The 55,288-nt window shown below is 69.5% G+C and carries 53 protein-coding genes and 1 riboswitch (2 of these 54 cut by a window edge); of the genes, 31 read left to right on the top strand and 22 right to left on the bottom strand.

Going from position 1 to position 55,288, the window contains the following annotated elements; all coding sequences use genetic code 11:
- The 4 genes from ACFPOE_RS03210 to ACFPOE_RS03195 all read left to right on the top strand — a co-directional run.
- On the top strand, nt 1-150 hold the 3' end of the coding sequence (locus ACFPOE_RS03210; protein WP_376848547.1) for an alpha/beta fold hydrolase. 633 nt of this gene lie to the left of the window's left edge; the window shows 150 of its 783 coding nt (coding positions 634-783); the start codon falls outside the window, past its left edge; it ends in the stop codon at nt 148-150.
- A 38-nt stretch (nt 151-188) separates the two neighbouring features.
- Nucleotides 189-1,445: an acyl-CoA dehydrogenase family protein gene (locus ACFPOE_RS03205; protein ID WP_376848546.1), complete on the top strand. Its 1,257-nt coding sequence runs from the start codon at nt 189-191 to the stop codon at nt 1,443-1,445.
- Between the two features lie 64 nt (nt 1,446-1,509).
- Nucleotides 1,510-2,388 (top strand): M14 family zinc carboxypeptidase, encoded by an 879-nt coding sequence (locus ACFPOE_RS03200; RefSeq protein ID WP_376848545.1) that lies wholly within the window; start codon nt 1,510-1,512, stop codon nt 2,386-2,388.
- Between the two features lie 116 nt (nt 2,389-2,504).
- Nucleotides 2,505-4,838 carry a xanthine dehydrogenase family protein molybdopterin-binding subunit gene (locus tag ACFPOE_RS03195; protein WP_376848796.1) on the top strand — a complete coding sequence of 778 codons (2,334 nt, stop codon included), beginning with the start codon at nt 2,505-2,507 and terminating at the stop codon, nt 4,836-4,838.
- A gap of 9 nt (nt 4,839-4,847) precedes the next feature.
- Here ACFPOE_RS03195 and ACFPOE_RS03190 read toward each other — a convergent pair whose 3' ends face one another.
- Nucleotides 4,848-5,408: a hypothetical protein gene (locus ACFPOE_RS03190; RefSeq protein ID WP_376848544.1), complete on the bottom strand. Its 561-nt coding sequence runs from the start codon at nt 5,406-5,408 to the stop codon at nt 4,848-4,850.
- Between the two features lie 138 nt (nt 5,409-5,546).
- Here ACFPOE_RS03190 and ACFPOE_RS03185 point away from each other — a divergent pair, with 138 nt between their 5' ends.
- Nucleotides 5,547-6,164: a TetR/AcrR family transcriptional regulator gene (locus ACFPOE_RS03185; protein WP_376848543.1), complete on the top strand. Its 618-nt coding sequence runs from the start codon at nt 5,547-5,549 to the stop codon at nt 6,162-6,164.
- Nucleotides 6,165-6,167: 3 nt separating this feature from the next.
- Here the strand turns inward: ACFPOE_RS03185 and ACFPOE_RS03180 are convergent, their stop codons facing one another.
- Nucleotides 6,168-6,986 (bottom strand): metallophosphoesterase, encoded by an 819-nt coding sequence (locus tag ACFPOE_RS03180; RefSeq protein ID WP_376848542.1) that lies wholly within the window; start codon nt 6,984-6,986, stop codon nt 6,168-6,170.
- On the bottom strand, nt 6,983-7,966 hold the full coding sequence (locus ACFPOE_RS03175; protein WP_376848541.1) for a LysR family transcriptional regulator: 984 nt from the start codon (nt 7,964-7,966) through the stop codon (nt 6,983-6,985). The genes ACFPOE_RS03180 and ACFPOE_RS03175 overlap by 4 nt, the downstream gene beginning before the upstream one ends.
- A gap of 114 nt (nt 7,967-8,080) precedes the next feature.
- Here ACFPOE_RS03175 and ACFPOE_RS03170 point away from each other — a divergent pair, with 114 nt between their 5' ends.
- From ACFPOE_RS03170 to ACFPOE_RS03160, 3 genes are all read left to right on the top strand, one after another.
- A complete protein-coding gene (locus tag ACFPOE_RS03170) occupies nt 8,081-8,584 on the top strand; it encodes a hypothetical protein (RefSeq protein ID WP_376848540.1) in 504 nt (167 codons plus the stop codon).
- Complete coding sequence (locus tag ACFPOE_RS03165) at nt 8,581-8,715, top strand: hypothetical protein (protein ID WP_376848539.1); 135 nt, start codon at nt 8,581-8,583, stop codon at nt 8,713-8,715. Before ACFPOE_RS03170 ends, ACFPOE_RS03165 begins: the two co-directional genes overlap by 4 nt.
- Nucleotides 8,716-8,858: 143 nt before the next feature.
- Nucleotides 8,859-9,023, top strand: a complete 165-nt coding sequence (locus tag ACFPOE_RS03160; protein WP_376848538.1) for a hypothetical protein — start codon at nt 8,859-8,861, stop codon at nt 9,021-9,023.
- Nucleotides 9,024-9,063: 40 nt separating this feature from the next.
- Here ACFPOE_RS03160 and ACFPOE_RS03155 read toward each other — a convergent pair whose 3' ends face one another.
- The 3 genes from ACFPOE_RS03155 to ACFPOE_RS03145 all read right to left on the bottom strand — a co-directional run bounded on the left by ACFPOE_RS03155 (nt 9,064) and on the right by ACFPOE_RS03145 (nt 12,680).
- Complete coding sequence (locus ACFPOE_RS03155; RefSeq protein ID WP_376848537.1) at nt 9,064-10,914, bottom strand: phosphoenolpyruvate carboxykinase (GTP); 1,851 nt, start codon at nt 10,912-10,914, stop codon at nt 9,064-9,066.
- Between the two features lie 324 nt (nt 10,915-11,238).
- Entirely contained in the window at nt 11,239-11,391 is a 153-nt protein-coding gene (locus ACFPOE_RS03150) for a hypothetical protein (RefSeq protein WP_376848536.1), read from the bottom strand.
- Nucleotides 11,392-11,477: 86 nt separating this feature from the next.
- On the bottom strand, nt 11,478-12,680 hold the full coding sequence (locus tag ACFPOE_RS03145) for a threonine ammonia-lyase (protein ID WP_376848535.1): 1,203 nt from the start codon (nt 12,678-12,680) through the stop codon (nt 11,478-11,480).
- A gap of 122 nt (nt 12,681-12,802) precedes the next feature.
- Between ACFPOE_RS03145 and ACFPOE_RS03140 the strand changes: the two genes are divergently transcribed.
- Both ACFPOE_RS03140 and ACFPOE_RS03135 read left to right on the top strand, forming a co-directional pair.
- Nucleotides 12,803-15,103: an ATP-binding protein gene (locus tag ACFPOE_RS03140; protein ID WP_376848534.1), complete on the top strand. Its 2,301-nt coding sequence runs from the start codon at nt 12,803-12,805 to the stop codon at nt 15,101-15,103.
- A 97-nt stretch (nt 15,104-15,200) separates the two neighbouring features.
- On the top strand, nt 15,201-16,808 hold the full coding sequence (locus ACFPOE_RS03135) for a S41 family peptidase (protein WP_376848533.1): 1,608 nt from the start codon (nt 15,201-15,203) through the stop codon (nt 16,806-16,808).
- Here ACFPOE_RS03135 and ACFPOE_RS03130 read toward each other — a convergent pair.
- Nucleotides 16,795-18,744, bottom strand: coding sequence for a RecQ family ATP-dependent DNA helicase (locus ACFPOE_RS03130; RefSeq protein WP_376848532.1), 1,950 nt, complete (start codon nt 18,742-18,744; stop codon nt 16,795-16,797). The two genes, ACFPOE_RS03135 and ACFPOE_RS03130, sit on opposite strands and share 14 nt — an antisense overlap.
- Nucleotides 18,745-18,804: 60 nt before the next feature.
- Between ACFPOE_RS03130 and ACFPOE_RS03125 the strand changes: the two genes are divergently transcribed.
- The 3 genes from ACFPOE_RS03125 (at nt 18,805) to ACFPOE_RS03115 (ending at nt 21,418) form a co-directional block, all read left to right on the top strand.
- Nucleotides 18,805-19,851, top strand: coding sequence for a homocysteine S-methyltransferase family protein (locus ACFPOE_RS03125; protein ID WP_376848531.1), 1,047 nt, complete (start codon nt 18,805-18,807; stop codon nt 19,849-19,851).
- A gap of 242 nt (nt 19,852-20,093) precedes the next feature.
- Nucleotides 20,094-20,543, top strand: a complete 450-nt coding sequence (locus ACFPOE_RS03120) for an Lrp/AsnC family transcriptional regulator (protein WP_376848530.1) — start codon at nt 20,094-20,096, stop codon at nt 20,541-20,543.
- 32 nt (nt 20,544-20,575) lie between these two features.
- Entirely contained in the window at nt 20,576-21,418 is an 843-nt protein-coding gene (locus ACFPOE_RS03115) for a PA4780 family RIO1-like protein kinase (protein WP_376848529.1), read from the top strand.
- Between the two features lie 122 nt (nt 21,419-21,540).
- Here ACFPOE_RS03115 and ACFPOE_RS03110 read toward each other — a convergent pair whose 3' ends face one another.
- The gene (locus ACFPOE_RS03110) at nt 21,541-21,825 is read right to left on the bottom strand and encodes a hypothetical protein (protein WP_376848528.1); all 285 of its coding nucleotides are present in this window, start codon (nt 21,823-21,825) and stop codon (nt 21,541-21,543) included.
- Between the two features lie 34 nt (nt 21,826-21,859).
- Nucleotides 21,860-21,937, top strand: a riboswitch (S-adenosyl-L-homocysteine riboswitch).
- A 40-nt stretch (nt 21,938-21,977) separates the two neighbouring features.
- On the opposite strand from ACFPOE_RS03110, the gene metH reads away from it, so the two are divergent.
- On the top strand, nt 21,978-24,698 hold the full coding sequence (gene metH, locus ACFPOE_RS03105; RefSeq protein ID WP_376848527.1) for a methionine synthase: 2,721 nt from the start codon (nt 21,978-21,980) through the stop codon (nt 24,696-24,698).
- Here metH and ACFPOE_RS03100 read toward each other — a convergent pair.
- Nucleotides 24,695-25,897, bottom strand: a complete 1,203-nt coding sequence (locus tag ACFPOE_RS03100; RefSeq protein ID WP_376848526.1) for an MFS transporter — start codon at nt 25,895-25,897, stop codon at nt 24,695-24,697. The genes metH and ACFPOE_RS03100 overlap by 4 nt on opposite strands.
- Nucleotides 25,898-26,143: 246 nt before the next feature.
- Nucleotides 26,144-27,661: a YifB family Mg chelatase-like AAA ATPase gene (locus ACFPOE_RS03095; RefSeq protein ID WP_376848525.1), complete on the bottom strand. Its 1,518-nt coding sequence runs from the start codon at nt 27,659-27,661 to the stop codon at nt 26,144-26,146.
- Nucleotides 27,662-27,874: 213 nt separating this feature from the next.
- Here ACFPOE_RS03095 and ACFPOE_RS03090 point away from each other — a divergent pair, with 213 nt between their 5' ends.
- The 14 genes from ACFPOE_RS03090 (at nt 27,875) to ACFPOE_RS03025 (ending at nt 41,111) form a co-directional block, all read left to right on the top strand.
- Nucleotides 27,875-28,618, top strand: a complete 744-nt coding sequence (locus ACFPOE_RS03090; protein WP_376848524.1) for a TorF family putative porin — start codon at nt 27,875-27,877, stop codon at nt 28,616-28,618.
- A gap of 25 nt (nt 28,619-28,643) precedes the next feature.
- Complete coding sequence (glnK, locus tag ACFPOE_RS03085) at nt 28,644-28,982, top strand: P-II family nitrogen regulator (RefSeq protein WP_376848523.1); 339 nt, start codon at nt 28,644-28,646, stop codon at nt 28,980-28,982.
- Nucleotides 28,983-29,010: 28 nt separating this feature from the next.
- A complete protein-coding gene (locus tag ACFPOE_RS03080; RefSeq protein WP_376848522.1) occupies nt 29,011-30,564 on the top strand; it encodes an ammonium transporter in 1,554 nt (517 codons plus the stop codon).
- 278 nt (nt 30,565-30,842) lie between these two features.
- On the top strand, nt 30,843-31,691 hold the full coding sequence (locus tag ACFPOE_RS03075) for an aldose 1-epimerase (protein WP_376848521.1): 849 nt from the start codon (nt 30,843-30,845) through the stop codon (nt 31,689-31,691).
- A complete protein-coding gene (locus ACFPOE_RS03070) occupies nt 31,688-32,641 on the top strand; it encodes an SMP-30/gluconolactonase/LRE family protein (protein ID WP_376848520.1) in 954 nt (317 codons plus the stop codon). The genes ACFPOE_RS03075 and ACFPOE_RS03070 overlap by 4 nt, the downstream gene beginning before the upstream one ends.
- Nucleotides 32,642-32,732: 91 nt before the next feature.
- Entirely contained in the window at nt 32,733-33,287 is a 555-nt protein-coding gene (locus tag ACFPOE_RS03065) for a hypothetical protein (protein WP_376848519.1), read from the top strand.
- Between the two features lie 15 nt (nt 33,288-33,302).
- Nucleotides 33,303-33,857, top strand: coding sequence for a hypothetical protein (locus ACFPOE_RS03060; RefSeq protein ID WP_376848518.1), 555 nt, complete (start codon nt 33,303-33,305; stop codon nt 33,855-33,857).
- A gap of 260 nt (nt 33,858-34,117) precedes the next feature.
- Entirely contained in the window at nt 34,118-34,951 is an 834-nt protein-coding gene (locus ACFPOE_RS03055) for a phosphate/phosphite/phosphonate ABC transporter substrate-binding protein (RefSeq protein ID WP_376848517.1), read from the top strand.
- 165 nt (nt 34,952-35,116) lie between these two features.
- Nucleotides 35,117-37,123, top strand: a complete 2,007-nt coding sequence (locus ACFPOE_RS03050; RefSeq protein WP_376848516.1) for an acyltransferase family protein — start codon at nt 35,117-35,119, stop codon at nt 37,121-37,123.
- Between the two features lie 24 nt (nt 37,124-37,147).
- The gene (gene glcE, locus ACFPOE_RS03045) at nt 37,148-38,245 is read left to right on the top strand and encodes a glycolate oxidase subunit GlcE (protein WP_376848515.1); all 1,098 of its coding nucleotides are present in this window, start codon (nt 37,148-37,150) and stop codon (nt 38,243-38,245) included.
- Nucleotides 38,245-39,474, top strand: coding sequence for a glycolate oxidase subunit GlcF (glcF, locus tag ACFPOE_RS03040; protein ID WP_376848514.1), 1,230 nt, complete (start codon nt 38,245-38,247; stop codon nt 39,472-39,474). The genes glcE and glcF overlap by 1 nt, the downstream gene beginning before the upstream one ends.
- Nucleotides 39,475-39,530: 56 nt before the next feature.
- Complete coding sequence (locus tag ACFPOE_RS03035; RefSeq protein ID WP_376848513.1) at nt 39,531-39,908, top strand: VOC family protein; 378 nt, start codon at nt 39,531-39,533, stop codon at nt 39,906-39,908.
- 5 nt (nt 39,909-39,913) lie between these two features.
- On the top strand, nt 39,914-40,366 hold the full coding sequence (locus ACFPOE_RS03030) for an EVE domain-containing protein (RefSeq protein WP_376848512.1): 453 nt from the start codon (nt 39,914-39,916) through the stop codon (nt 40,364-40,366).
- 4 nt (nt 40,367-40,370) lie between these two features.
- Entirely contained in the window at nt 40,371-41,111 is a 741-nt protein-coding gene (locus ACFPOE_RS03025; protein WP_376848511.1) for a helix-turn-helix transcriptional regulator, read from the top strand.
- On the opposite strand, the gene ACFPOE_RS03020 is transcribed toward ACFPOE_RS03025, so the two are convergent.
- Nucleotides 41,072-41,971, bottom strand: coding sequence for a LytTR family DNA-binding domain-containing protein (locus ACFPOE_RS03020; protein ID WP_376848510.1), 900 nt, complete (start codon nt 41,969-41,971; stop codon nt 41,072-41,074). The genes ACFPOE_RS03025 and ACFPOE_RS03020 overlap by 40 nt on opposite strands.
- 143 nt (nt 41,972-42,114) lie before the next feature.
- Between ACFPOE_RS03020 and ACFPOE_RS03015 the strand changes: the two genes are divergently transcribed.
- Entirely contained in the window at nt 42,115-43,311 is a 1,197-nt protein-coding gene (locus ACFPOE_RS03015; protein WP_376848509.1) for an acyltransferase family protein, read from the top strand.
- Here the strand turns inward: ACFPOE_RS03015 and ACFPOE_RS03010 are convergent.
- The 3 genes from ACFPOE_RS03010 to lplT are packed head-to-tail and all read right to left on the bottom strand — an operon-like array spanning nt 43,245 to nt 45,934.
- Nucleotides 43,245-43,733, bottom strand: coding sequence for a glutathione peroxidase (locus ACFPOE_RS03010; RefSeq protein ID WP_376848508.1), 489 nt, complete (start codon nt 43,731-43,733; stop codon nt 43,245-43,247). The two genes, ACFPOE_RS03015 and ACFPOE_RS03010, sit on opposite strands and share 67 nt — an antisense overlap.
- A 4-nt stretch (nt 43,734-43,737) precedes the next feature.
- Nucleotides 43,738-44,658 carry a DMT family transporter gene (locus ACFPOE_RS03005; protein WP_376848507.1) on the bottom strand — a complete coding sequence of 307 codons (921 nt, stop codon included), beginning with the start codon at nt 44,656-44,658 and terminating at the stop codon, nt 43,738-43,740.
- Nucleotides 44,651-45,934 carry a lysophospholipid transporter LplT gene (gene lplT, locus ACFPOE_RS03000; RefSeq protein WP_376848506.1) on the bottom strand — a complete coding sequence of 428 codons (1,284 nt, stop codon included), beginning with the start codon at nt 45,932-45,934 and terminating at the stop codon, nt 44,651-44,653. Before lplT ends, ACFPOE_RS03005 begins: the two co-directional genes overlap by 8 nt.
- A 129-nt stretch (nt 45,935-46,063) precedes the next feature.
- Here lplT and alr point away from each other — a divergent pair, with 129 nt between their 5' ends.
- Both alr and ACFPOE_RS02990 read left to right on the top strand, forming a co-directional pair.
- Nucleotides 46,064-47,161: an alanine racemase gene (alr, locus tag ACFPOE_RS02995; RefSeq protein WP_376848505.1), complete on the top strand. Its 1,098-nt coding sequence runs from the start codon at nt 46,064-46,066 to the stop codon at nt 47,159-47,161.
- Nucleotides 47,158-47,790, top strand: coding sequence for a hypothetical protein (locus tag ACFPOE_RS02990; RefSeq protein WP_376848504.1), 633 nt, complete (start codon nt 47,158-47,160; stop codon nt 47,788-47,790). Before alr ends, ACFPOE_RS02990 begins: the two co-directional genes overlap by 4 nt.
- Before the next feature lie 19 nt (nt 47,791-47,809).
- Here ACFPOE_RS02990 and ACFPOE_RS02985 read toward each other — a convergent pair whose 3' ends face one another.
- The 8 genes in view from ACFPOE_RS02985 to ACFPOE_RS02950 are tightly spaced (at most 43 nt apart) and all read right to left on the bottom strand, a layout consistent with a single transcriptional unit that may run on beyond the window.
- A complete protein-coding gene (locus ACFPOE_RS02985) occupies nt 47,810-48,718 on the bottom strand; it encodes an EamA family transporter (RefSeq protein WP_376848503.1) in 909 nt (302 codons plus the stop codon).
- A gap of 40 nt (nt 48,719-48,758) precedes the next feature.
- On the bottom strand, nt 48,759-49,817 hold the full coding sequence (locus tag ACFPOE_RS02980) for a 3-deoxy-7-phosphoheptulonate synthase (protein ID WP_376848502.1): 1,059 nt from the start codon (nt 49,815-49,817) through the stop codon (nt 48,759-48,761).
- Nucleotides 49,818-49,824: 7 nt separating this feature from the next.
- Nucleotides 49,825-50,859: a 2-dehydropantoate 2-reductase gene (locus tag ACFPOE_RS02975; RefSeq protein ID WP_376848501.1), complete on the bottom strand. Its 1,035-nt coding sequence runs from the start codon at nt 50,857-50,859 to the stop codon at nt 49,825-49,827.
- The gene (locus tag ACFPOE_RS02970; protein ID WP_376848500.1) at nt 50,860-51,639 is read right to left on the bottom strand and encodes a class II aldolase/adducin family protein; all 780 of its coding nucleotides are present in this window, start codon (nt 51,637-51,639) and stop codon (nt 50,860-50,862) included. It abuts the gene before it with no gap.
- Between the two features lie 25 nt (nt 51,640-51,664).
- Nucleotides 51,665-52,654 (bottom strand): Bug family tripartite tricarboxylate transporter substrate binding protein, encoded by a 990-nt coding sequence (locus ACFPOE_RS02965; RefSeq protein WP_376848499.1) that lies wholly within the window; start codon nt 52,652-52,654, stop codon nt 51,665-51,667.
- Nucleotides 52,655-52,691: 37 nt separating this feature from the next.
- Nucleotides 52,692-54,407: a dihydroxy-acid dehydratase gene (ilvD, locus tag ACFPOE_RS02960; RefSeq protein ID WP_376848498.1), complete on the bottom strand. Its 1,716-nt coding sequence runs from the start codon at nt 54,405-54,407 to the stop codon at nt 52,692-52,694.
- A 4-nt stretch (nt 54,408-54,411) separates the two neighbouring features.
- Nucleotides 54,412-55,212 carry a 2-oxo-hept-4-ene-1,7-dioate hydratase gene (gene hpaH, locus ACFPOE_RS02955; RefSeq protein ID WP_376848497.1) on the bottom strand — a complete coding sequence of 267 codons (801 nt, stop codon included), beginning with the start codon at nt 55,210-55,212 and terminating at the stop codon, nt 54,412-54,414.
- 43 nt (nt 55,213-55,255) lie between these two features.
- Nucleotides 55,256-55,288 carry the 3' portion of a 5-carboxymethyl-2-hydroxymuconate Delta-isomerase gene (locus ACFPOE_RS02950; protein ID WP_376848496.1) on the bottom strand. Its footprint extends 372 nt past the window's final position, so only the last 33 of its 405 coding nucleotides appear in the window; the start codon falls outside the window, past its right edge; the stop codon is at nt 55,256-55,258.

Raw genomic sequence — 55,288 nt, 5'->3', positions numbered from 1 at the left:
CCCGCCGTGATGAAGAAGATGGCCGGGTCGATCGCCGGCAGCACCTACATCGAGCTGGCCGGCGTCGGCCACCTGCAGAACCTGGAAGCGCCGGACGACTTCGACGGCCTGCTGCTGAACTTCCTGGCGCTGCCGCGCACGCTGCACTGAGCGGGCACCAGAGCGTCGAACGAGTTGAGAGGAACGACATGGACGCCGCCCCCGCGCTCTCCTTCACCCCCGCCGTCGGCGACATGGCCCTCAGCGCGCAGCAGCGCTCGCTGCTGTCGCTGGCCAACGAGCTGGGGCGCACCAAATTCGCGCCGAGGGCCCACCTGTGGGACGAGGCGGCCAGCTTTCCGATGGCCAACTTCGACGACCTGCGCGACGCCGGCCTGCTGGCCCTGTGCGTGCCGCAGGCCGATGGCGGCGGCGGCGCCGATTACGCTACCTACATGATGGTGGCGGCCGAGATCGGCCGCTTCTGCGGGGCCACGGCGCTGACCTGGAACATGCACATCTCGTCCACCATGTGGACCGGCGTGCTGGCCGACGGCATCCCGATGACCGATGCCCAGCGCAGCGAGCATGCCCGCAGACGCACGCTCCATTTCGCCCGGGTGGTGAAGGACGGCGCGATCTACGCCCAGCCCTTTTCCGAGGGCAGCGCCGCCGCCGCCGGCCGCGCGCCCTTCGGCACCACGGCGCGCAAGGTGGAGGGTGGCTGGCTGGTCAACGGCCGCAAAATCTTCGCCTCGCTGTCGGGGGCGGCGGACTATTACGGAATCCTGTGCACCGAGGACAAGGGGGACGCGCACCCGGATGCGCGCGACACGCTGTATCTCGCGGTGCCGGCGAACGCGCCGGGCGTGGCCGTCAGCGGCGACTGGAATCCGCTGGGCATGCGCGGCACCGTGAGCCGCAACCTCAGCTTCAAGGACGTGTTCGTCAGCGACGACGAGCAGCTGATGCCGCGCGGCGTCTACTACAAGGGCGCCCAGACCTGGCCGGCGATGTTCTTCACGCTGGCGCCGACCTACCTGGGCATCGCGAACGCGGCGTACGACTTCACGGTGGCATACCTGCGCGGCGAGATCGCGGGCGAGCCGCCGGTCAAGCGCCGGATGTACCCAACCAAGCAGATCGCGGTGGCGCAGATGCGCATCCAGCTGGAGAACCTCAAGAGCATCTTCGTGCGCTCGATCCAGGAGGCGCGGCCGCAGCCGTCGGCGGACGAGCGGATGCGCCTGTATGCCGCGCAGTACACCGTGATGGAGGGCGCCAACGACATCGCGCGGCTGGCGATCCGCACCTGCGGCGGCCAGAGCATGATGAAGCACCTGCCGCTGGAGCGGCTGTACCGCGACAGCCGCTGCGGCTCGCTGATGCTGCCCTGGACGGCGGAACTGGTGCTCGATCGCATGGGCCGCGAGACGCTCTACCGCCCCGGCGAAAAGGACGAGTGATCCGCCCGGGCGCAGCGCAAGTCCGCAGTGTGGATCGCTTATCCTGTTGCCACCGCCGCTTCCCATGCCGTCCCTGCTGACCTTCATCCGCTCCGTGTTGCCGCTGGCCATGGCGACGCTGGCGTGGGGCGCGCCGCCCGGCCCGGCCGTGCCGGCGGCCACGGCCACGGCCGATCCCTGCGGGACGCTGATGCGGCGCCTGCCCAACGTCAGCCGCCACCTGTGCGTGGACGCCGGCCTGAGTGCCGGCAGCGGCCGCTCGGTCATGGGCGTGCCCCTGTACTGGCGCGACGTCAAGCCGCAGGGCGCGCGGCTGCGGGTCCTGGTGATGGGCGGGATCCACGGCGACGAGCTGTCCTCGGGCTCGCTGGCCCTGCACTGGATCGCGCTGGCGCAGCAGCCGATGCAGTTGCCCAGCCCGGTCCACTGGCGTTTCATTCCGGTGCTCAACCCCGACGGCGTGATGGCCCAGCCGCCGCGCCGGGTCAATGCCCACGGCGTCGACCTGAACCGCAACTTTCCCACTCCCGGCTGGGACCGCGACGCCGCGGTCTACTGGGAGCAGCGCACCCGCAAGGACCCGCGCCGCTGGCCGGGCAACCACTCCCTGTCCGAGCCGGAGACGCGCTACCTGTTCGAGCAGATGCAAAGCTTCAAGCCGAACCTGATCGTGGCGATCCATGCGCCCTATGGCGTGCTGGATTTCGACGGTCCGTCGGTGCCGCCGTCCAAACTCGGCCGCCTTTACCTGGACCAGGTCGGCATCTTCCCGGGCTCGCTGGGCAACTATGGCGGCGTCCACAAGGGCGTCCCGGTGGTGACCATCGAGCTGCCCAATGCGATGCGCACGCCGCTGGACGCCGAGATGCGCCAGATGTGGCTGGACCTGCTGCGCTGGATGGGCGAGAAGTCGCTCGGAGCCCTGGGCAACGCCAACCGCTGAGGCGGTGTCATGGCGGGCTCGGCCCGGCATCCAGGCGCTGGAGACCAGGCCCGTCGACGTGGCAATGCGCGACCGCTGCACGCCGCGGCAAAATCCGCGAGACTTGAGGGATGAACATGAACGCCAGCACGCTTCCCACCGACATCGCCCCGCGCTTCGGCAGCGGCCACGCCGTCAAGCGCATCGAGGACGAGGGCCTGCTCAAGGGCATCGGCCAGTTCACCGACGACCTGGCGCCGGCCGGCGTGCTGCACGCCTGCTTCGTGCGCTCGCCCTACCCGCACGCGAAAATCGTTTCCATCGACGCCGCAGCCGCCAGGGCGCTGCCCGGCGTGGCCGGCGTGTACACCGGCGCCGAGCTGGCGGCAGCCGGCGTCAACCCGATTCCCGGCAGCAAGGACTTCAGGCGCGCCGGCGGTGCCCCCGGCGCGACGCCGGCGCGGCGTGCGCTGGCGCATGAGCGGGTGCGCTTCGTCGGCGAGCCGGTGGCGCTGGTGGTCGCGCAAACCATGCAGCAGGCGCGCGATGCGGCCGAAGCGGTGGCCGTGGACTACGAGGAGCTGCCCAGCGTCGTCGACGCGGCGCAGGCGCTGGGCGGGCAGGGCGCCGTGCTGTGCGAGGAAGCGCCCGACAACGTCGCCGCCGAGATGCGGCACGGCAAGCCGGCCGCCGTCGCCGAGGCCTTCGCGCAGGCCGCGCATGTGGTGAAGCTGTCGGTGGTCAACCAGCGCGTGGTCGCCTTTACGCTGGAGCCGCGCTCGGTGCTGGCGTGGATCGCCGACGACGGGCGCCTGACCATCCGCATGAGCACGCAGATGCCCTCGGGCGTGAAGAACGCGCTGTGCAACGACATCCTGGGGCTGGCGCCGGACAAGGTGCGCGTGACGGTCGGCGACGTCGGCGGCGGCTTCGGCATGAAGACCGGCATCTATCCGGAAGACGCGGCCGTGGCCTGGAGCGCCCTGCAGCTGAAGCAGCCGGTCAAGTGGATCGCCGAGCGCAGCGAGGAATTCCTGGCCACCGCCCATGGCCGCGACGTGCGCACGGATGCGGAACTGGCGCTGGCCGCCGACGGCAGGATCCTCGCGCTGCGCCTGCACGGGCTGGCCAATGTCGGGGCCTATGCCACCGGCACCGGGCTGGCGATCCAGCTGCTGATCGGCCCCTGGGTGCAGACCAGCGTCTACGACATCCCGGTGATCGACTTCCACTTCCAGGGCGTGCTGACCAACTGCGCGCCGACCGGCGCCTACCGCGGTGCCGGCCGGCCGGAAGCGATCTTCATCATGGAGCGCCTGATGGACGAGGCGGCCCGCCAGACCGGCATCGACCGCATCGCCTTGCGGCGGCGCAATTTCATCCGGCCCGAGCAGATGCCCTACACCAACCCGATGGGCCAGGTGTACGACGTCGGCCGCTTCGAGCACGTGATGGACCAGGCGCTGGCGCAGGCCGACTGGAACGGTTTCGCCGGCCGCGCCGCGCAGAGCAAGGCGCGCGGCCTGGTGCGCGGGCAAGGCATCGCGACCTTCCTGGAGTGGACCGGCGGCAACGTGCTGCAGGAACGCGTCACGGTGGCGGTGCGCGGCGACGGCATGATCGAGGTGTTCTCCGCGGTCAATGCCATGGGCCAGGGCATCGCCACCACGCTGGCGCAGCTGATGGTCGACGTGTTCGACGTTCCGCTGGAAAAAGTCAAGGTGGTGCTGGGCGACACCGACCGCGGCGACGGCTTCGGCAGCGCCGGCTCCCGCTCGCTCTTCACCGGCGGCTCGGCGCTCACCGTCGGCGCCGGCAAGGTCATGGACGAGGCGCGCCAGCTGGCGGCCGGCGAGCTGGAGGCGGCGGCCGAGGACCTGGCCTATGCGGGCGGCCGCTTCGTGGTGCGCGGCACCGACCTGGGCGTCGGCCTGTTCGAGCTGGCGCAGAAGCAGCCGCAGAACCGCATCTATGTGGAGAGCACGTCCTCGGTCTCCGGGCCGAGCTGGCCCAACGGCTGCCACATCAGCGAGGTGGAGCTGGACCCCGCCACCGGCGAGCTGCAGGTGGTGGCGTACAGCAGCGTCAACGACATCGGACGGGTGGTCAACCCGATGATCGTGCGCGGCCAGCTCGATGGCGGAGCAGTGCAAGGCATCGGGCAGGCGCTGTGCGAGCAGATGTCCTATGACGCCGAGACCGGCCAGCCGATCACCGGCAGCCTGATGGATTACAGCGCGCCGCGCGCCGACATCGTGGCCTGCGAGTTCGTCACCAGCATGGACCAGTCGACGCCGTGCAAGAACAATCCGCTGGGGGTCAAGGGCGTGGGCGAGCTGGGCACCATCGGCGCCGCGCCCAGCGTGGTCAATGCGGTGGCCGATGCAGTGGCGCGGGCCGGACGCCCCGAGCGCGCGCCGCTGCTGCAGATGCCGCTGACGCCGGTCAGGCTCTGGGAAGCCTTGCAGTAAGCGGGGCGCTCAGAACGAAGCGGCCGAGGCCTGCGCCAGCGTCTGGCGCAAGGCCTGGCCCTTTTCCTCGCTGTATTCGCCTTCCGCCCGGGCCAGGACCTGGCCATCGCGGCCGATCACCAGCACCCACGCGTGGTCCGCGCTGGACAGGCCGGCGGCGCGGATGAAGGCCTCGCGGTTGGTGAAGACCGGCACCAGGCGGGACTGGTCCACCAGCGCGCTGTGGCGCGCGAGGATGCGACGCTCGATGTCGATGCGGGCGCTTTCGCTGCCGGGGTCGTCCAGGACCGGGATCTTCAGCCACTCGATGGGACCGTTGTCGCGCAAGTCCATGCCCTTGATCCAGCTTTCGATCTCGCCGCGGTGGCCGCGCTCGAATGCGACCAGTGCCAGCGTGCGGCCGGCCGGCAGCCCCTGCGGAAGGACGATCGGCTGCTGGTTCAGGCGTTTGGCGCTCAGCGCCGGCAGGCGTCCCATCAGCGCCGATTCGTTGGGCGCGGCCAATGCCAGCAGCAGCGCAACGGTGACTGCGCCAAGCCAGGCCACGGTTTGGATCCAGACGGTTTTCATGGGGCGCCTCCGCGCGACTCACACCCACCAGCAGGATGGGCAACGTCAGTGTTTCACGCTGCAGGAATAGGCGTTGAGCAGCCCTTGTAAAGTAGCTCGCGCAAATGTTGTGAGACGTAACTCGCCTAAAATTGCCGCATGACCATTGCCGTTGGCGCCAAGCCGTCTTTCAAGGAGCAGATGCTCCAGGCGCGCGAGGAGGCGATCGTGCAGACGGTCAACCGCCTGCTGGCCGAGAAGGGCTTCGACGCCATGACGGTGGACGAAGTGGCCGCCTCGGTCGGCATCGCCAAGGCCAGCCTGTACAAGCATTTCCCCAGCAAGGAAGACCTGGCTGCCGCCGCGATGGTGCGCGTGATGCGCAGCGCGCGCGAGTTCCTGGACACCATCGCGCCGGCGCTGGCGCCGGTGGACAAGCTCAAGGCGGTGGTGCGCTGGACGCTGCAGGTGCAGCTCGCCGGCCAGATGCCTTCGCTTCCCAGCCAGAATTCCAGCCTGCGCGCAGCGCTCACCAGCAGCAAGGAATACGTCGACCAGCTGCTGGAAATCAGCGACACCCTGGGCGGGTGGATCGAGGCGGCGCAGGCCGGTGGCGCCCTGAACGCCAAGCTGCCGCCGATCGCGGTGCTCTACACGCTGTACGCGCGCGCCTGCGACCCGGTCCTCGAGTTCCTGCGCGGCGGCGGCCAGCACAGCGACGAAGAGATCGTGGAACTGGTGCTCAGCACCTGCTTCGACGGCCTGAACGCCCGCTGAGCCTCAGCCGGCCGGCGCCGGGACGTCCAGCAGCCACTGCGGGCGGAAGCCCTCCTGCTCCCCCTTGGCGGCATAGCCCAGCGTGTTGGCGACCACCCGGCAGCCGCCTTCCAGATAGTCCTGCTGGCAGTGCAGATGGCCATGGATCCACAGCTGCGCCTGCGGCAGCAGCTCGTCCAGCGCATTGCAGAAGCCCGCGGTGCCGGGCGTCAGGCCGTAGCGCGGATCGGCGCTGCGCAGGCTGGGCGCGAAGTGGGTCACGGCGACCGTGCTGCCGTCAAAGGGTTCGGCCAGGGCCTGCCTGAGCCATTGCTGGCACACCAGTGCCTGCTCGCGCCAGCCTTCGGCCAGCCAGGGCTGGCCGCCGCGCATGGCGCCGGTCTTCTGCAGGTAGAAGTTGGCGGCCCGGAAGGCCTTGGCCCGGGCGCGCAGCACCTGGGTCAGGTCGGCATCCGGTGGCGACAGGGCATCGAAATCGGACCACAGGGTGGTGCCGATGAAACGCACGCCGTCGATCACCAGCGTCTCGCGCTCCAGCCAGGCGATGCCCAGGCGGTCGCAGGTCTCGCGCAGCCGCGCGTGGGTCTCGTCGAAATCGAGGTTGTCGTATTCGTGGTTGCCCGGCACGTACAGCACCGGCACCGGCCAGCCCCGGGCCGGCGCGAAGCGGCCCAGGCCGAAGTCGTCTTCGGCCAGCAGCGAGCCGGCCTGGTAGGAGCCGATGTCGCCGGCCAGCACCAGCAGGTCGGCCTGCGGCGCCGGGCCGACCTGCAGTTGCGGATGGACTTCGAGATGCAGGTCGGAGATCAGCTGGAGTTTCACCCCGCCGATTCTGACCGACCTGCGCGTTCGCCGAATGCCTCCCGGGCGGCGGCCAGCACCGCCAGCCGCAGCCATGCGTGGTCGCTGCGCTGGGCCTGGCGCCGGTGCCAGAGCGAGTCGACGTGCACCGGCGGCACGTCGAACGGCAGCTCGCGCAGCGTCAGCTCGCTGGCCATGCCGGTCACTTTCACGAAATGCCTTGGCAGCACGGTCAGCAGGTCCGACTCGGACACCACGCGGCCGGCGGTGAAGAACTGGTTGACCGTCAGCACCACCCGGCGCTCCCGGCCGCGCGAGGCCAGCGCCTCGTCGACGAAGCCGAACGGCCGGCCGGAAAAGCTCACCAGCAGGTGCCGGGCCGCGCAGTAGCGGTCCAGCGTCAGCTTGCCGCGGCTGAGCGGGTGGCCCTGGCGCATCACGCACACGTAGACGCCGTCATAGAGCCGCTGGTGGTCGAACGCCGCCATGCCGCCGGATTGCGCCTGCGCCGTCAGGTCGGCCAGCACCGCAGGGAAATAGCCGACGGCCAGGTCCACCTGGCCTTCATCGAGCAGGCGCCGGGGATCGCGGGTGACCAGCGGCACCACCCGCATCGACACGCCCGGTGCGTCGCGCTCGATGATCTTGACCAGGCCCGGCATCAGCGTGCTGGCGGTGGCGTCGGCCATCGCCAGCACGAAGGTGTGCTTGGCCTCCGCCGCCGTGAAGTCGCCGGGGGCGAACGACGATTCGAGCTGGCGCAGCGCGTCCGCCACCGCCGGCCACAACACCAGCGCCCGCGGCGTCGGCTCGACGCCGTAGCCGCTGCGGCTGACCAGCTGGTCGCCCACCGCCTCGCGCAGCCTGGCCAGCGCGTTGCTCACCGCCGGCTGGGTCATGGACAGGTTGCGGGCGGCGCGGGTCAGGTTGCGCTCGGCCATCACCTGGTCGAACACCCGCAGCAGGTTCAGGTCGAGCGTCCGGAAATTGGGGTATTTCATACGATTGGTGAATGATAGCCATCACCAATCTAAATTTGCCATATATCAGTGAAAACCCTAAGATTCGGTCCACGCAAAGGCAATTCCGTCCCGAGCGCTAGAGAAGGATTCCCCATGACCAGCTTTGTCCATGTCGCCCAGCCCAGTGAGCACCCGGGCATCGCGCGCGCCGATCACGCCGTCGAGTCGATCACCAAGGGCGTCCGCCACGCGATGAGCGCCCGCGGCACCGCCAGCCTGCTGCTGGCCGCCATTGTGTCGGCGCTGCTCGTCGCCGCCAACCAGGTGATCGACACCTGGACCGAAGGGCACCTGCTGGTGGCCTGGATCGCCCTGTGGACCATCGGCTTCGCCGGCCTGGCCCTGGCCGCCGGCCCGGTCCGCGCCGCCGTCAACCAGACGCGCGCTTCCGCCCGTGGCTGGGCCACTGCCCGCCGGGCCGCCGCGCAGGACGAAGCACTGTGGCAAGTGGCGCTGAGCGACGCCCGCGTGATGGCCGACATCAGCCGCGCGATGAGCCACGAAGCCGCCAGCGACGTGCTGGGCCGGCCGACGGTGACGCCGGCGCCGACCGCAACCGCGGCTGCTTCCCGCTACGAGTGGGGCCGCGGCCTGTGAAGCTGGCGCAGCAGCGGCTGTTGCCGCAACTGCTGCGGCTGCTGCCGCGGCGCTTGCTGGCGGCGCTGGACGAGTGGTCTTACCGGGTGGCCCGGGGCCGCGCCGAGAAGCGCCGCCGGCTGAACCGCTGACCCGTCCGCGCACAAAAAAGCCATCCTGCGGGGTGGCTTTTTCTTTGGGGCCGGCGTCCTACAGCAACTCGCTCCGCTGCCCACACGGCGCCGGCACTGCGGCTCTTAAGGTTGTGCTTCTTTCATTCCTCAAGGACAGCGCAATGCCTCAATCGACCAAAGACTCCAAGGGCGGCAAGACGAGTTCGACCAAGAACACCCACTCCAAGGGCCAGGCATCCGAGGCCGCCGCCAAGCAGAACGCCGGCCGGTCCGCCAACTCCCCGACCGGGCCGCAAAAGCACGGCGAAAAGAAGACCACGCCCTGAGCCTGCGACGGCCGGGGCCAAGCCCCGGCGCGGCCGGCCGTCAGGCGGCCAGCCGCTGCTCGATCCGGGCCTTGGTCTCGGTCAGCTCGCGCGGCAGGTGGTAGGCGAGTTGCTTGAACAGCTCGCTGTGCAGGTCCATCTCCCTGCGCCAGGCCGCGACGTCGATGCCGGTCGCCGCGTCAAACTGCGCCGGCGTGAAGGCCAGGCCGTTCCAGGTCACTTCGTCATAGGCCGGCACCAGGCCGAAGGCGTGCTGGACGCCCTTCGCCTTGCCTTCGATGCGGTCGATCATCCACTTGAGCACGCGCATGTTCTCGCCGTAACCCGGCCAGACGAACTTTCCGTCCTCGCCCTTGCGGAACCAGTTGGTGGTGTAGATCTTCGGCAGCTTGGCGCCGGAGGCGGCCAGCTTCGCGCCCAGGTCCAGCCAGTGCTGGAAATAGTCGGACATGTTGTAGCCGGTGAACGGCAGCATCGCGAACGGATCGCGCCGCACGACGCCGACCTGGCCGACGATCGCGGCCGTCGTCTCCGAGCCCATGGTTGCGGCCATGTAGACGCCTTCGACCCAGTCGCGGGCCTCGGTCACCAGCGGCACGGTGGTGGAGCGGCGGCCGCCGAAAATGAACGCGTCGATCGGCACGCCCTCGGGATCGTCCCAGGCCGGATCCAGCGCCGGATTGTTGGTGGCGGCCACGGTGAAGCGCGAGTTGGGATGGGCGGCCTTGGCGCCGGTGTCCTTGGCGATCTCCGGCGTCCAGTCCTTGCCCTGCCAGTCGATGGCGTGCTTCGGCGCCGGGCCCATGCCTTCCCACCACACGTCGCCGTCGTCGGTGAGGGCGACGTTGGTGAAGATCACGTCCCGGCCCAGGCTGGCCATGCAGTTGGGGTTGGTGTCGGTGTTGGTGCCGGGCGCCACACCGAAGTAACCCGCCTCGGGGTTGATCGCATACATGCGGCCGTCCGCATGGGGCTTGATCCAGGCGATGTCGTCGCCGATGGTGGTCACATGCCAGCCGGCCAGGCCCTTGGGCGGGACCAGCATGGCGAAATTGGTCTTGCCGCAGGCCGACGGGAAGGCGGCGGCGACGTGGTACTTCCTGTTCTCCGGCGTGGTCACGCCCAGGATCAGCATGTGCTCGGCCAGCCAGCCCTGGTCGCGGCCCATCGTCGACGCGATGCGCAGCGCGAAGCACTTCTTGCCCAGCAGCGCATTGCCGCCGTAGCCGGAGCCGTACGACCAGATCTCGCGGGTCTCGGGATAGTGGACGATGTACTTGGTCTTGTTGCAGGGCCAGACCACGTCCTGCTGGCCCGGCTCCAGCGGCGCGCCGACGGTGTGGACGCAGGGCACGAAGTCGCCGTCGACGCCCAGCACGTCGTACACGGCCTTGCCCATGCGGGTCATGAGCTTCTGGTTGACGACCACATAGGCGCTGTCGGACAGCTCGATGCCGATGTGGGAGATGTGCGAGCCCAGCGGGCCCATCGAGAACGGCACCACGTACATGGTCCGTCCGCGCATGCAGCCGTCGAACAGGGGCTGCAGCGTCCGGCGCATCTCGGCCGGATCGGTCCAGTTGTTGGTCGGGCCGGCGTCTTCCTTCTTCTGCGAGCAGATGAAGGTGCGGTCTTCCACCCGCGCCACGTCGGACGGGTCGGAGCGCGACAGGAACGAATGCGGCCGCTTGACCGGATCGAGCTTGATGAAAGTGCCCGCGTCCACCAACTGCTGCGCCAGCCGGTCGTATTCCTCGTCGCTGCCGTCGCACCAGTAGACCTGGTCCGGCTTGCACAGCGCCACCATGTCGGCCACCCAGGCGATCAGCCTGGCGTTCTTCACATGGGCTGGCGCGTTGAGATTCAGCCCCTGCATCACCGGTGAGTTCATGAAAAGCTCCTGAGTATGAAAAAACGTCTTTTCAAAGGAGCTCGCGGGGCGATGCCTGAGAGCAGCCTTTGAAAAAACGGCTTCGCGTCTCAGTCGGCGGGCGGCGTCGCGGGATGGGCAACAGCAGGGTGTGAAGGGTGCTTCACGGTCCGCGGGTCGGCTGGGATGACAATTTTATGAACGCCGGCCGTATCTTGGCCGCAGGGATCGCCCTAAGTCATGCAAAACTTGCATAGGGTTATGCAAGCCGGCCTCGAGCCGGCAGCCATCCCGGGGCATGGGCGGATCGCAAGGGAAGGAAGGCGCCGGCCCGTGGGCCCCGCCTCAGGCCATGTAGACGGCAATGAAGGCCAGCAGGAACATCAACACGCCGCCCACCAGCGGCAGCACGATCGGGATCGCATGGATGATGTTCTCGACCGGGTCGTGGGGGACTTGTTCTTCGCCTTGGGTCTGGCGGGGTGCGGGGTTGGACATTTGGTTCCTGGCGGATTCGGGTAGTCCGCAATTTTAGCCGCCGGCCGGCGCCATCCCAACGGCAGGGCCCGGCCGGCCGCGGCCGGTCACTTCTGTTCCTCGGCGGTGAAGCCGGCGTCGTGCAGCGCGTCGAGCACGGCGGCGATGTGGTCGCGGCCGCGGGTCTGCAGCACCAGTTCGATTTCCACGTTCTGCGCCGCCAGCGTGGTGAAGGCGCGCTGGTGGTGGACCTCGTCGATGTTGCCGCCGGCCTCGGCCACCGTGGCGGTGATCTTCGCCAGCGAACCGGGCACGTCGCGCGCACTGACCCGGATCCGGGCCAGCCGTCCGGCCCGCACCATGCCGCGCTCGATGATGGCGGCCAGCAGCAGCGGATCGATGTTGCCCCCGCCCAGCACCAGCCCCACCTTGCGGCCGCGAAAGCGCTCCGGCGCCTTGAGCATCGCCGCCAGGCCGGCGGCGCCGGCGCCCTCCACCAGCGTCTTCTCGATTTCCAGCAGCATCACGATCGCCTGCTCGATGTCGCCCTCGTCGACCAGCACGATGTCGTCGACCAGCCGTTCGATGATGGCCTGCGGCAGCTTGCCGGGCCGGCCGACCGCGATGCCCTCGGCGATGGTGCTGGTGCCCTGCGGCAGCTGCTCGTGCTTGACGGCGTTGAACATGCTCGGGAAGCGCAGCGTCTGCACGCCGATCACCTCGATCGAGGGCTTGAGCGCCTTGGCCGCCACCGCGATGCCGGCGATCAGCCCGCCGCCGCCGATCGCCACCAGCAGCGTGTCCAGCTCCGGAACGGCGGCCAGCATCTCCAGCCCCACCGTTCCCTGGCCCGCCACCACGTCCGGGTCGTCGTAGGGGTGGATGAAGGTGAGCTTCTGCTCCTGCGCAAGGCGCAGCGCGTGGCTGCGGGCTTCATCCAAAGTATCGCCGTGCAGCACGATCTCGGCGCCGAAGCTGCGCGTCCCCTCCACCTTGACGCTGGGCGTGAAGCGCGGCATCACGATCACCGCCCGCAGCCCGAGCCGCTGCGCGTGATACGCCACGCCCTGGGCGTGGTTGCCCGCGCTCATGGCGATCACGCCGCGCGCGCGTTCCTCGGGCGTGAGCTGGACCAGCTTGTTGCAGGCGCCGCGCTCCTTGAAGGAGGCGGTGAACTGCAGGTTCTCGAACTTCAGGAACACCTGGGCGCCGGTGATCCGCGACAGCGTGCGCGATTCGACGCAGGGCGTTTCCAGCACCTGGCCGCGCAGGCGGCCCTGGGCCTGGCGGATGTCGGCGAGCTCGATCATGATGCCGGCATTGTGGGGGGTAAAGGCAAAGCAATGGTTGAGCAGGCCCCACGGCCGGCGTCTTCCATGTAGCATCAGGGCGCGTTATTGTCAGCAGGCTCCTGTCGGGGCTGGAGGCTTTGATGGTCAAGCGGTCGGTCGATGTGCAGGTTCTCCCCTCACCGGGACTCAAAGACGCGCCGGTGCTGGACCTGATGTGTTCGCATTTCGTGTTGACGCTGGCCGCCAAGCAGGGCGGCAAGTTCAACGTGCGGCGTGACCTCAACGGCCTGCTGTCGCTGGCCGGGCGCCACCTGGTGTGGCCGACGCCGGCGCTGGGCCGGCTGCGCGAGTTCCTCGGCCGCCGCTGCAAGGACAACGATTTCTGGCGCGGCCACGAACAGCTGGAGACGCAGGAATTCCTGGAGCGGCACGGCGTCTGGCGCGGGCCCTACGAAGAGGGCACGCTGTTCTTCTATCTGGACGAATACGCCAAGGACCAGCCCAAGGACCTGCTGTCGGTGCTGGCCGTCACCGGCGAGTGGCTCACCCATGCGCTCAAGAAGCATTCCACGCTGGTGGAAAAGAACATCGACGCGCTCTCCGGCCTGCTGCAGTTGAACAAGGCCGAGCGCGCGCTGCTGCTGTATGGCACGCTGGCGCGCTACCAGCGTGACCTGCGCAGCATCCTGGTGGAGTTCAAGGTCAACAACGCGCCGGAGGCGTATGCCGCGATCGCCGAGATCGCCGGCGTCAACGCCACCGAGGTCGGGGAGGCATTGCGGGCCGGCTCGCGCCTGGAGCGCATCGGCCTGGTGGAGAACCTGATCTCCGAGCACAACATCACCGACCTGGCCGACCTGATGAAGGTCAGCGAGAAGCTGCCGCCGGTGCTGATGCGCGAATACCGCGACCAGAACGAGCTGATGGCGGTGTTCACGCGCCCCTGCGCCAAGAGCGGGCTGGGCCTGAGCGACTTCAGCTTCGTGGAAGAAGACGCACAGGTGCTTTGTTCGCTCCTGAGCAACGCGGTCGCGCGCAAGGAGCCGGGCGTCAACGTGCTGCTGTACGGCCCGCCCGGCACCGGCAAGACCGAACTGGCCAAGGTGGTGGCGCAGGCCAGCGGGCTGGAGCTGTTCGAGGTGGAATATGCGGACCGCGACGGCAACTCGCTCAGCGGCCGCGACCGCTACCGCTCGCTGCAGATCGCCCAGGTGTTCCTCAAGGGCAGCGCCCAGGCGGCATTGCTGTTCGACGAAGTGGAAGACGTGTTCCCGCCGATCTCCAGCGAGGCGGCGCAGTTGATGGCGCGGGCCGAGCAGGTGGTCGCGCCGGCCAGCAACAGCGTCAGCGGCAAGGCCTGGGTCAACCAGATCCTGGAGTCGAATGCCGTGCCCACCATCTGGGTCACCAACCGCATCGAGCAGATCGATCCGGCGTTCCGGCGTCGCTTCGCCTATCACCTGGAACTGAAGTCGCCGCCGCCGGGCGCGCGCGAGGGGCTGGTGCGCAAGACGCTGGAAGGCGCGCCGGTGTCGGACGCCTTCATCGCCAAGCTCACCGAGCGCAAGGGCCTGACGCCGGCGCAGATCCGCACCGCGGTGCGCTTCGCCGGCCTCGCCAGCTCGGGCCAGGCCGGCATGGAAAGCCTGATCGAGCGCCAGCTGAAGAACTCCGACCAGGCGCTGGGCAACCAGCCGCAGGACGGCCGCGCGCGCCGCAGCGTCACCACCTACGACCTGGAGATGCTCAATGTGGAGAGCCGGTTCGAGCTGCCGCGCATCGTCCAGGCGCTGAAGGCGCGCGGGCACGGCACGCTGTGCTTCTACGGCGCGCCGGGCACCGGCAAGACGGCGCTGGCCGAACACATTGCCAGGAACCTGGAAAAGCCGCTGCTGGTCAAGCAGGCCAGCGACCTCATGAGCAAGTTCGTCGGCGAAACCGAACAGAACATGGCCGCGATGTTCCGCGAGGCCGAGAACGAGAAGGCGGTGCTGCTGCTCGATGAGGCGGACAGCTTCCTGCAGGACCGGCGCGGCGCCCAGCGCACCTACGAAGTGACCGAGGTCAACGAGATGCTGCAGGGCATGGAGCGCTTCGCCGGCATCTTCGTGTGCACCACCAACCTGCTGGATCGCATCGACCAGGCGGCGCTGCGCCGCTTCACCTTCAAGATCAAGTTCCGCCCGCTGACCGCGCTGCAGCGCGAGAAGATGTTCGTCACCGAGGCGCTGGCCGGCGACGCCTCGTTGCTGACGCCGGAGGTCGGCGCCCGGCTGGCGCGGCTGGAGCAGCTGTGTCCGGGCGACTTCGCCGCGGTCAAGCGCCAGGTCGACATCCTGGCCGCCGAATTCAGCGCCGCCGAATTCCTCGACCAGCTGGAAGCGGAACATCGCATCAAGCCCGAAGTGCGGGAAGCGCGCAATATCGGCTTTTTGCAGTAGCCCGAAGTGCCACGTGTTGTGCCGGCGCCGCAGGCGGCACCGCGGCGCCTGCCCCCACCCCTATACTCGCCGTGACCAGTTCATCAGGCGAGGTGCTATGGCGTACGGCGACCGGAACAGAGCAGCGCCATGCGGCGCGCGCGGCGGCTTTCTGCTCAGGGGCGCAGCGATTGGCGCCCTCACGGCCCTGCTGCTGGCCGGTTGCGGCGGAGGCGGCGGATCGAGCGGCCTGAACACGCAACCGTCGGCGTCCGGCCAGGGCAGCACCGGCACGACGGCGGCCCCCGCGGACATCATCCAGGCCTCCCAGCTGTCCGCCAATCTCTGCTCGGCGCCGCGCACCGGCACCGATCCTTCCACCGGCCAGCCTTACCCGGACAGGCAGGGCACCTACACCGACGAGAAGAACTGGGTGCGGGCCTGGATCGACGAAACCTATCTCTGGTACGACGAGATCCCGTCCTCGGTCCGCACCATCAACTACGCGACGCCGCAGGCCCTGTTCAAGGACCTGCGCACCACGGCGCTGACGCCCTCGGGCAAGCCCAAGGACCAGTTCCACTTCATCTACGACACGGCCACCTGGCAGGCGCTCACCAATTCCGGCATCGAGGCCGGATACGGCTTCGAGGTGGCGATCGTCAAGGCCACGCCGCCGCGCGAGGTGCGGGTCGCCTATACCGAACCGAACACGCCGGCGGCAGCCGCAGGGATCGCCCGCGGCGCCCGCATCGTGTTCGTCGACGGCGTCGACGTGGTCACCGGCACCAGCGTCGATGCGCTGAACGCCGCGCTCTTTCCCTCCGCCGCCGGGCAACCCCACTCGTTCCGGGTGCAAGACCTGGACGGCACGCTGCGCACCGTCACGCTCACCTCCGCCCAGATCACCAAGACTCCGGTGCAGGACGTGGAAACGCTGGACACCGCCACCGGCAAGGTCGGCTACCTGCTGTTCAACGACCACGTCGCCACCTCCGAGGCGCTGCTGGTCAGCGCGTTCAACCAGTTCCAGGCCGCGGGCGTGCAGGACCTGGTGCTGGACATGCGCTACAACGGCGGCGGCATCCTGGCCGTCGCCAGCGAGCTGGCCTACATGGTCGCCGGCGGCGCCGCCACCAAGGACAAGGTGTTCGAGCGCCTGCAGTTCAACCGCAAGAACCCGTTCAACCTGTCGGACGCGGACACGGTGACGCCGTTCCTGTCCACCAGCCTGGGGCTGTCGCTGCCGGCCGGCCAGCCCCTGCCGCAGCTGGGACTGTCGCGGGTGACGGTGCTGACCGGCTCGGACACCTGCTCGGCCAGCGAGTCCGTCATCAACGGGCTGCGCGGCGTCGGCGTCCAGGTCAACGTGGTCGGCACCACCACCTGCGGCAAGCCGTATGGCTTCATTCCCCAGGACAACTGCGGCACCACCTACTTCGCGATCCAGTTCAAGGGCGTGAACAACCTGGGCGACGGCGACTACGCCGACGGCATCGCGCCGACCTGCTCCGTGGGCGACGACTTCGGCCACGGGCTGGGCGACCCGGCGGAGGGCCGGCTGGCTGCGGCACTGAGCCTGCGCAGCACGGGCAGTTGCCCGGCCGCGACGATGGCCGGCGTGCTGCAGTCCGAGCCGTTCGGCCGCGGCGAGCCGCTGATGTCGGGCAAGTCGCCGGGACGCACCGGGCGCTTCCTGCGCCCCGGCGCGCTCACTGCACACTGACCACGCGCAGCACGTCTTCGCCGTATTTTTCGAGCTTGCTCGCGCCCAGGCCGCTGACGCCCTGCAACTCGCGCAGGGTGCTGGGCGCCAGCGCCGCGATGGCCGCCAGCGTGGCGTCGTGGAAGATCACGTAGGCCGGCAGGTTGTGGGCCCGCGCCACCTCCGCGCGCCAGGCCTTGAGCGCCGCGAACCGCACCTGCGCATCCGAGGTCAGCGCCGCCGCCGCCGCTGAGGGCGCGCCGCTGCGGCCGCCGCTGCGCGTGCTGCGCCGGCGCTCCGTCGGCATCGACACCGATTCGCGCAGCATCACCTGGGTCTCGCCCTTGAGCACGCCGCGCGACCCCTCGGTCAGCTGCAGCGTGTTGAAGGCCTGCGCATCGACGGCCAGCGCCCCGGTGGCGATCAGCTGGCGCAGCACCCCGCGCAGCTGCGCCTCGCTGAATTCCGCGCCCAGGCCGAAGGTGGTGACCTTCTGGTGGCCGAACTGGGTCACCTTCTCGGTGGCCTTGCCGCGCAGGATGTCCATCATGTGGGCGGCGCCGAAGCTGATGCCGCTCATCTGCTGGACCCGGTAGACGGTGGAGAGCAGCTTGCGCGCGGCGTCGGTGCCGTCCCAGATCTGCGGCGGCGTCAGGCAGTTGTCGCAGTTGCCGCACGAGTATGTGGCCCCCACGCTCGCCACTTCGTGTGCTCGCTGCCCCCCGAGGGGGCCGTGGTCGCCTTGGGGCGGCCCGGCGGCGACCAAGGTCTCGCCGAAGTATTTCAGCAGCCGCACCCGCCGGCAGTCGGTGGCCTCGGCCAGCGCCAGCAACGCATCGAGCTTGCCGCGCATCACCTGCTTGAACTCCTCGCCGGCCGGGCTCTCGTCGATCATGCGGCGCTGGTTCACCACGTCCTGCAGGCCGTAGGCCATCCACGCGGCCGCCGGCAGGCCGTCGCGGCCGGCGCGGCCGGTCTCCTGGTAGTAGCCCTCGATGTTCTTGGGCATGTCCAGGTGGGCGACGAAGCGCACGTCCGGCTTGTCGATGCCCATGCCGAAGGCGATGGTCGCCGCCATCACGATGCCGTCCTCGCGCAGGAAGCGGTCCTGGTTGCGCTGCCGCACCTCCTGGTCCAGCCCCGCGTGGTACGGCAGGGCGGTGATGCCCTGGCCGCTCAGCGTCTGCGCGATCTCCTCCACGCGCTTGCGCGACTGGCAGTAGACGATGCCGGCCTCGCCGGCGTGGTCGCGCTCGATGAAGCGCAGCAGCTGCGCGGTCGCTTCCTTCTTTTCGACGATCGTGTAGCTGATGTTGGGGCGGTCGAAGCTGCTGATGAACTGGCGCGCCTGCTGCAGCTGCAGCCGCTCGACGATGTCGGCACGCGTGATGTCGTCGGCGGTGGCGGTCAGCGCCACCCGCGGCACGGTGCCATAGCGCTCGTGCAGCACGGTGAGCGCGCGGTACTCCGGCCGGAAGTCGTGGCCCCACTGGCTGACGCAGTGCGCCTCGTCGATCGCGAACAGGCTGACCTGGCCGCGCTCGTACATCTGGTCCAGCAGCGCGAGGAAGCGCGGCGTGGTGACGCGCTCGGGCGCCGCGTACAGCAGCGTGATCTCGCCGCGCAGCATGCGCTTTTCCACGGCGTTGGCCTGCTCCCCGGTCAGTGTGGAATTGAGGAAGTCGGCTTCCACGCCGGCCTCGTGCAGCGCGCCGACCTGGTCGTGCATCAGCGCGATCAGCGGCGACACCACGATGGCCACGCCGTGGCCGGCCCGCTGGCGGGCGATGGCGGGAATCTGGTAGCACAGCGACTTGCCGCCGCCGGTGGGCATCAGCACCAGGGCGTCGCCGCCCGCCACCACGTGATCGACGATGGCTGCCTGCGGGCCGCGGAACTGCTCGTAGCCGAAGATCTCGTGCAGGATGGTCTGGGGGGCGGGGGAGGAGGTCAGCAAGATGGGCCTATTGTCCCGGAACGGCGCGGCGCGGGCCCGCGTCACTAAAATGGCCTCACCATGAAACCCATCACATACACCCGCGGAAAAGCCCTGCCCGAGCTGCTGGCCAAGCGCATCCTGGTCCTGGACGGGGCGATGGGAACCATGATCCAGCGCTTCAAGCTGACCGAGGCGGATTTCCGCGGCGAACGCTTCAAGGACCATCCCAAGGACCTGAAGAACAACGGCGAGCTGCTCAGCCTGACCCGGCCGGACGTGATCCGCGACATCCACGAGGGCTATCTCGCGGCCGGCGCCGACATCATCGAGACCAACACCTTCGGCGCGACCAGCATCGCGCAGGACGACTACCAGCTCGGTTTCCTGGCCCGGGAGATGAACCTGGAATCGGCCAGGATCGCGCGCGCCGCCGCCGACAAGTTCTCCACGCCGGACAAGCCGCGCTTCGTCGCCGGCGCGCTCGGCCCCACGCCCAAGACCGCCAGCATCAGCCCCGACGTCAACGACCCGGGCGCGCGCAACGTGGACTTCGAGACCCTGCGCGCGTCGTATTACGAGCAGGTGGAAGCGCTGGTGGAAGGCGGCAGCGACCTGCTGCTGGTGGAAACGATCTTCGACACGCTCAACGCCAAGGCGGCGCTGTTCGCGATCGACGAGTATTTCGAGAAGTCCGGCCAGCGCCTGCCGCTGATCATCAGCGGCACCGTCACCGATGCGTCCGGCCGCATCCTCAGCGGCCAGACCGTCACCGCCTTCTGGTACAGCGTGCGCCACGCGCAGCCGCTGGCCGTCGGCCTGAACTGCGCGCTGGGCGCTGCGCTGATGCGCCCCTATATCCAGGAGCTGCACCGGGTTGCCGGCGACACCTTCATCAGCTGCTACCCGAACGCCGGCCTGCCCAATCCGATGAGCGAGACCGGCTTCGACGAAACGCCCGAGGTCACCTCGCGGCTGCTGCGCGAGTTCGCGGCCGAAGGCCTGGTGAACCTGGTGGGCGGCTGCTGCGGCACCACGCCCGAGCACATCGGGGCGATCCGCGAGGCGGTGCAGCCGCTGGCGGCCAGGTCGCTCAAGCGCGACTTCTTCTACAAGGAAGCGGCTTAGCCTGATCACCGAAGCGGCCTCTGCGGCCGATGGACATTCGGTCAGCCGTGGTTGGCTGGCCAGGCCGGCCAGCGGGCGGGTAGCCCGCTGGCGCCTTGTCATCCGGAGCGCGCCGGTAAGCGCCTCCCTCATGTCCAAAGTATCGGCCGCGAGGCACGGAAAGTCTTGCCGGATTTTCCTTGCCGACGGTCTTTGACAGAATTTCGTTCTGCCAGGGTCTGGCCGGCAGATAATCCGCCTGCATGGATGCATTTGACCGAAAAATCCTCAAGGTGCTGCAGGCCGACGCCCGGGCCAGCCTGCAGCAGATCGGCCAGGCCGTGGGCCTGAGCGCCTCGCCGTGCTGGGAGCGGATCAGGAAGATGGAACTGGCCGGCGTGATCGAGGGCTACACCGTACGGCTCAACGCCCAGGCGCTGGACCTGGGCGACACGGTGCTGGTGCAGGTGACGCTGGACAGCCATTCGGACAACACGCTGGAGAAGTTCGGCGAGACGCTGGCGGCGATCCCGGAAGTGATCGAGGCCTACCTGGTGTCGGGCGAATACGACTACCTGCTGCGGGTGGCGGTGCGGGACACGCGCGACTACGAGCGGCTGCTGCGCGAGCGGCTCTACAAGATCAAGGGCATCCGCCACAGCAAGTCCAGCTTCGTGCTGCGGACGCTGAAAAAGGCCGATCTCCCCTTGTAAGCGCGCCGAGGCCGGGCAGGGGACAATGCGGGATGAAAGCACCCCCGCGCCTGCAGTCCCTGATCGACGAAGGCCTGATCGACACCGTGGTCCGCCAGCTGATGAGCGGCAAGGAGGCGATGGTGTACGTGGTGCGGCGCGGCGAGGAAACGCTGTGCGCCAAGATCTACAAGGAGGCGACGCAGCGCAGCTTCCGCCAGGCCGTGGATTACACCGAGAACCGCAAGGTGAAGAACTCGCGCCAGGCGCGCGCCATGGCCAAGGGCACCAAGTTCGGCCGGCAGGCGGCGGAGGCCGCCTGGCAGAGCGCCGAGGTCGACGCGCTGTACCGGCTGGCCGCGGCCGGGGTGCGGGTGCCCAAGCCGCACAACTTCTGGGACGGCGTGCTGCTGATGGAGCTGGTGACGGATGCCCTGGGCGACGCCGCGCCGCGGCTCAACGACGTGGGCTTCACGCCGGAGGAGGCGCGGGCCCACCACGGGTCGCTGCTCAAGGAAGTGGTGCGCATGCTGTGCGCCGGCGTGGTCCACGGCGACCTGTCGGAGTTCAACATCCTGCTGGCGGCCGACGGCCCGGTGATCATCGACCTGCCGCAGGCGATCGACGCCGCCGGCAACAACCACGCGCCGCGCATGCTGCTGCGCGACGTCGCCAACCTGCGCGATTTCTTCGGCCAGTTCGCGCCCGAGCTGCTCGCCACCCAGTACGGCCCGGAGCTGTGGCAGCTCTACCAGGCCGGCCTGCTCGATACCGACACGGTCCTCACCGGCCGCTTCCAGCGGCAGCAGGGCAGCGTGGACCTCAGCGGCGTGATGCGCGAGATTGACGCCGCCCGCGACGAGGAAGTCGCGCGGCGGGTGCGGATGCAGGCCTGACGCGTCATGCCGGGCATCGACCCGGCATCGGGACCTTTCGCCGCGGCTCAAATACCGTCAACAGGGAAGCAGCATCGAAGCTTCTTCCTGATCGACGGTATTTCCGTGCCAGACGGCGCCGGCTAGGGCGCCGGCACGTTCTCCACACCCTCGCAAACGCCGTCGGTGAACAGCAGCGCGACGTGGAATCCCACCCGCCGCCACTCCAGCACCTCGCGGTGGGTGTCCAGCCGGCCGCGGTGCGACGGCTGGCCGGCGAACTTGACGATCTCGTCGAGGCCGCGGCCGCGCAGCGGGCCGAGCCGCTTGAACCGGTTCTGCAGCCGCAGCGACTTCAGGGTGTAGATGAAGGCCAGCAGGATGGTGGCGGCCAGGACATACAGCAGGATGGTCAGGAAAGTGCTCACGCCGCCATTGTCCCCCGCTGCATTAAAATCGGGGCAACCCAAGGAGCGCTGCAGCGACCGGCCGCCAGGCCCGGCCCGTCAGGCTTGGGGGATGCAACCGCGCTCACCTCGTCGTCAACCCGGCCACGGCCGGACGAAACCCAGGTGAGCCCATGCCGGATGTACCAGTTCCCTCCATGAAACTCTCGGGCCTCGAGCCTGTCAACATCGCCGCGGGCAGCCTGTTCGTGAACATCGGCGAGCGCACCAATGTGACGGGCTCCAAGGCCTTCGCCCGCATGATCCTCAACGGCCAGTTCGAGGAAGCGCTGGCCGTCGCCCGGCAGCAGGTGGAAAACGGCGCCCAGGTGATCGACATCAACATGGACGAAGCCATGCTGGACAGCAAGGCGGCCATGGTGCGCTTCCTCAACCTGATCGCCAGCGAGCCCGACATCGCGCGGGTGCCGATCATGGTGGACTCCTCCAAGTGGGAAGTGATCGAGGCCGGCCTGCGCTGCATCCAGGGCAAGGGCATCGTCAACTCGATCTCGATGAAGGAGGGGGTGGCGGAGTTCAAGCGCCAGGCCGGCCTGGTCAAGCGCTATGGCGCGGCCGCCGTGGTGATGGCCTTCGACGAGAAGGGCCAGGCCGACACCTACCAGCGCAAGGTCGAGATCTGCGAACGGGCCTACCGCATCCTGGTGGACGAGGTGGACTTCCCGCCCGAGGACATCATCTTCGACCCCAACATCTTCGCCATCGCCACCGGCATCGAGGAGCACAACAACTACGCGGTGGACTTCATCAACGCCACCCGCTGGATCAAGGCCAACCTGCCCGGCGCCAAGGTCTCGGGCGGCGTGTCCAACGTGAGCTTCTCGTTCCGCGGCAACGACCCGGTGCGCGAAGCGATCCACACCGTGTTCCTGTATCACGCAATCCAGGCTGGCATGGACATGGGCATCGTCAACGCCGGCATGGTCGGCGTCTACGACGAACTGGAGCCGGAGCTGCGCGAGCGGGTCGAGGACGTGGTGCTGAACCGCCGCCCCGACGCCGGCGAGCGGCTGGTGGAGATTGCCGAGACCGCCAAGAGCGGCGCCAAGGACGAATCGAAGAAGAACGAATGGCGCGCCGGCACGGTGGAACAGCGCCTGTCGCACGCGCTCGTCTCCGGCATCACCGACTTCATCGTCGAGGACACCGAGGAGGCCTACCAGGCCGTCCTGGCCAGGGGCGGGCGGCCGCTGCACGTGATCGAAGGCCCGCTGATGGCAGGCATGAACATCGTCGGCGACCTGTTCGGCCAGGGCAAGATGTTCCTGCCGCAGGTGGTCAAGTCGGCGCGCGTGATGAAGCAGGCCGTGGCCCACCTGATTCCCTACATCGAGGAAGAAAAGAAGCTGCAGGCCGCCGCCGGCGAGGACGTGAAGGCCAAGGGCAAGATCGTCATCGCCACCGTCAAGGGCGACGTCCACGACATCGGCAAGAACATCGTCACCGTCGTGCTCCAGTGCAACAACTTCGAAGTGGTCAACATGGGCGTGATGGTGCCCTGCCACGAGATCCTGGCCCGCGCGAAGGTGGAGGGTGCGGACATCGTCGGCCTGTCGGGCCTGATCACGCCCTCGCTGGAGGAGATGCAGTACGTCGCTGCCGAGATGCAGAAGGACGACCACTTCCGCATCAGGAAGATCCCGCTGCTGATCGGCGGCGCCACGACCAGCCGGGTCCACACCGCCGTCAAGATCGCGCCGCACTACGAGGGCCCGGTGGTCTACGTGCCGGACGCGTCGCGCAGCGTCGGCGTCGCCCAGGCGCTGCTGTCCGACCAGGCCAGCAAGTACATCGCCGAGATCAATGCGGACTACGACAAGGTGCGCTTCCAGCACGCCAACAAGAAGCAGGTGCCGCTCTGGCCGCTGGAGAAGGCGCGGGCCAACAAGACGCCGATCGACTGGTCCGCCTACACGCCGCCGAAACCCAAGTTCATCGGCCGCCGCCTGTTCAAGAACTTCGACCTCGCCGAACTGGCGAAGTCGATCGACTGGGGCCCGTTCTTCCAGACCTGGGACCTGGCCGGGCCCTTTCCCAAGATCCTGAAGGACGAAGTGGTCGGCACCGAGGCCGTGCGCGTCTACGCCGACGGCCAGCGCATGCTCAAGCGCCTGATCGAGGGCCGCTGGCTCACCGCCAACGCGGTGCTGGGCTTCTGGCCGGCCAACAGCGTCAACGACGACGACATCGCGCTCTACACCGACGAGACGCGCAGCGACCTCGCGATGACCTGGTACGGACTGCGCCAGCAGACGGTCAAGGACGCGGTCGACGGCAAGATGCGCCCCAGCCGCGCGCTGGCCGACTTCATCGCCCCGCGCGGCGTGCGGGACGACTACATCGGTGTGTTCGCCGTCACGGCCGGCCTGGGCGTGGACAAGAAGGAGAAGTACTTCCTGGACGACCACGACGACTATTCCGCCATCATGCTCAAGGCGCTGGCCGACCGGCTGGCCGAAGCCTTCGCCGAAGCGCTGCACGAGCGCGTGCGCAGGGACCTGTGGGGCTACGCGCCGCGGGAGGAGCTGTCGATCGAGGACGAGATCGCCGAGAAGTACCAGGGCATCCGGCCCGCCCCCGGCTATCCGGCCTGCCCCGACCACAGCGTCAAGGCCGACATGTTCCGCCTGCTGCAGGCGCAGGACATCGGGATGGAGCTGACCGAGAGCATGGCGATGCTGCCGGCCGCCAGCGTCAGCGGCTTCTACTTCAGCCATCCCGAGAGCACCTACTTCAGCGTCGGCAAGATCGGCGAGGACCAGGTGCAGGACCAGGCGCGCCGCCGCGGCGCCGACGTCGCGCTGCTGCAGCGGCTGCTGGCGCCGAACCTCTAGGCCGGCGCCGGCGCCAGCGCCCGCCGCTGCGCCAGCAGCAATGCGACGACCGCCAGCACGCTCGCGGCCAGCAGCACGGCCAGGCCGTTGCGATAGCCCGCTTCGCGCGTCCACAACACGCCCAGCAGCCAGGGCGCCACAGCGCGCGCCAGCGCCGTGGGCAGGCCGAGCGCGCCATTGAGCGCGGCCACGTGGTCGCGGCTGACGTATTGCGCGATGGCCGTTCCCTTGACGATGGTCAGCATGCCGTTGCCCAGGCCGTACAGCAGCACGAACAGCAGCGCCGCCTGCGAATGGCCGGCGCCAGCCAGCAGCGCCGCCAGGCCCAGCGGGATCAGGCAGGGGATCAGCCGGTTCGCCAGGTGCAGGTTGAAGTGGTGCTCGAAGAAGAACAGCAGCAGCCGGCCCAGCACCTGCACCACGCCGATGCTGGCGGGAATGGCGATCACCCAGGCCTCGGCCAGGCCGTTCTCGCGCAGCAGGCTCACCATGTGGGCCGGCAGCGCCGCCGTCACCGCCATCATCAGCACGACGAACACGCCGATCAGCAGGAAGGGCGCGCTCGCCAGGTGCATGGCCGGCGAGCTGGCGGCGCCGGCGGCCGGCTGCGGGGCGGGCGCATTGCGCAAGGCCAGCGCGTGGATCGGCGCGCACACCAGCAGGTGCAGCGCGGCCAGCACCCACAGCGCGTGCCGCCAGCCAAGCGAGGCGATCAGCCACGCCGACAGCGGAATGAAGACCGTGCTGGCCAGCCCGCCCAGGAAAGTGAGCGTGATGATCGCGCGGCGGAAATCGCGCGGATAGCGGCGCGTCACCACCGCGAACACCGGCGTGTAGAGCGTGGCTGCCAGCGCCGAACCGAGCAGCGCCCAGGCCGCGTAGAACCCGGCGATGCTGTGGACCGCGCTATGCAGCAGCAGGCCTGCCGCCACCGCCAGCGAGCCGGCCGTCATCACGGCGCGCTCGTGGCCGCGGTCGATCCAGCGGCCGATCGGGTAGGCCAGCAAGCCTTCCGCCAGCAGCGCCAGGCTGAAGCCCAGCGAGGATTGCGCGCGCGTCATCCCCAGTTCGCGCTCCAGCGGCTCCATCAGCAGCGCGAACGTGTAGAAGACGCTGCCCCAGGTGACCAGCTGCGCCAGCGACAGCCAGCCCACCTGCCGCCGGTCGTAGCTGGCGGGGGCGGGCAGGACGGCGCTCATGCCGCGATTGTGCCTACGACAACGGGAGGGCGCGCACCAGCAGCGCGATGCTTGTTTCCGAGCCCAGCACGCCCTCCGGCACGGCGGCCAGCATGCGCCGGCCTTGTCCGGCGCCTGTGCATCCGGTGGTGTGGCGCCGTGGCCGGCCAGGGAGAGCGACAGCAGCATGAGCGACACACGGGCGCGCCAGGATGGAAGACTTCATGCGTGAATTACCGACCAGCCGGGTCGGACGCTGGTGTGTCTTCACACCGCGAGGCGCCGATATTGGATGGCCTCGGCGACATGCGCGACACCGGTTGCATCGCAGCCTGCGAGGTCCGCGATGGTGCGTGCCACCTTCATCGCGCGGTGCGCCGAGCGTGCGCTCCACCCCAGGCGCGCCGACGCCGCCTGCAGGAAAGCGGCTGCAGCCCGGTCGAGCCTCACCTGCTGGTCGATCTCGCGTCCCTGCAGCGCGTGGTTGGCCTTGCCCTGGCGCCGCAGCGCCCGTTCGCGCGCACGCACGCTGCGCTCGCGCACATCGGAAGTGCGTTCGCCTGGCGCCGTGCGCATCAGCTCGTCGGCCGGCAGCGGCGGTACGTCCACGTGCAGGTCGATCCGGTCCAGCAGCGGGCCACTGAGCTTGCCCTGGTAGCGCGCCACCTGGTCGGGCGTGCAGCGGCAGGCCCTGGCCTGCGAGCCGCGCCATCCGCAGGGACAGGGATTCATCGCGGCAACCAGCTGGAAGCGCGCCGGAAATTCCTCCCGCCGCGCCGCCCGTGCGATCGTGATCTGGCCGGTCTCCAGCGGCTCGCGCAGGGCCTCCAGCGCGGCGCGCGGAAATTCCGGCAGCTCGTCGAGGAACAGCACGCCGTGGTGGGCCAGCGAGATCTCGCCCGGCCGCGGCGGCGAGCCGCCGCCCACCAGCGCCACCGCGCTGGCCGAGTGGTGCGGCGCGCAGGTGGGCCGCTGCGACCAGCGCTCCATCGCGAAGCGCCCGCACAGGCTGGCGATGGCCGCGCTCTCCAGCGCCTCCTGCACCGTCATCGGCGGCAGCAGTCCGGCGAAGCGGTGCGCCAGCATCGACTTGCCGGCGCCCGGCGGTCCGGACAGCAGCACGCTGTGGCCTCCGGCTGCGGCGATCTCCAGCGCCCGCCTGGCGCCGGCCTGGCCCTTCACATCCGCCAGGTCCAGGTGCTCCGCCAGCGGCGCCACCGCTTCGGGCACCACGCAGCTCCAGCCCGGCGCCGGCTCGGCGCCGCCCGCCGGCAGGAACTGCTGCACCACGTCCAGCAGGTGCGCCGCGCAATGGACGCGCGCGCCCGGCACCAGTGCCGCCTCCTGCGCGCTGCGCGGCGGCAGCACCAGCCGGGTGGAGATGCCGCGCGCCTGCAGCGCCAGGCTGGTGGCGAGCGCGCCGCGCACCGGCCGCAGTTCGCCCGACAGCGAGAGCTCGCCGGCGAATTCATGGCCGGCCAGCCGCGCGCCGTCGACCTGGCCGCTGGCCGCCAGCAGGCCCAGCGCGATCGGCAGGTCGAAGCGGCCCGAATCCTTCGGCAGGTCGGCCGGCGCCAGGTTGACGGTGATGCGCTTGTTGGCCGGGAACTCCAGCCCGCTGTTCTGGATGGCCGAGCGCACCCGTTCCCTTGCTTCCTTCACCTCGACGTCCGCCAAACCGACCAGCGTGAACGACGGCAAGCCATTGGCCAGGTGAACTTCCACCGTCACGGCCGGCGCATCCAGTCCCAGCAGGGCGCGGCTTTGCACCAAAGACAGGCTCACAGGATCCTCCCTCACCAGACAGGTGCATGTTGACCGGCGGCGCATGCGATCACCGACCGCCGGCACCGCGCTGGTGCGCGCTGCCGGCGGCTTGCCGGCCTCTTCAACGCGGCGCCGCTTCGGACCGTGGACGGCCGCGGCGTCCTTGTAACTTTTGGCACGCTCCCTGCTTTAGCTCGGCCAGTCCCCTCATTTCAACCCTCAGGAGAAACCGTGCAAAGCAAGAACACCCAGATCATCGTTTTGGCCATGCTCGCCATGACCGGCGCCGCCGCCTTCGCCCAGCCCAAGGCGCCGGAGCCCGACTACACCTTCTCGTACAACGTCGGCGCCGTCACCGACTACCGCTACCGCGGCATCTCGCAGTCGCGGCTGGATCCGGCCATCCAGGGCGGCATCGACTTTGCCCACAAGAGCGGCTTCTACCTGGGCACCTGGGCCTCCTCCATCCAGTGGATCAAGGATGCGGGCGGCGGCTCCGACGCCGAGGTGGACTTCTACGGCGGCTACAAGACCAGCTACAAGGACATCGGCTACGACTTCGGCGTGCTGCGCTACCAGTATTTCAGCAACCACCTGCCGGTCAGCGCCAACACCACCGAGCTGTACGCCGCCGGCACCTACGGCCCGGCCACGCTGAAGTACTCGCACGCCGTGTCCAACCTGTTCGGCTTCGCCGACAGCAAGAACAGCTATTACCTGGAGCTGAGCGCCAACTTCGACACCGGCTACTGGGGCCTGTCGCTGACGCCGCACATCGGCTACCAGAAGGTCAAGAACAACAGCAATTTCTCGTACACGGATTACTCGCTGACGCTGGGCAAGGACTTCGGCAACGGCGTGTCGGCCAGCCTCGCCCTGGTCGGCACCAACGCGGATTCCGGCCTGTACGTCTCGCCGTCCGGCAAGAACCTGGGCAAGAGCTCCCTGGTCGCCGGCGTGAAGTACAGCTTCTAGTTCCACCGCTCCCAGGAGAAACACGATGAAACTCGTAACGGCCATCATCAAACCGTTCAAGCTGGACGAAGTGCGCGAGGCGCTGTCCGGCATCGGCGTGCAGGGCATCACCGTGACCGAGGTCAAGGGCTTCGGCCGGCAGAAGGGCCACACCGAGCTGTACCGCGGCGCGGAATACGTGGTGGACTTCCTGCCCAAGGTGAAGATCGAGGCGGCGGTGTCCGACGACCTGGTCGAGCGCGTGATCGAGGCGGTCGAGGCGGCCGCGCGCACCGGCAAGATCGGCGACGGCAAGGTCTTCGTCTACGACCTCGAGCAGGTCGTGCGCATCCGCACCGGCGAAACCGGCAAGGAAGCCCTTTAACCAACCCATCGCAGAAAGAAACGAGACCATGAGAAAGCTACTTGCCAGCCTGGGCCTCGGCCTGGGCTTGTTGATCGCCGGCGCGGCGGTGCAGGCGCAGGCGCCTGCCGCGGCTGCCGATGCCTCCGCGCCCGCCGCTGCCGCGACGGCGGCCGCACCCGCTGCCGCCACACCGGCTTCCGCTCCGGCGGCGGCTCCGGCCGCTGCCCCCGCAACTGCGGTGGCGGCGCCCGCCGCCGTGGCGTCGGCACCCGCAGCCGCGCCCGCGCCCGTTCCCAACAAGGGCGACACCGCGTGGATGACGGTCGCCACCGTGCTGGTGGTGCTGATGACCATCCCCGGCCTGGCGCTGTTCTACGGCGGGCTGGTGCGCAGCAAGAACATGCTGTCGGTGCTGATGCAGGTGTTCGTCGTCACGTCGATGATCTATGTGCTGTGGGTCCTGTACGGGTACAGCGTGGCGTTCACCGCCGGCAATCCGTTCATGGGAAGCCTGGACAAGATCTTCCTGAAGGGCGTCACGCCGGACTCGGTGGCGGCCACCTTCAGCAAGGGCGTGGTGATCCCGGAGCTGACCTACGTCGGATTCCAGGCCACCTTCGCCGCCATCACCTGCGCGCTGATCGTCGGCTCCTTCGCCGAGCGGATCAAGTTCTCCGCGGTGCTGCTGTTCTGCGCGATCTGGTTCACGTTCAGCTACCTGCCGATCGCCCACATGGTCTGGTACTGGGACGGCCCGGACGGCATCACCGATGCGGCGTCGCTGGAGAAGGTCACCGCCGCCGGCGGCTGGCTCTGGGCCAAGGGCGCGCTGGACTTCGCCGGCGGCACCGTGGTGCACATCAATGCCGGTATCGCCGGCCTGGTGGGCGCCTTCGTGCTGGGCAAGCGGGTCGGCTACGGCAAGGAATCGCTGGCGCCGCACAGCCTGACGCTGACCATGGTCGGTGCCGCGCTGCTGTGGGTGGGCTGGTTCGGTTTCAACGCCGGCTCCAACCTGGAGGCCAACGGCAGCGCCGCGCTGGCCTTCATGAACACGCTGGTGGCCACGGCCGCTGCCACGCTGGCCTGGATCGGCGGCGAGGCGCTGTCCAAGGGCAAGGCCTCGATGCTGGGCGCCGCCTCCGGCGCCGTCGCCGGCCTGGTGGCGATCACCCCGGCCTGCGGCTTCGTCGGCCCGATGGGCGCCATCGTGATGGGGTTGCTGGCCGGCCTGGTCTGCCTGTGGGGCGTCAACGGGCTCAAGCGCCTGCTGGGCGCCGACGACTCGCTGGACGTGTTCGGCGTGCACGGTGTCGGCGGGATCCTGGGCGCGCTGCTGACCGGCGTGTTCGCGTCGCCTTCCTTGGGCGGCGTCGGCATCTACGATTACGTGGCCAACAAGGCGTCGCCCGACTACTCGATCGGCGGCCAGGTCTGGATCCAGCTCCAGGCCGTGCTGACCACGGTGGTGTGGTCCGGCGTCGTCGCCTTCATCGCCTACAAGATCGTCGACCTGGTGATCGGCCTGCGCGTCTCCGAAGAGGAAGAGCGGGAAGGCCTGGACATCAGCTCGCACGGCGAAACGGCGTACAACCGCTGATCCGGGCACCTGGGCGGCGCCGCCAGGGCGCCGCTTCAGTGGGCAATTGCAAGTCTCCTTTGGATGTTGAGCCCGCAGCGCGCAAGCCCTGCGGGCTTTTTTTGCGGGCCGCCGTCCCGGCCTCCGCGCCGGGACCCGGACGCAACGGCCCAAATACCGCCGCTCAAATGAGGGAAGCGACCCGCTTTCTTGACCGACGGTATTGGCTTTCAACGCCTGGATGCCGGGTCAAGCCCGGCATGACCGCGGGCGGGCACAATGCCGCCAGGAGACATCACATGATCCGTCTGGAATCCGAGGGGCTGGTGTGCGCGATCGCGCAGCAGCTGGGCGGCTGCATCGCCGGCCTGTGGCTGGACGGCGTTCCGGTGCTGCGCTCGAGCGAGCAGCCGCCGGCGTCGGCCCGGCAATCCGGCAGCTATCCGCTGGTGCCTTTTTCCAACCGCGTCGAACGCGCCACCCTGCTGTGGCAGGGCACCAGCCATCCGCTGGTGAACAACAACGCGCCCGAGCCGCATGCCATCCACGGTGTCGGCTGGCAGCGGCCCTGGACCGTGCTGGACAGCGACGACAGCTTTGCGATGCTGGCCTATGAACACCGCGCCGACGCCGCCTGGCCGTTCGCCTTCGACAGCTCGCAGGTGCTGCGGCTGCGCGGCAAGGCGCTGGAGATGACGCTGTCGCTGACCAACCAGTCGCACGAGGCGGCGCCCGCCGGCCTGGGCTGGCACCCGTATTTCGTCAAGCGGCCCGGCAGCCGCATCGCCTTCGCTGCCGGCGGACGCTGGGAGATGGGCCCCGACAAGCTGCCGACCACCCGCAGCCCGTCGCCCGGCCTGGACGCCGAGTGCGCGGCGCTCGACGTGGACCATTGCTTCGACGGCTGGGGCGGCGTCGCCAGCCTGCGCGACGCCGTGCTGCACACCACCATCCGCTCCAACCTGCAGCGGCTGGTGGTCTTCACCAACGGCAGCCGCGACACCATCGCCATCGAGCCGGTGAGCCACGTCAACAACGCGATCAACCTGGTCGCGGCCGGCGCCGACGGGATCGCGCTCGGCCTGCATGTCCTGCAGCCCGGCGAAACCCTCACGGCGCAAATGAGCATCGAGGTGAAGCGCGCGTGACGACTGCTTCGACAGGCTCAGGACAGGCCTGGCAGCTCGCGGTGGCGCAGCCGGACCGGCTGGGCGAGTCGCCGTTCTGGCATCCCCGGGAGCGCCTGCTTTACTGGGTCGACATTCCGGCGCAGCAGGTCCGGCGCTGCGACACCCGCGGCGGCGCGGTGGAAAGCTGGCCCATGCCCAGCGAGCCGGGCTGCATCGCGCCGGCGCACTCCGGCGGGCTGGTGATCGCGCTGCGCGACGGCATCTACCGGGCCCGCACCTGGGGCGGGGAGCTGGCGCTGATCGCCCGCTGCGACCACGATCCGCGCACCACGCGCTTCAACGACGGCAAGGCCGACCCGCTGGGCCGGTTCTGGGCCGGCACGCTCTACGAGCCCCGCGACGCACCCATGGCGCGGCTTTACAGCGTCGATTGCCGGCCCGGCAACGGCCAGGGCGGCCGGCCGCTGGTCCAGACCAAGGCGCAGGACGCGACCACCGCCAATGGCCTTGCATGGTCGCCGGACCGCAAGACCATGTACTGGACCGACACCCCCAGCCATGCCATCCAGGCGTGGGATTGGGACGCGGACAGCAACGCGATGACGCGGCACCGCATCTTCAAGCAATTCCCCGGCAAGCCCGCCGGCTGGCAGCCCGGCGACGGCGGCTACGGCGGCCGGCCCGACGGCGCCGCGGTCGATTCGCAAGGCAACTACTGGTGCGCGATGTACGAAGGCGGCCGGCTGCTGCAGCTGTCGCCGGCCGGCGAGCTGCTGCAGGACATCGCCGTGCCGGCGACGTGTCCGACCATGCCCTGCTTCGGCGGGCCGGACCTCAGGACGCTGTTCGTGACGACGGCCAGGGACAAGCGGCCCGCCAATGAGCTGGAGCGCTTTCCTGGTTCGGGCTGTGTGTTCTCGATGCGGGTCGAGGTCGCGGGCCTGCCGGCCAATCTGTTTGCCGACTAGGGTAGAAGCCGGTTCCCAAGGTCCGGCGGTCCGCGCCTAATCGACTGCCCCTGCATCCCCTTCGGGCGCGAAGTTCAGAAAGATGGCCAACATGAAGAAGATCCCGCTGCTGTTATGCCTGCTTGCCGGCCAGTTCATTCCGGCCTTTGCGTGGGCCCAAATGGCAAATGACACGCCGATGGCCGTTCCGGAAGGAGTCAAGACCATCGCGTCGATCGTTGCGGGAGACAAGGTGCTGGCGCGAGGATGGGGAAGTTCGGCGTCGCTCGAACCGGTTCCGGTGAAATTCAGCTACGGCATCCTCCCGGATAGAAGAGGTTCGACCCAAGAGATGGTCTTCGTCAGGTACGGCGAGCAGCGACTACTCATCGCCACTCGGAACCAGGCGTTTCTGCTGGCGACCGGCAAACTCATCCTCGCACGCCAGCTGGTGGCCGGCCAGGCCCTGATGACGGGCGATGGAGGCCCGGCGACGGTCAGCGCCGTCAGAATGGGCTATTACAGCGGTGGCATGCATCACATTTCCACCAACGCTGCATGGAACGGCAACCCGGCGCGGCACCTGGTCGTCGCCGGTGGACTGATCGTCGCTGATTACGCGCTCCAGATGCACTACCCTCAGCTGCCAGCGCAGTTCAAGCACTGAGAAGCCGGTCCAACCATGAAATCCACTTTTCTTCCAGCCGCCGCCGTGATCGCGTTCGCCCTTGGCGGCTGCGCTCAAGTCCCGCGACTCTCGGGTCATTCCGAGACCGTGATCGACCGCGCCGGCATCGACGTCATCGCGTCGGACGCGAGCCGGCAACTGACTTACCTGAAAGATCGCGGAACCACGGAGCGCTTCTGCCGCGGGCCCGGGTCCGACTCGGTCACGACCAGTGGCGAGGGCTTCAATGTCGGGGCCCCCCTGCGTGGCGTCGGTGCCGGCATCGGCGAGGGCAAGACCGCCGGAGCCGTGGACCTTGGCGGCAGGAATCCGGCCGTGCTGGTCGCCCGCGAGCTCATGTACCGTGCTTGCGAGCTGGCCAGCAACACCAACGCGGATCCTGCAACGGAACGGCAGATCTACCTGCAGTTCCTGCAGGCCGTGGTCTCCATCTCCAAGGCCCAGACCGGCGCCGGGGTGGCGGCAATTGCGTCCGAACCGGACGCTCCGGCCGCCATCCCGGGGGCGCTGGTCCCGGCCCCGGCCCCGGCCCCGGCTTCGACCGACTGACCCGATCGCCGGTTCGAAGCGAGTCGACTGGCCCCGAGAGCGTCGCGACGCCTGCGTCCGACGTCCGATCTCGCGCGGGGGGTCGCCCGCGACAAACGGCCGGCCAGCAGTTCGAACGGATCCTGCGCGTTTTCCATGTTGGTCGGCGTGCCCGTCCCACCAGCCAATTTCTTAATCGGCCAATCCCGGTTCCATGCATCATCTGCCACAGGCAGCCTGTGGCTGCGATCGGGTTGTTTGCGATCCACAAGGGAGACGGGGTGAGGAAGACATTGAATTTGCGCGGGCCGCTGCTGCTCGCGCTGGCGCTGACCGCCGCCGTCGTCGGCGCCCGGGCCGAAGATGCGCTGACCCTGGGCATCAGCGAGGGCACCTCCGGCGGCCTTGACCACGCGCAGGCGATCGCCAAGTACCAGGGCCTGGCCGACACCATCGGCAAGTCGATCAAGCGCAAGGTGCAGGTGGTGTTCGTGCGCGAGTTCGACCAGCTCGAGGAGGGCATGGCCACCGGCCGGCTCGACCTGGTGATGGCGCGGCCCAGCGACTACCCGGCCCGCGGCGTCGCCAAGCACGGCTACAAGTTCGTGGTGTCGGCCCGGCCGGACGGCAACTGCCTGATCGTCGTGCGCAAGGACTCGCCGTACAAGACGCTCGATGACGCCAAGGGCAAGCGCTGGGTGTTCCCGGAGACGGCCTCCTACATGACCAAGTTCTGCACCGCCGAACTGCGCGACCGCGGCATCGTGCTGGCCAAGGAGAACGTGAAGTACGTGCGCGAGCAGGCGGCCATCACCTTTTTCCTGGACAACAAGTTCGCCGACGTCGGCGGCATCGCGTCCTATTCCGGGCCGGCCAAGAGCCTGGACAAGAGCGGCTTCCGCGTGCTGCACAAGAGCATTCCCCAGCCCTACTTCCCGCTGGTGGCCGGCAAGCGCGTGTCCGAGCCGGAAGTGGCGAAGATCCAGGTCGCGCTGACTGCCATGGGCACGGCGCCCGAGGACGTCGCAGTGCTCAAGTCGGTGGGCGTGCAGGGCTTCGATGCGGGCCGGCAGGAGCGGCTGGAGCAGCTGCTGACCTGGCTGGGCGCGAAGTAACCGGGTCGACGGACCTGAGCTGGCGCGAATTCACAACAGTCGGGCGGCCCCAAGCGCACCGGGAAGGTGACACCGGGCAGGGTCGCCCGTAGGATGGGCCGCACCCCCGTATTCCGATCAGCGGGGGACCGGGCAGTTGCACCAACAAGGCGACTGATCGCCTATTTGCTGCAACCACCCTCTCTGACACTGTCGGCGCCAGTTGCTCCCCCTTGTGCCGGCGTGCCGGCGCATGCGGCAGGCGGATACCGCACGGACATCGAAGGGCTGCGGGCGCTGGCCGTGCTAGCCGTGGTGGTCTTTCACGCCTTCCCCGTATTGCTGCCTGCCGGTTTCTTTGGCGTGGACATCTTCTTCGTGATCAGCGGCTTCGTGATCACGCGGACGATTGCGCGCGAGCTCGCGCTGGGCTCATTCTCGATCGCCCGCTTCTATGGGCGGCGGGTCCGGCGCCTGTTCCCCGCGCTGGCACTCTCACTGGCGGCGACGCTCGGCCTGGCCTGGTTCGTCCTGCTGCCCGACGAACTCGCGGCGGCCGGCCGGCTGGCGGTGGCCGGCGGCCTGTCGGTGGCCAACCTGCAGCTGATGAACCAGTCGGGCTACTTCGACGCGGCAACCTCGCGCAATCCGCTGATGCACTTGTGGTCGCTCGGGGTGGAGGAGCAGTTCTACCTCTGCTGGCCGTTGCTGTTCATGTTGCTGGGAGGGTGGCAGTACCGGCGCGCGGTGGTGTTGGTGATCGCGGTGGTGTCGTTCGCACTGGCCGGCTGGTGGGCTGTCCACGACCCGGTGCTTGCCTTCTACAGTCCCCTGAGCAGGGGCTGGGAATTGCTCGTCGGCGCCTACCTGGCGATGCCGCGCAGCAGCGGTCCTTCCCGTCCGGTGCTGATGTCGGCGAGCCTGCGCTCCACCGTCGGCCTGGCGTTGATGCTGGTTGGCCTGTGCATCGGAACCGGGACAAGTTCTGCGGTCAGGCTCGACATGGTGCTGCCGGTGGTGGGCGCCGCGCTTGCGGTGTCGGGCGGCGAAGGACCTGCCGCCGCCCTGCTGTCGGCCGCGCCGATGCGGTGGCTGGGCAGCATCAGTTATCCCCTCTACCTGTGGCACTGGCCGCTGTTGGCGTTCCGCAACCTGGTGGGCGACCCGGCCGATCCTGCCATCGCTTACACACTGGTATCGATCGTCGTCGCCGTGGGCCTGGCCGATCTCACCTACCGGTTTGTCGAGCGTCCGGTACGCCGCGCATTCCCTGCGCGGAAGGCCACCATGCTGTGCGTGGCGGCGCTTGCGCTCTCCGTCGCTTTGGGCGCGTTGCTGCAAGTGGACGAAGGCGTTCCCGGACGCCAGGTGGTGGTGGCGAACGGCAAGGCGGCCACTGCCAAGCTCGGGCGCGGCAAGGAATTGGCGGTCGACGGTTGCCTGGTCAACGGCGGCACCGGGGCGTTCCAGTTCTGCTCGCAGGACGCGGACGGGCCGTCGGACGCGGCAGTGTGGGGCGACAGCAAGGCCCATGCGCTTTACTGGGGGCTGCTGCGCGAGAGTCACTGGACCTGGCGCTCGCGCTGGCTGCTGCTCGCCAACCCGGGTTGCGTGCCTTCGGACCTGCCGTCCGGCATCGGCGCTTGCGACCATGGCAACCAGCTTGCACTGAAGGCGTTGCTGGGCGACCAGGTCCGCACCGTCGTGCTGGTGTTTGCCGCCCGATCGATGGGAGTGCAGATAGAGGGCAGCGAGCGAGGCGTCGAGCATGTGGCCGCTGCACTGCTGAAGGCGGGCAAACGGGTGGTCATCGTGATCGACAACCCGACCGTCACGGAACAGTTCGACCGGCCTTCCACCTGCGCGCGGATGCTCAGCGTGCCGCTGTTGAAGGACGTCGCCGCGGGGAAACGCTGCAACCTGTCCTATGCGAAACACCTGGCGTCGACGCGCGACTACCGCGCGGCTCTCGACAGGATCGCAGCGGCGCATCCGGCCCTGCTGCTGCTGGACATGGCGCCGTTCCTTTGCGACATCCCACATGACATCTGTCCGGTCGCAAGAGACGGCAAGTACCTCTACAGCTATGGCGATCACATTTCCGACACCGCCAACGAGATGGCGGCTAGGCTGCTGCTGCCCGCGTTGTACCCGTCCGAAACACCTGCAGGCGCGTCGCCGTCGGTCAAGTGAGGGAATGCGACTTACCATCGCCCCATGGACCCCGCCACTTCCCTCCTGTCCGACCGCATCCGCGCCGCCAGCGCCGCCGGCACGGCGCTGCGCATCCGCGGCGGCGCGACCAAGGATTTCTACGGCGGGCCGCCCGCGGGCGAGCCGCTGGAGACCCGCGGCCTGGCCGGCATCACCAGCTACGAGCCCAGCGAACTGGTCGTCACGGCCCGCGCCGGCACGCCGCTGGCCGAACTGGAGGCCCTGCTGGCCTCCAGGGGCCAGTGCCTGCCCTTCGAGCCGCCGCACTTCGGCCCGGGCGCGACGGTCGGCGGCATGGTTGCATCCGGCCTGTCGGGCCCCGCGCGCGCCAGCGTCGGCTCGGTGCGCGACTACGTGCTGGGCGTGACCATGCTCAACGGCCGCGGCGAGCTGCTGACCTTCGGCGGGCAGGTGATGAAGAACGTGGCCGGCTACGACGTGTCGCGCCTGATCGCCGGATCGCTCGGCGCCCTGGGCCTGATCGTAGACGTCAGCCTGAAGGTGCTGCCGGTCGCGCCGGCCGAGGCCACGCTGAAGTTCGAGACGCCGCAGGCCGAGGCTTTGCGCCGCTTGAACGAATGGGGCGGCCAGCCGCTGCCGCTCAACGCCAGCTGCTGGGTCGAGGACGGCGGCGTCGGCACGCTCTACCTGCGGCTGCGCGGCGCGGTGGCGGCGGTCGATGCGGCCTGCCGCAAGCTCGGTGGCGAGCGCCAGGCCAGCGCGCAGGTCGCCGCCGACTGGACCCTGTGCCGCGAGCAGCAGCTGCCCTGGTTCCTCGAGCGCGGCGCGCGCGAGCTCTGGCGGCTGTCGGTCGCGCAGACCGCGCCGGTGCTGGAGCTGCCCGAGGCCCCGCTGGTCGAATGGCACGGCGGGCAGCGCTGGGTGCGCGTGGCTCCGGGCCAGGGTGAGCGGCTGCGGCAGCTCGCCAGGGCGGCCGGCGGCCATGCGACGCTGTTCCGCGCGGTCGATGGCCAGCAGGCACCGGCGGCCGATCGCTTCCAGCCGCTCGATCCCGTGCTGCTGCGCATCCACCGCGAGCTCAAGCGCGAATTCGATCCCGCCGGCATCTTCAACCGCGGCCGGCTCTTTCCAGAGTCCTGATGCAGACCAATCTTTCCCCCGAATTCAGGGACACCGCCGAAGGCCGCGAGGCCGAAGCCATCCTGCGCAAGTGCGTGCACTGCGGCTTCTGCACCGCCACCTGCCCGACCTACCAGCTGCTGGGCGACGAGCTCGACGGCCCGCGCGGCCGCATCTACCTGATCAAGCAGATGCTGGAAGGCGAGCAGCCCACCCGCAGCACACAACTGCACCTGGACCGCTGCCTGACCTGCCGCAACTGCGAAAGCACCTGCCCCAGCGGCGTGCAGTACGGCGCGCTGGCCGACATCGGCCGCGCCATCATGGAGCGCAAGGTCGATCGCGGCGCCGGCTCCAAGGCGCTGCGCTGGGTCCTGAAGGAAGGCCTGACCTCGCCGCTGTTCGCCCCGGCGATGAAGCTGGGCCAGGCGCTGCGCCCGCTGCTGCCCGGGGCGCTCAAGGACAAGGTGCCGCCCCGGCAGGAGGCCGGCCGCTGGCCGACGCGCGAGCACGCGCGCAAGGTGCTGCTGCTGGCCGGCTGCGTGCAGCCGTCGATGATGCCCAACGTCAACACCGCGACGGCGCGGGTGCTCGACGCCGCCGGCATCCAGACGCTGGTGGCGCCGTCCGCGGGCTGCTGCGGCGCCGTCAAGTTCCACCTGAACGACCAGGCCGGCGGCCTGGCCCACATGCGCAACAACATCGATGCCTGGTGGCCGCTGGTCGAGCGCGGCGAGGTGGAGGCGATCGTGATGAATGCCTCCGGCTGCGGCGTGACGGTGCGCGAGTACGGCCATCACCTGCAGCACGACCCGGCCTATGCCGACAAAGCGGCGCGGATCGGCGCGCTGACGCGCGACCTGAGCGAGCTGCTGCCAGACATCGCGCAGGCGTTGCAGGGCAAGGTGAAGCCGTCGCCGGAGATGCTCGCTTTCCACCCGCCGTGCAGCCTGCAGCACGGCCAGCAGTTGCGCGGCGGCGTCGAGCGCTGGCTGGGCGAACTGGGCTTCACCGTGCGCGTGGCGCCGGGCGAGCCGCACCTGTGCTGCGGCTCGGCGGGCACCTACTCGGTGCTGCATCCCGAGATCGCCAAGCAGTTGCGCGACCGCAAGCTGGGCCACCTCGGCGAGCTGGAGCCGGCGGCCATCATCTCCGCCAACGTCGGCTGCATCGCCCACCTGCAAAGCGGCACGGCGACGCCGGTCAGGCACTGGGTGGAGGTGCTGGACGCCGCGCTGCCAGTCTCCTGACACAACCCTGTCAGGAGGGGCCGCGCACAGTCACTGCTCCACAACAAGGAGCTGACATGGAACACGCATTGAACTGGTTCGAGATCCCCGTCGCCGACATGGACCGGGCGATCCGCTTCTACGAGACCGCATCGGGCGGCAAGCTGCGGCGCGAGGCCTTCGGCGGCCCGGGCCAGGAACTGGCGGTCTTCCCGGTGAAGGACGAGGCCGCCGTCAAGGGCGCGCTGCTGCGCGCCCCGCAGGCCAGGCCGTCGGACCAGGGCGCGATCGTCTACCTGAACGCGGCGCCGGCCATCGACGCCTGGCTGGAGCGCGCGCAACGCGCCGGCGGCAAGGTGCTGCTGGGCAAGACGGCGCTGCCCGACGGCATGGGCTTCTTCGCCCATGTGCTGGACACGGAAGGCAATCGCGTCGGCATTCACTCGCTGGCGTGAGGCGGATGGCGACGAAGAACTGGATCGCCGTTGCCAGCGCCGAGCATGCGCGGCGGGGCCGCGACCACCGGCCGCCGGGCTTCCTGCAGGTGGGCCACGGCAAGCTGCCGCCGCTCAGGCGGGTGCAGCCCGGCGACCGCGTCGCCTACTACGCGCCGGCGCTCGCCCCTGGCGGCAAGGACCGGCTCCAGAGCTTCGTGTCGATCGGCATCGCCGCCCCGGGCCAGCCCTATGCCTTCGACATGGGCGGCGGCTTCGTGCCGTGGCGGCGCGACGTCGGCTACCTGCCGGCGCAGGAGGCGCCGATCGAGCCGCTGCTGGACCGCTTCCATTTCGTCGACGACCGCCGCCATTGGGGGTCGAAGTTCCGGTTCGGGCTGTTCGAGGTCGACGACCACGACATGCTCCTGGTCGCGCAGGCGATGGGCGTCGCGCCGGCGATGCTGTATTTTCCGTAAGTCCATGCGCCGCGCCGACCGCCTGTTCCACCTCGTCCAGCTGATTCGCGGGCGGCGCCTGACCACGGCCGCCTGGCTGGCGCAGCGGCTGCAGGTGTCGGAGCGCACGGTCTACCGCGACGTGGCGGACCTGCAGCACCAGGGCGTGCCGATCGACGGCGAGGCCGGCGTCGGCTACCGGCTGGGCGCCGGCTTCGAGCTGCCGCCGCTGATGTTCACCCAGGACGAAGCCAAGGCGCTGGTCGCGTCGGTGCGGCTGGCGCAAAGCTGGCTGGACCCGGCGCTGGCCCAGGCGGCGCAGGAGGCGCTGGGCAAGATCCTGCCGGTGCTGCCGGCCGGGGCGCGGGCCGCCGCGCAGGCGCTGGCGGTGTACGCGCCGCCGGTGGGCCTGCCGGCCGACGTGCAGCGGACCTTGCAGGAGTTGCGCGAAGCCGTGCAGGAGCGCTGCAAGGTGCGGGTGCAATACACCGACCTCGGCGAGCGGGCCAGCGAGCGCACCTTGCGCCCGCTGGGCTGCTTCTACTGGGGCAAGGTCTGGACGCTGGCGGCGTGGTGCGAGCAGCGCAACGACTTCCGCAGCTTCCGGATCGACCGCATGCAGTCGGTGCAGGTGCTGCAGGAGCGCTTTCGCGACGAGCCGGGCCGCACGCTGGCCGACCTCGCCCGGCTCAAGGGCGTGCGGCTGCAGGACGAAGGCGGCGCCGTTCAGGCGATGGCCACGGGGCCGGCCAGGGCGTCGCGGTAGCGGCGGCTGCATGGCACCTGCGAGCCGTCCTTCATCTTCAGCCGGGCGTCGCCGCCGTCGGTCGGTTCGATCTCGGCCACCCGGTCCAGGTTGACCGCAAAGCTGCGGTGCACGCGGGCGAAGCGGGCCGGGTCCAGCTGCTCCAGGAAGTCCGACAGCGTGGAGCGCAGCAGGTAGTCGTGGCCGTTGACGTGCAGGCCGACATAGTTGCCTTGCGCCTGCAGCCACTCGATCTCGCCGGCGGCGATCAGGAATTCCTTGCGCAGCTTGCGCACCAGGAAGCGCTCGGGACGGGCCGGCGCCAGCGCCGGGCCCGGCGGCGCCGGCGCGGCGCCGGCCGGCGGGTCGGCGGCGTCCAGCACCCGGGCCTCGCCCTGGGCGCGCAGCAGCAGGAAGCGGTAGCCCAGGATCGCCGCCATGATCAGGACGTAACTGCGGACGTCCTTGAGGTACTCGTACAGCAGCTGGGTGCCCAGGCTGCCGGGCCGGTAGCTGCCGCCCAGCAGCGGGTAGATGGCATAGCGCAGCGCCAGGATGGCCGCCACGTGGGCCAGGCAGAACGCGACGCTGCCGCCCAGGTGGGCCGGCAAGTTGCGCACCACGGTCGACCAGCGCAGCGGAAAGCGCCGTTCGAAGGCCGCCACCGCCGGGATCAGCAGGCCGACCACCAGGTTGCTGGTCGCTTCCCACACCAGCGGCTCCCACAGCGGCAGGGCGATGCCCGCGCGGCGGGCGTCGATCAGCGTGACGGTGGTGTTGAACACCAGCTGCATCAGCAGCACCGCAACCCAGAAGCCGATCTCGGCCTGGCGGCGCCAGGGCTGGTAGCGCGCCAGCCAGTCGGACGGGGGATCGAACATGGCAGCGAGTCTAGTGGGATGGCCCCGGGGTTTCGTCCCGCGATGGCGCCGCTCGTCACAAAAACGGCGGCCGCCGTCCCCTGGCGGCCCGGCCCAGCGGCCGGCGCGGCCACCATGCGGGCCTTCGCCGAAAGGAAAAGCCCATGAACCGCCGCCACGACATCGATGCCCTGCGCGCCCTGGCATTCGCCCTCGTCATCCTGTACCACCTCGCCATGTATTACGTCGCCGGCTGGGACTGGCACGTGAAGAGCCCGCACGCGGCCCAGTGGCTGCAGTGGCCGATGCGGGCGCTCAACCTCTGGCGGATGGACCTGGTGTTCCTGATCTCCGGGCTGGCCTTCGGCTTCCTGCAGCGCGGCCAGCCGCCCGGCGCGCTGCTGCGCCAGCGCAGCGTGCGGCTGCTGCTGCCGCTGGCGTTCGCGATGGCGGTGATCGTGCCGTTCCAGCCCTACGCCCAGATGCTGGCCAAGGGCCTCGTCGAGCCGGGCTTCGGCGCCTTCCTGCTGCGCTATTTCAGCGGCGGGCCGTGGCCGCGCGGCGCCTTCGACGGTTCCGACTTCGGCGTGACCTGGAACCACCTCTGGTACCTGCCCTATCTCTGGGCCTATACCGCACTGGTCACGCTGGCGCTGCCGCTGCTGCGTTCTGCCGCCGGCCGGCGCCTGCGCAACGCCTTCGTCGGGCTGCGCGGCGCGGCCCTGGTGCTGGTGCCGGCGCTGCCGCTGCTGGCCTACAGCCTGGCGCTGTGGCCGCGCTTTCCCGCCCGCCACGACCTGATCCACGACGGCTGGCTGCATGCCGTCTACTTCACGCTGTTCCTGTACGGCAACTGGATCGGGCTGGACGCCGGCTTCTGGCGCGAGGCCACGCGCCTGCGCCGCCGGACGCTGGCCGCCTCGCTGGGCCTGCTGGCCGCCATCGTGCTGGCGCGCGGCAGCGGCCTGGTGCAAATGCCCGCGGGCGGACTCGCGCTGCGGCTGCTGGCCGATCTGTACCTGTGGAGCACCATCCTGGCCATCCTGGGCTGGGCCCACCTCAAGCTGAACCGGCCGTGGCCCTGGCTGCACTGGGCCAACGAGTCGGTCTATCCCTGGTACATCCTGCACCAGAGCGTGATCATCGTGCTGGTGGTCTGGCTGGCGCCGCTGGCGCTGGGGCCGGTGCTGGAGCCGGCGCTGCTGCTGGCGGGGACGGTGCTGGGATGCTGGGGCGTGACCAGCGCCGTGCGGCGGGTGGACTGGCTGCGGCCGCTGTTCGGGCTGAAGCGGACTCAGGCCGCGGCCAGCGCCGCCTCGATGTCGCCCTTGAGCGACTCCGGCTTGTCCAGGGGCGCGTAGCGCCTGATCACGCGGCCGTCTTTGCCGACCAGGAACTTGGTGAAGTTCCACTTGATCGCCTTGCTGCCAAGCAGGCCGGGCGCCTCGGTGCGCAGCCACTCGAACAGCGGGTCGGCGGCCGGGCCGTTGACGTCCACCTTGGCCATCATCGGGAAGCTGACGCCGTAATTGAGCTGGCAGAACTGCGCGATCTCGTCGTTGCTGCCCGGGTCCTGCGAGCCGAACTGGTTGCAGGGGAAGCCGATCACGGCCAGGCCCTGCGGCCCGTAGGCCTTGTGCAGCTCCTCCAGCCCGGCGAACTGCGGGGTGAAGCCGCAGGCGCTGGCGGTGTTCACCACCAGCAGCACCTTGCCGGCGAACTCCTTCAGCGGCACGGTGCGGCCGTCGATGGAATGGGCAACGAAATCGTGGGCGGTGGTCATCGGGCTATTTTGCGCCCGCGGCGGCCGGTACGGCGGCCTGCCGTTCGGGCCAGGCCGACCAGGCCGCGGCGGCGACGATCAGCGCGCCGCCCAGCCAGGTGCGCGGCGCCAGGTCGGCCGCGCCCAGCGCCACCGACGATGCGCTGGCGAAGATCACCTCCGACAGCATCACCAGCGCCGTGGTGTGGGCCGACAGGCGCGCGGCGCCGTACTGCAGCCCCACGTTGCCGACCAGGAAGGCCAGCCCCAGCACCAGCGCGACGCCGGTCCAGGCAAAGCTGGGCGCGGGCGGCGCGGCGACGATGCCCGCGCCCATGCCGGCCAGGCCGGCCGCCAGCGCCATCAGCGCGCCGCCGCCGAACATCGCGGCGATGCGGGCCTGCGCCGGTGCGCGCTGCAGCCGGCGCAGCATGATGTTGGTCAGCGAGAAGCTGAAGCCTCCCAGCAGCGCCAGCCAGTCGGCCGCCTCGCGCGGCAGCGGCCAGCCGCCGTCGCCGGCCTGCAGCACGGTGAAGACGCCGGCCAGCGCCAGCGCCAGCCGGGCCAGCGCGCCGGCGGTCGGTTTTTCGCCCAGCAGCGGCCAGGCCAGCAGCACCGTCCAGGCCGGCATCAGGTAGAACAGCAGCACGACGCGGACCACGTCGCCCACCGTCACCGCCCAGTTGAAGCCGACGTTGGTCAGGCCGGAGGCCACCACCAGCAGCCACAGGCCCGGCTGGCTGGCGAAAGCGCGCAGCGCGCCGGGCCGCAGCGCCAGCAGGCACAGCAGCGACAGCAGGTAGATCAGGGCGGTGGACCACAGCGGATGGACGCCGTGCGACTGCAGTACGCGAAACGGCCACCAGGAAATGCCCCAGACCAAGGCATTGAGCATCAGGGCCAGCACCGGCCACAGCGCCGGGCCGCCCCGGGGAGAACTAGCCATGCACGTTGTCGTGGCGGGCGAGCAGCAGCAGGTGCTCGATTTCCTCGCGGTTGCGGACGCAGTTGACCTGGTGCCAGCGCATGATCAGCCACATGCACACGGCCACCACCGAGCCGAAGGCGGTGATGGCGCCGAAGGACGACAGGCCCAGCCCGGTGGACAGGCTGTAGAACGCGCCCAGGCCCAGGATGCAGGCCTGCTCGTTGAAGTTCTGCACCGCGATCGAGCGGCCGGCGCCCATCAGGTTGTGGCCGCGGTGCTGCAGCAGCGCGTTCATCGGCACCACCAGGTAGCCGCCGATCCCGCCCATCAGGATCAGGAAGGGCGCGGCCACCCAGACGTTGTGGATGAAGATCATCATCACCACCAGCACGCCCATCACGATGCCCAGCGGCAGCACCTGGGTGGCGGTGTCCAGCCGCATCCGCACCGAGGCGATCACGGCGCCGACGGCGGTGCCGATGGCTACGACGCCGCCCAGCGACGAGGCCTGGGTGGTGCTGTAGCCCAGGGCGGCGGCGCTCCAGGCCAGGATGATGTAGCGCAGGTTGCCGCTCACGCCCCAGAACAGCGTGGTGGTGGCCAGCGAGATCTGGCCCAGCTTGTCGCGCCACAGGCGCGAGTTGCAGGTCCAGAAGTCCGGCACCAGCTCCAGCGGGTTCTTCGGCATCGGCCGCATCTCCACGCCGGTCAGCGGGATGCGGGTGTTGAACCACGCGGCCAGCATGTAGATGAAGATCAGCACGAAGATCGCCGCCTCGGGCGCGGTGTCGATGCCGGTCTCCAGGATCGGGAAGTCGACCGACAGCAGCCGGTCGGAGATCGCGTGCCCCACCAGCTGCCCGCCCAGCAGGATGCCCAGGATGATCGAGGCGATCGTCAGGCCCTCGATCCAGCCGTTGGCCTTCACCAGCTGCGAGGCCGGCAGCAGCTCGGTCAGGATGCCGTACTTGGCCGGCGAGTAGGCCGCCGCGCCGAGGCCGACGATGGCATAGGCCATCAGCGGATGCACGCCCATCAGCATGGTGAGGCAGCCGACCACCTTGATGGCGTTGCTGGCCAGCATGACGTTGCGTTTGGGAAAGGCGTCGGCGAACGCGCCCAGCCAGGGCGCGAGGATCACGTAGAACAGCGCGAAGATCGGAACCAGCGCCGCGCGCTGCCATTCGGCGCCGCCGCTGCCCTTGATCAGTTCCACTGCAGCAACGAAAAGCGCCTGGTCGGCCAGCGACGAGAAAAACTGGGCCGACATGAGGGTGTAGAAACCGCGCTTCATTCTGGGTGGCGTGAGGCACGGAACGGCCTGCGCCCGTGCTCGATCTGGTGGCTGTCTCCTGACGACAAGGGGTTATATCACGCGAGGTAATGACAAAATCGCGCCTGCTACCACCGGATCGACACGCCCATGCCCCGCCCGATTCACGCCACCGTTCACACCGGCGCGCTGCGCCACAACCTCGCGCGCATGCGCCGTGCCGCGGGCGACGCGCGCGTGTGGGGAATCGTCAAGGCCAATGCCTACGGCCACGGCATCGAGCGGGTGTTCGACGGCCTGCGCGGCGTCGACGGTTTCGCGCTGCTGGACCTGCAGGAGGCCGAGCGGGTGCGGGCGCTGGGCTGGCGCGGACCGATCCTGCTGCTCGAAGGCGTGTTCGAGGCGCGCGACCTCGAACTGTGCTCGCGCCTGAACCTGTGGCACGTGGTGCATTGCGAGCAGCAGATCGACATGCTGGCGATGCACAAGACCCACCAGCCGCACCGCGTGTTCCTGAAGATGAACTCCGGCATGAACCGCCTGGGCTTCGCGCCGGCGCGGCTGCGCGCCGCCTGGTCGCGGCTGGACGCGCTGCCGCAGGTGGACGAGATTTCCCTGATGACGCACTTCAGCGACGCCGACGGTCCGCGCGGCATCGGCCACCAGTTGCAGGTGTTTGCCGACGTCACGCGCGACCTGCCGGGCGAGCGCAGCCTGGGCAACAGCGCCGCTGCCCTGCGCCATGGGGACGACCCGGCGGTGCGGGCCGACTGGATCCGGCCCGGCATCGCGATCTACGGCAGCGCGCCCGATTTTCCGGCGCACGACGCCGCGCACTGGGAGCTGCAGCCGGCCATGACCCTGGCCAGCCGCATCATCGGCGTGCAGGAGCTGGCGCCGGGCGACACCGTCGGCTACGGCTCGAGCTTCGCCGCCGACGCGCCGCTGCGGGTCGGCGTGGTCGCCTGCGGCTACGCCGACGGCTATCCGCGCCACTGCAGCACCGGCACGCCGGTGCTGGTGGACGGCGTGCGCACCCGCATGGTCGGCCGCGTCAGCATGGACATGATCACGGTGGACCTCACGCCGGTGCCGCGCGCCGGCTTCGGCAGCCACGCCACGCTGTGGGGCCGCGGACCCGACGGCGCCATGCTGTCGATCGACGAGATCGCCGCCGCCGCCGGCACGGTCGGCTACGAGCTGATGTGCGCCGTCGCGCCGCGGGTGCCGTTCTCGGTCGACGAATGAGCCAGGAGTGGGGCCAGGCCCGGTATGAGCGCGAGAAGCGCAACTTCATCGAGCGCAGCCGCCAGTTGCGGCCGGTCTTCTTCCACGTCGCGCTGATCTTCGGCGCCACCTGGCTGGCCGGCTGGGGCTTCAGCTGGTTGCTGCTGGCCTTCGGCATGACGGCCATGCCGGTGCGCTATGCCATCAGCTTCTTCCTGTCCTACCTCGTGTTCATCGGCTGCGTGCGGGTGTGGGCCGACTTCGTCAGCCGGGAAAGCAGCGGCAGCGGCGGCGGCGCCTGGGATGGCAGCGCCGTCGACCTCGGCGCCGCGGACGGCGAGGGCTGCCGTGTCATGCTGGCGGTGCTGGCCCTTGGCCTGGCCGCCAGCGCCGTGTTCGCGCTGGTCGGCGGTCTGCCGCTGCTGCTGGAGGTGGCATTCGAGGTCGCCTTCGCCGGCGTCGTCGTGCGCCGCCTGTCCCGCCGCGTGATTGTCGGCGACTGGCTTGGCGCCTTGATCCGCGCCACCTGGCTGCCGACGTTGGTGGCGTTGATCGTGCTGGTCACCCTGGCCGCGGCCCTGCAGGCGATGGCGCCGCAAGCGCAGACCTTCGGCGCCGCGGTGAAGGCGCTGCTGCCAAAACCGCCCTGAGCCCAACGGCCGAAAAGGGCTAGCGCTTGCGCATGCCCAGCGCCATGACGGTGCCGACCACGACCAGCGCGCCCAGCACCTGCACCGGCGCGATCGACTGGCCCAGCACCAGCCAGGCCAGCACCAGGGCGAACACCGGCTCCACGTTCATGATCGCCGAATTGCCGACCACGCCCAGCCGCGGCAGCACGGTGAACATGATGGTGAAGGCGGTGCCGTACAGGAAGGTCAGCGTCGCCAGCCCGGCCCAGCCGGCCGGCGCCTGCGGCAGGTGGAAGCCGCCCTGCGACACCACCATCGCCAAAGCCACCAGCGACGCCAGCGTCATCGTGGTGCCGGTGCGCACGCGACCGTCCACGTCGCCGGCTTCGTGCTGCGTGACCACCAGCGCCAGCCCGAAGGTGGCGGCTGCCGACAGCGCGAACGCCACGCCGGCGCCGATGCGCGTCCATTGCCCCTGCGCGCCCAGGCCGGAGGCGGCGCCGAACACGTCCAGCGCCAGCGCCAGGCCCACGAGGATGACCGGCATCGCGATCAGCAGCGCCCGTTCCGGCCGCTGCCGGTACAGCGCCCACGACCAGAGCGCGGTCCAGATCGGGTAGGTGTTGAAGGCCAGCAGCGCCAGCGCCACCGGCAGCCGCGCCACCGCCGAATACAGGCACAGGCTCTGCACGCCGATCAGCAGGCCGATCACCGGCAGCATGCGCTTGTGGCGCGGCGTGAAGCGCACGCGAACCCGCTGCACGGCCAGGATGGCGGCGATCACCAGCGCCGTCACCGTGCTGCGGAACACCACGGCGGTGGCGACGTCGACGCCGTTGTTGAACGCGATCCGCGCCGCCACGTGGTTGGCGCCCATCATCAGCGCGATCAGCAGCAGGGTGGCGAAGGCGCCGGCGCTCAGCGCGCGAGTGGGTTGGTTTGGCATCAGAAGAGGCTGGACAGGTAGGTGGTGGCGGCCTCGGCGGTCAGGCCCGCCGCCGGCGAACCGCATCGGCCAGCTCGCCGATCACGCTCACCGTGCTGTCCCAGCCGATGCAGCCGTCGGTGACGCTCTGGCCGTAGACCAGGCCCTTGCGGCCGTCGACGATGTCCTGCCGGCCTTCGACCAGGTGGCTTTCCAGCAGCACGCCGGCGATGGAACGCGAGCCGGCCGCGACCTGGCGCGCGAGATCGGCCGCCACCAGCGGCTGGCGCCGCCAGTCCTTGGCGCTGTTGCCATGGCTGCAGTCCACCAGCAGCCGCGGTGGCAGGCCGGCCCGTTCCAGCGCAGCGGCGGCCTTCGCCACGCTGGCCGCGTCGTAGTTGGGGCCGCCGGCGCCGCCGCGCAGCACCAGGTGCGCATCCGCATTGCCGGTGGTCGTGACGACGATCGCCTGGCCCTGCATCGAGATGCTGGGAAAGCGGTGCGACTGACCTGCCACGTGGATCGCATCGATCGCCACCTCGACCCCGCCGCCGGTGGTGTTCTTGAAGCCCAGCGGCGCCGACAGCGCCGAGGCCATCTGCCGGTGCAGGGGGCTTTCCACCGTGCGGGCGCCGATCGCTCCCCAGCTCAGAAGCTCGGCGTAATACTGCGGCGTGATCAGGTCGAGGATCTCCGAGGCGGCGGGCAGCCCGATGCGCGCGCACTCCAGCAGCAGCCGGCGGGCGGCGCGCAGTCCTTCGCCGATGTCGCCCGTGTCGTCCAGGCCCGGGTCGTAGATCAGTCCCTTCCAGCCCATGCGGGTGCGCGGCTTCTCGAAGTACACGCGCATCACCAGCAGCAGCGCGTCCTCGTGGCGGACTGCGAGTTCGCGCAGCCGCCCGGCGTATTCCACCGCCGACGCCGGCTCGTGCACCGAGCAGGGGCCGGCGATCACCAGCAATCGGTCGTCTTCCCCGCGCAGGATGCGGCGCACCGCGTCGCGCGATGCCGCGACATGCCCGGCCTGTTCGTCGCTGCACGGCAGTTCCTCGTGCAGCGCCTGCGGCGTCGGCAGCGTGTCCTCGCGCGCGATGTGCAGGTCGGAGATGCGGGCGGCCATCGGGTGCTCAATACAGGCCGTGCACGCGGGCGTGCAGGCGTGCCAGGCCCAGCAGCGCGTCGGTGAACGGCGTCGGCACCCCGGTCAGCTCGCCCAGCTCCTTCACCACGGTGACCAGCGCGTCCAGCTCCACCGGCTTGCCGGCTTCCACGTCCTGCAGCATCGAGGTCTTGAAGGCGCCGAGCTTGCGCGTGACCTGGTGCCGGTCTTGCGGCTGCTGCTCGATCGGGATGCCGATGCGAAAGCCGATCTCGCGCGCCTCCAGCATCACTTTCGAGATGAAGCCGCGCACCAGCTCGTCGCCCATGATCAGGTCGGTGGTGGCGCCGGTCATCGCGCTGACCGGATTGACCGTCATGTTGCCCCACAGCTTGTACCAGGCGTCCTTCTGGATCTGGTCCGACAGCACGGTCTCGAAGCCGGCCTGCTCCAGCAGCGCCACCAGCTGCCTGACGCGCGCCGTCTTCTCGCCCGAGGGCTCGCCGACGATCAGCTTGTTGCCGAAGTGCTGCCGCACGAAGCCGGGGCCGTTGAGCGAACAGCTGGCGTGCACCACGCAGCCGATGATGTGATGGGCGGGAATGGCATCGGCGATCGCGCCCTCAGGATCCACCGCCTTGAGCCGGGTGCCGGCGTACTTGTCGCCGAAGCCCTCGAAGAACCACCAGGGCACGCCGTTCATGGCGGTGAGCACGATCGTGTCCGGCCCCAGCAACGGGCCGATGGCCTTGGCCACGTCGGCCATCGCCGGCGCCTTGACGGCGACGAGCACCAGGTCCTGCACGCCCAGCTGCGCCGGGTCGGCGCTGGAGCGCACCGGAACGGACATCAGCTCCGTTCGGGCTGAGCTGGTCGAAGCCCTCGCAAGCCCTTCGCCCAGCTCAGGGCGAACGGCGGGCGGGCCTTCCAGCCGCAGCCCGTGCATCTGCAGCGCCTCCAGGGTCGCGCCGCGCGCCACCACGCCCACTTCGCAGCCGGCCTGCGCCAGCCGCACGCCCATCCAGCCGCCGATCGCGCCGGCCCCGTAGATCGCAACTTTCATCTAGGTCCTGTAGCTGGCGTCGATCTTGTCCACCTGCCGCACCAGCGCGTCGAACACGTCCTGGCCGGCGCCGAAGCGCTGGTCCCACTGGAACGAATCGTGGGTGGTCTTGATGGCGACCGCCTCGCTCACCGGCAGCGCCGGGCCGAGCCCGGCCTGCGCCACCTGCACGTCGCAGGCGCGCTGCAGCGTCCACAGCCGCACGAAGGCCAGCGGCAGCGTCTTGCCCCAGGACAGCAGGCCGTGGTTGCGCAGGATCAGCACCGGCTTGTCGCCCAGGTTCTTCAGCAGCCGCGGCGCCTCGTCGGCGTGCACGGTGATGCCCTCGAAGTCGTGGTACGCCACCATGCCGTGCAGCTGCGCCGAATAGAAGTTGTTCTGCGCCAGGCCGCCCTGCGAGCAGGCCACCGCCAGCCCGTTGGTGGTGTGGGTGTGCATCACGCAGTGCGCGTCGGCCAGGTTGTCGTGGATCGCCGAGTGCACGGTGAAGCCGGCCGGGTTCACCGGCCAGGGGCTGTCGTCGAGCTTGTTGCCCTTGATGTCGATCTTGAGCAGGTTGCTGGCCGTCACCTCGCTGTAGTGCAGGCCGAAGGGATTGATCAGGAACTGCTTCTGCCCGCCGGTCACGCTGTCCGGCAGGCGCAGCGTGATGTGGTTGTAGATCATCTCGGTCCAGCCCAGCATCGCGAAGATGCGGTAGCACGCGGCCAGCTCCAGCCGCGTCTTCCATTCGTCCGGATGCATGCCGGGCTTGCCGGCCGGCTTGAGGATGGCGTTCATGTCACGGCCTCCAGAGAGTTGCTGTTCAGGCTTCGGCGGTGAAGCCGATCCGCTTGACGATCGGTGCCCACTTGGCGGTGTCCTTGCGGATCAGGTCGCTCAGTTCGCCCGGCGTCGAGGTCATCGCCTCCAGGCCGAAGGTGCCCAGGCCGTCGATCACGTCCTTTTGCGACAGCGCGTAGCGCATCGCGCTGCCCAGGCGGCTGACGACGTCGGAGGTGGCCCTGGCCGGCAGGAAGAAGGCGAACCACTCGCTGTGGGTCAGCTCCGGCAGGCCCTGCTCGGCGAAGGTCGCCACGTCCGGGGCGAAGCGGCTGCGCTTGGCGCCCGAGGTGCCCAGGATGCGGACCTTGCCGGTGGGCAGGTGCTGCGTGATGTCGCCGATCGGGCCGGAGACGGCCGAGATGTTGCCGCCCAGCAGGTCCAGCATGGCAGGCTGCGTGCCGCGGTAGGCGGCGTGCTTCATCTCCACGCCGGCGCCCTTGGCCATCAGCGCGCCGATGAAGTGCGGCGTGGAGCCGGCCGCCGGCGAGCCGAAGTTGGCGCGCAGCGGGTCGGCCTTGGCCCAGGCCAGGAACTCGGGGATCGTCTTGACCGTCAGCGGCACGGCCGGACCGACGGCGAAGCCGAAGTCGAACACGCAGGCCAGCGTGACAGGAGTGAGGTCCACCGCCGGGTCGTACGGCAGCTTCTTGTAGATGTGCGGATAGATGGTGAGGATGGAGGTGGGCGTCTGCAGCACCGTCATGCCGTCCGGGGCCGCCGCCTTGACGTACTGCACGGCGATCTGGCCGCCGGCGCCGGTCTTGTTCTCCACCACGGCGGTGCGGGCGTACTCGGGTGCGAGCTTGCTGGCGACGCGGCGGCAGGTGGTGTCGGAGGTGCCGCCGGCGGCGAAGCCGGTGATCAGGCGCACGCTCTCCAGCTGGGACTGCGCGAAGGCCTGCTGGCCGACCGCGGCGAGCAGGGCGGAGGCGCCTGCGGACTGCAGGACATTGCGGCGGGACATGGACATGAGATCTCCTGGTGTTGTTCAAAGGCCGATGGATCAGCTAGGACGCGTCGCGCAGCCAGACGACGTTTCCGGAATGGGTGACCGCCCCCTGGTGGCTGGGCCGCACCGTGGCAGCGTATTTTTCCAGCAATCCGCCGCGCGGGCCAGGCCGCTGCGGCAGGCTGGCCAGCCGCTCGCCGATCTGCGCCGGCGTGAGGTCGACCGCAATGCTACGCGCCTGCGGCCGGGCGTCGATGCGGATGGTGTCGCCGTCGCGCAGCGCCGCGATCGGCCCGCCGTCGGCCGCCTCGGGGCCGGCGTAACCGATGCACAGGCCGCGGGTCGCGCCCGAGAAGCGGCCGTCGGTCAGCAGCGCCACCTTGTCGCCCATGCCCTGGCCATACAGCAGCGCCGTCAGGCCCAGCATCTCGCGCATGCCGGGGCTGCCGCGCGGCCCCTCGTTGCGGATCACGATCACGTCGCCGGCCTGGTAGCGGCGGTTCTGCACGGCAGCCTGCGCCTCTTCCTCGTTCTCGAAGACCCGGGCCGGCCCGCTGTGCACCAGCGTCGCCAGGCCCGCAGTCTTGAGCAGCGCGCCGTCGGGGCACAGGTTTCCCTTGAGGACGGCCAGGCCGCCGTCGTTGGACAGCGCTTCCTCGATGCTGCGCACTACCTTGCCGTCGGGCGCATTGGCGCTGGCCAGCTCCTGCGCCAGGGTGCGGCCGGTGAAGGTCAGCGTGTCGCCGTGCAGGAAGCCCTTGCGCAGCAGCTCCTTCATGATTACCTGCGCGCCGCCGATGTAGTGCACGTCGCGCGCCAGGTACTTGCCGCCGGGACGCAGGTCGCCGATCAGCGGCGTGCGGGCGAACACCTCCGCCACGTCGTCCAGGTGGAACTTGATGCCCGCCTCATGGGCGATGGCCGGGATGTGCAGCGCCGCATTGGTGGAGCCGCCGGTGGCCGAGACGATGGCGCAGGCGTTCTCCAGCGCCTTGCGCGTCACGATGTCGCGCGGCAGCGGCGCCTCGCCCATCACGGCCGCCATCAAGGTCTTCGCCGCCTTGCGCAGCAGCGGCGCCCGCTCGCTGAACACCGAGGGCACCATCGAGGAGCCGATCGGCGCCAGCCCCAGCGCCTCCGACACCATGCCCATGGTGTTGGCGGTGAACTGGCCGGCGCAGGCGCCGGCGGTCGGCAGGCAGGCGTGGCTCATCGCGTCCAGGTCCTCGCGCGTGGCCTGGCCGGCCAGCACCTTGCCGATGGTCTCGTAGGTGTCCACCACGTTGATGTCGCGGCCATCGAGCTGGCCCGGCAGCGCCGAGCCGCCGTGCACGAACACGCTGGGCACGTTGCAGCGGACCATGCCCATCATCAGGCCGGGCAGGTTCTTGTCGCAGGCGCCGATGCCGAAGATGCCGTCCCACTGGTGGCCGCGCACCGAGGCTTCCACGCTGTCGGCGATCAGCTCGCGCGAGATCAGCGAGAAGCGCATGCCCGAATGCGCCATGGTCAGGCCGTCGGACACCGAGACCACCGGGCACTCGTGCGGCGTGCCGCCGGCCGCGTAGATGCCGGTCTTGGCGTGCTGGGCCTGGTCGCGCAGGTTCAGGTTGCAGGGGCTCATCTCGCCGCCGGTGTGGAACACGCCGACGTGGGGCCGGGCGATGTCGTCGTCGTCCTGGCCCAGCGCATAGAGGAAGCTGCGGGTGGTGGCGCGGATGGTGCCCTCGACCAGGGTGGCCGAGCGGAACTTGCGGGGCGGCTGCTCGCTCATGGGATCAGACGAAAGTGAAGTCGAAGCGGCCCATGGGCCCGTAGTCGGCGCTGAACACGTCGCCCTGCCTGGCCAGCGCGGGCCGGGTGAAGGAGCCGGCCAGCACCACGTCGCCGGCCTGCAGGCATTCGCCCCAGGGCGCCAGCTTCATCGCCAGCCAGGCGACGCCGATCGCGGGATGGCCCTGCACGCCTGCCGCCAGGCCGGTCTCTTCCACCACGCCGTTCTGGCGCAGGATGGCGCCGATCCACGGCATGTCGACCTCCTTGGCCTTGGCCTTCACGCCGCCCAGCACGATGCCGGCGTTGGCGGCGTTGTCGCTGATGGTGTCCTGCACCTTGCGCATGACCTTGGTGTGGCGGTCGAACTGCTCGATCCGCGCGTCGATGATCTCGATGGCCGGCGTCACGTAGTCGGTGGCGGCCAGCACCTCCTCGAGGCCGATCTTCGTGCCCTCGAGCTTGTGCTTGAGGACGAAGGCCAGTTCCACCTCCACCCGCGGCGCGATGAAGCGGGAAAAAGGGATGTCGCCCGGCTCGAAGAACATGTCGTCCAGCAGCGTGCCGAAGTCCGGCTCGTCGATCTGGCTGGACTGCTGCATGGCGCGCGAGGTCAGGCCGATCTTGTGGCCGCGCCGGACGGCTCCGCCATCGGTCTTCATCTTCACCCAGGCCCGCGAGATCGCGTAGCCGTCCTCGATCGTCATGCCGGGGAAGCGCCGGGAGAAGTGCTCCACCTGGACGCGCGACTTCTCGCTGGCGTCGAGTTCGGCGGCCAGTTGCCGGATTAGGTCTGGTGAAAGCATCAGGTAACTCCGTTCGCCCTGAGCCGGTCGAAGGGCTCGCGGGTCATTTGTTGAACAGCGGATGCAGCGAGCTGTG

The organism is Caenimonas terrae, from assembly GCF_042655405.1.
In the GTDB taxonomy this organism is placed as follows: Bacteria; Pseudomonadota; Gammaproteobacteria; order Burkholderiales; family Burkholderiaceae_C; genus Ramlibacter; species Ramlibacter terrae_A.
Note: the sequence above shows the minus strand (reverse complement) of the source record. Positions and strands in the feature narration are given on the sequence as shown.

Bases quoted from the DNA above. Each gene is read 5' to 3' on its own strand.
- ACFPOE_RS03205 (WP_376848546.1), top strand. From the start codon at position 189: ATGGACGCCGCCCCCGCGCTCTCCTTCACCCCCGCCGTCGGCGACATG.
- ACFPOE_RS03200 (WP_376848545.1), top strand. From the start codon at position 1,510: ATGCCGTCCCTGCTGACCTTCATCCGCTCCGTGTTGCCGCTGGCCATG.
- ACFPOE_RS03195 (WP_376848796.1), top strand. From the start codon at position 2,505: ATGAACGCCAGCACGCTTCCCACCGACATCGCCCCGCGCTTCGGCAGC.
- ACFPOE_RS03190 (WP_376848544.1), bottom strand. From the start codon at position 5,408: ATGAAAACCGTCTGGATCCAAACCGTGGCCTGGCTTGGCGCAGTCACC.
- ACFPOE_RS03185 (WP_376848543.1), top strand. From the start codon at position 5,547: ATGACCATTGCCGTTGGCGCCAAGCCGTCTTTCAAGGAGCAGATGCTC.
- ACFPOE_RS03175 (WP_376848541.1), bottom strand. From the start codon at position 7,966: ATGAAATACCCCAATTTCCGGACGCTCGACCTGAACCTGCTGCGGGTG.
- ACFPOE_RS03170 (WP_376848540.1), top strand. From the start codon at position 8,081: ATGACCAGCTTTGTCCATGTCGCCCAGCCCAGTGAGCACCCGGGCATC.
- ACFPOE_RS03160 (WP_376848538.1), top strand. From the start codon at position 8,859: ATGCCTCAATCGACCAAAGACTCCAAGGGCGGCAAGACGAGTTCGACC.
- ACFPOE_RS03155 (WP_376848537.1), bottom strand. From the start codon at position 10,914: ATGAACTCACCGGTGATGCAGGGGCTGAATCTCAACGCGCCAGCCCAT.
- ACFPOE_RS03150 (WP_376848536.1), bottom strand. From the start codon at position 11,391: ATGTCCAACCCCGCACCCCGCCAGACCCAAGGCGAAGAACAAGTCCCC.
- ACFPOE_RS03145 (WP_376848535.1), bottom strand. From the start codon at position 12,680: ATGATCGAGCTCGCCGACATCCGCCAGGCCCAGGGCCGCCTGCGCGGC.
- ACFPOE_RS03140 (WP_376848534.1), top strand. From the start codon at position 12,803: ATGGTCAAGCGGTCGGTCGATGTGCAGGTTCTCCCCTCACCGGGACTC.
- ACFPOE_RS03135 (WP_376848533.1), top strand. From the start codon at position 15,201: ATGGCGTACGGCGACCGGAACAGAGCAGCGCCATGCGGCGCGCGCGGC.
- ACFPOE_RS03125 (WP_376848531.1), top strand. From the start codon at position 18,805: ATGAAACCCATCACATACACCCGCGGAAAAGCCCTGCCCGAGCTGCTG.
- ACFPOE_RS03120 (WP_376848530.1), top strand. From the start codon at position 20,094: ATGGATGCATTTGACCGAAAAATCCTCAAGGTGCTGCAGGCCGACGCC.
- ACFPOE_RS03115 (WP_376848529.1), top strand. From the start codon at position 20,576: ATGAAAGCACCCCCGCGCCTGCAGTCCCTGATCGACGAAGGCCTGATC.
- metH (WP_376848527.1), top strand. From the start codon at position 21,978: ATGCCGGATGTACCAGTTCCCTCCATGAAACTCTCGGGCCTCGAGCCT.
- ACFPOE_RS03100 (WP_376848526.1), bottom strand. From the start codon at position 25,897: ATGAGCGCCGTCCTGCCCGCCCCCGCCAGCTACGACCGGCGGCAGGTG.
- glnK (WP_376848523.1), top strand. From the start codon at position 28,644: ATGAAACTCGTAACGGCCATCATCAAACCGTTCAAGCTGGACGAAGTG.
- ACFPOE_RS03080 (WP_376848522.1), top strand. From the start codon at position 29,011: ATGAGAAAGCTACTTGCCAGCCTGGGCCTCGGCCTGGGCTTGTTGATC.
- ACFPOE_RS03075 (WP_376848521.1), top strand. From the start codon at position 30,843: ATGATCCGTCTGGAATCCGAGGGGCTGGTGTGCGCGATCGCGCAGCAG.
- ACFPOE_RS03065 (WP_376848519.1), top strand. From the start codon at position 32,733: ATGAAGAAGATCCCGCTGCTGTTATGCCTGCTTGCCGGCCAGTTCATT.
- ACFPOE_RS03060 (WP_376848518.1), top strand. From the start codon at position 33,303: ATGAAATCCACTTTTCTTCCAGCCGCCGCCGTGATCGCGTTCGCCCTT.
- glcE (WP_376848515.1), top strand. From the start codon at position 37,148: ATGGACCCCGCCACTTCCCTCCTGTCCGACCGCATCCGCGCCGCCAGC.
- glcF (WP_376848514.1), top strand. From the start codon at position 38,245: ATGCAGACCAATCTTTCCCCCGAATTCAGGGACACCGCCGAAGGCCGC.
- ACFPOE_RS03035 (WP_376848513.1), top strand. From the start codon at position 39,531: ATGGAACACGCATTGAACTGGTTCGAGATCCCCGTCGCCGACATGGAC.
- ACFPOE_RS03030 (WP_376848512.1), top strand. From the start codon at position 39,914: ATGGCGACGAAGAACTGGATCGCCGTTGCCAGCGCCGAGCATGCGCGG.
- ACFPOE_RS03025 (WP_376848511.1), top strand. From the start codon at position 40,371: ATGCGCCGCGCCGACCGCCTGTTCCACCTCGTCCAGCTGATTCGCGGG.
- ACFPOE_RS03020 (WP_376848510.1), bottom strand. From the start codon at position 41,971: ATGTTCGATCCCCCGTCCGACTGGCTGGCGCGCTACCAGCCCTGGCGC.
- ACFPOE_RS03015 (WP_376848509.1), top strand. From the start codon at position 42,115: ATGAACCGCCGCCACGACATCGATGCCCTGCGCGCCCTGGCATTCGCC.
- ACFPOE_RS03010 (WP_376848508.1), bottom strand. From the start codon at position 43,733: ATGACCACCGCCCACGATTTCGTTGCCCATTCCATCGACGGCCGCACC.
- ACFPOE_RS03005 (WP_376848507.1), bottom strand. From the start codon at position 44,658: ATGGCTAGTTCTCCCCGGGGCGGCCCGGCGCTGTGGCCGGTGCTGGCC.
- lplT (WP_376848506.1), bottom strand. From the start codon at position 45,934: ATGAAGCGCGGTTTCTACACCCTCATGTCGGCCCAGTTTTTCTCGTCG.
- alr (WP_376848505.1), top strand. From the start codon at position 46,064: ATGCCCCGCCCGATTCACGCCACCGTTCACACCGGCGCGCTGCGCCAC.
- ACFPOE_RS02990 (WP_376848504.1), top strand. From the start codon at position 47,158: ATGAGCCAGGAGTGGGGCCAGGCCCGGTATGAGCGCGAGAAGCGCAAC.
- ACFPOE_RS02985 (WP_376848503.1), bottom strand. From the start codon at position 48,718: ATGCCAAACCAACCCACTCGCGCGCTGAGCGCCGGCGCCTTCGCCACC.
- ACFPOE_RS02980 (WP_376848502.1), bottom strand. From the start codon at position 49,817: ATGGCCGCCCGCATCTCCGACCTGCACATCGCGCGCGAGGACACGCTG.
- ACFPOE_RS02975 (WP_376848501.1), bottom strand. From the start codon at position 50,859: ATGAAAGTTGCGATCTACGGGGCCGGCGCGATCGGCGGCTGGATGGGC.
- ACFPOE_RS02970 (WP_376848500.1), bottom strand. From the start codon at position 51,639: ATGAACGCCATCCTCAAGCCGGCCGGCAAGCCCGGCATGCATCCGGAC.
- ACFPOE_RS02965 (WP_376848499.1), bottom strand. From the start codon at position 52,654: ATGTCCATGTCCCGCCGCAATGTCCTGCAGTCCGCAGGCGCCTCCGCC.
- ilvD (WP_376848498.1), bottom strand. From the start codon at position 54,407: ATGAGCGAGCAGCCGCCCCGCAAGTTCCGCTCGGCCACCCTGGTCGAG.
- hpaH (WP_376848497.1), bottom strand. From the start codon at position 55,212: ATGCTTTCACCAGACCTAATCCGGCAACTGGCCGCCGAACTCGACGCC.